Consider the following 56959-nt stretch of genomic DNA (forward strand, 5'->3'; position numbering starts at 1 on the left):
CGGCTCGTACGTCTACCTCGGGGTGGACGGCGGCGCCTCGACCTGGACCTCCTCCCCCTCGGCGTACAGCCAGCTCAGCGTCTCCTTCACCACCGGCGCCTCGCAGACCAGCGCCACGGTGTACGTGCACGGCTGGTACGCGCAGGGCTCCTACCAGGCCGACGACATCAGCCTGGACGGGCCGGGCGGCGGCGGGGGCGGCGACACCCAGGCGCCGAGCACGCCGGGCGGCCTCACCTCGACCGGCAAGACCTCCAACAGCGTCTCGCTGAAGTGGAACGCGGCCACCGACAACGTGGGCGTCACCGCGTACGACATCTACAGCGGCTCCAACCAGGTGCTGAGCGTCTCCGGCACCACGGCCACGGTGAGCGGGCTGTCGGCGAGCACGGCGTACACCTTCACCGTGAAGGCGCGGGACGCGGCCGGGAACTCCTCCGGCGCCTCCAACTCGGTCTCGGTGACGACGAACGCGGGCTCGGGCGGCGGCACCGGCTTCAAGCAGGCCGCGCCGTATCTGTACGAGGGCTGGGGCGACCCGCCGAACCCGGCGACGGTGATGAACGCGACCGGGGTGAAGTGGTTCACCATGGCGTTCGTGCTGGACTCCGGCGGCTGCACCCCGTCCTGGGACGGCAGCAGGCCGCTGACCGGCGGGGTCGACCAGACCGCGATCAACCAAATCCGCTCGGCGGGCGGTGACATCGTGCCGTCGTTCGGCGGCTGGCAGGGCAGCAAGCTCGGCGCCAACTGCTCCTCGGCGAGCGCGCTGGCGGGCGCGATCCAGAAGGTGATCGACGCCTACGCGCTGAAATCGATCGACATGGACATCGAGAACACGGACGAGTTCGAGAACGAGACCGTGCAGGCGAAGATCCTCACCGCGCTGAAGACGGTCAAGGCCAACAACCCGGGCCTGAAGACCATCGTCACCTTCGGCACCACGACCACCGGCCCGACCTACTACGGCAACCGGCTCATCGAGCAGGCCAAGTCGATCGGCGCCGACATCGACGTGTTCACGATCATGCCGTTCGACTTCGGCGGCGGCTCGGACATGTACGGCAACACGGTGAACGCGGCCGAGGGCCTGAAGACCAAGCTGAAATCGACCTTCGGCTGGGACGACGCCACCGCGTACTCCCACATCGGCATCTCCGGTATGAACGGTCTCTCTGACCAGCAGGAGAACACGACTCCTGAGATCTGGACCAAGATCCGCGACTGGAGCAACTCGCACCACATCGCCCGGCTCGCCTACTGGGCGGTCAACCGGGACCGGCCCTGCGCGGGCGGTGGCGTGGTGAGCAACTGCTCCGGCATCAACCAGAGCACCTGGCAGTTCACCTCGATCACGGCCGGGTTCACGGGTTGAGCTGTTGACCCGGTTCACAGGCTGAGCTGCTGACGCGGCCGTGAGCACGACGGAGGGCCGTTCAGGGGGACGGCCCTCCCGCGTGTTCACACCAGATACGCCAGCTCCGGGTGGGCGGCGGTGTACCCGTCGACCAGCCGCCTGGCCACGTTGACCGAGTCAACCAGCGGATGCAGCGCGAACGCCTTCACAGCTGTCTCCCGCGCTCCCGACTCGGTGGCGGCCAGCACCTCCCGCTCCACCGCCTTCACCGAGCAGACCAGACCGGTGGCATGGCCGGGCAACGGGTCCGTGGCCAGCGGATGCGCCCCGTCCGCGCCGACCAGGCACGGCACCTCGATCACCGCGTCCGCGTCCAGCGCGGCGAGCGTGGAGCGGTTGCGGACGTTGAGGATCAGGGTGGTGCGCTCGTCGCGGGCGATGGCCCGCATCAGCGCGAGCGCCACCTGCTCGTAGCCGCCCGACAGATCCTCCTCCTCGCGCTCCCCGGCCCCGGCGCTCTCCCGGTTCTCCGCCATGTACGTCGCCTCGCGCTCGGCGCGGGTGCCCTCCCAGGCCCGCAGCGCGGACCCGTCGGGGCGCAGCGCGTCGGTGTAGAACCGGGACTGCTGGTCGCGCAGGAAGGCGCCGCGGGTCAGCTCGGCCTCCTGGTAGGCGCGTACGGTCTCGCGGTTGAAGTAGTAGTAGTGCAGGTACTCGTTGGGGATCGCGCCGAGGGAGCGCAGCCACTCCGGGCCGAACAGCCTGCCCTCCTCGAAGGAGCCGAGCCGGTCCAGGTCGGCCAGCAGGCGCGGGAGTTCGTCGCGTCCGGCGACGCGCAGGCCGCGTACCCAGCCGAGGTGGTTGAGGCCGACGTAGTCGACGAACGTCTCGCGCGGGTCGGCGCCCAGGGCGCGGGCGACGCGGCGGCCGAGGCCGACCGGGGAGTCGCAGATGCCGATGACCCGGTCGCCGAGGTGCCGGGACATGGCCTCGGTGACCAGACCGGCCGGGTTGGTGAAGTTGATGACCCAGGCGTCGGGGGCGAGCCGGGCCACCCGGCGGGCGATGTCGACGGCGACGGGCACGGTCCGCAGCCCGTAGGCGATGCCCCCGGCGCCCACCGTCTCCTGCCCGAGCACCCCCTCGGCCAGCGCCACCCGCTCGTCCTCCGCCCGCCCGCGCAGCCCGCCGACCCGGATCGCGGAGAACACGAAGTCGGCCCCGCGCAGCGCCTCGTCCAGGTCGCCGGTGGCCCGTACGGCGGGCGCGTCCGGCACCCCGGCCGCCTGTTCGGCCAGCACCCGGGTGACCGCGTCCAGCCGGGCGGTGTCCACGTCGTGCAGGACGACCTCGCGCACCCGGCCCTCGCCGCGGTCGGCCAGCAGCGCGCCGTACACGAGCGGCACGCGGAAGCCGCCGCCGCCCAGAATCGTCAGCCTCACGTCTCAATCCTTTCCGGCGCACCTGGTCCGATCATGGCACGACGGTCCGGGGAGGAGCCGGGGCGGCGTGTCCCGCCGGACCCGCGACTTGCACCGGTAAGGACGCCTTCACTGGGTGAACTCCCGTGTGGCACAAGGACTTTCCTTGCTTCAACCCTTGACGCCCGCAGGCGCGGAGAGGACATTGACCGCACCTTGAGAGCGCTCTCAGAGAGTCTCGGAGAGCTCTCAGGGACACCCCCGCACTCCATCCCGTACCCCGGAAGGCACCCCCATGAGTGAAACCTCCGGTACCTCCCCGGCCGGTGGCAGACGTCGGCGTTCCGTCCGGCGGGCGCTGATCGCCGCCGTCGGCACGCTGGGTCTCGCGGCCGTGACCGCGCTGGCGGCCATCGCCCCCGCCGACGCCTCGGCGCCCACCCCGCCGTCCGGCTGGACCCAGGTGTTCCTGGACGACTTCAACGGCTCGGCGGGCTCCGGTGTGAACACCTCGAACTGGCAGTACGACACCGGGACTTCGTATCCCGGTGGCGCCGCCAACTGGGGCACCGGCGAGGTCGAGACGATGACCAACAGCACCAACAACGTCGCGCTGGACGGCAACGGCAATCTGCTGATCACCCCGCGCCGCGACTCCTCGGGCCGCTGGACCTCGGGCCGTATCGAGACCAACCGCACCGACTTCCAGCCCCCGGCGGGCGGCAAGCTGCGGGTGCAGGCGCGCATCCAGATGCCGAACGTCACCGGCGCGGCGGCCAAGGGCTACTGGCCGGCGTTCTGGGCGCTCGGGGCGCCGTACCGGGGCAACTACCAGAACTGGCCGGGCGTCGGCGAGCTGGACATCATGGAGAACGTCCAGGGCCTGAACACCGTCTGGTCGACGTTCCACTGCGGCACCAACCCCGGCGGCCCGTGCAACGAGACGACGGGCGTGGGCAATTCCGTGGCCTGTCCGGGCAGCACCTGCCAGTCCGCGTTCCACACCTACGCGATGGAGTGGGACCGCTCGACCTCCGTCGAGGAGATCCGCTTCTACGTCGACGGGGTCAACCTGCACACCGTGCGGGCGAACCAGTTCGACGCCACGACCTGGAACAACGCCACGAAGCACGGCTACTTCCTCATCCTCAACGTGGCGATGGGCGGCGGCTTCCCGGGCGCCTTCGGCGGCGGCCCCTACGCCGACACCGACCCGGGCCACCCGATGACCGTGGACTACGTCCAGGTGCTCCAGTCCGGCAGCGGTGGCGGCACCACTCCCCCGCCCACCGGCAACCGCGACGCCTACGGCACCATCCAGGCCGAGTCCTACGACGGCCAGTCCGGCCTGAACACCGAGACCACCACCGACTCCGGCGGCGGCCAGAACCTCAGCTACGTCTCCAACGGCGACTGGGCGCAGTACAAGGGCGTCAACTTCGGCTCGACACCCGCCAAGCAGTTCAAGGCCCGCGTGGCCAGCGGGGCGGCGGCCGGGGTGGGCGGCCTGGTGGAGGTACGGCTCGACAGCCGGTCCAACGCCCCCGTCGGCAGCTTCGCCCTGTCCGGCACCGGCGGCTGGCAGAACTGGCAGACCATCCCGGCCAACATCAGCGGGGTCACCGGGACCCATGACGTGTATCTGACCTTCAGCAGCGGTCAGCCTGCCGACTTCGTGAACGTGAACTGGTTCAGCTTCGCGCACTGACGGACACCGCGGCGCCGGACACGATCGCGTCCGGCGCCGCCCGCCGTCAGTAGTTCCAGCGGTTCCGGCTGCCCTCGTCCCGGCAGTAGATCAGCCGCCCGTTGCCCGCGTGGGTGGAGCTGCCGACGTCCGCCTTGCGGCAGAACTGGCCCGCGTTGTAGCAGTTCCCGGCGTTCGAGACGATCTCGCAGGTGGTGCCGGCGCCGCCACCACCGCTGCTGCTACTGGAGGAGGAACCGCCAGAACCACCAGAGCCGCCGGAGGAGCTGGAAGACCCCCCGCTACCGCTGTCCGCCGCGACCGGCGGTGTGTAATCCGGGTCGTTGGTCTTGTCCTTGTACGTCCCCGTCGCCGACGGGCACCCGCTCTTGGTCAGCCACAGCGTGACATCCCGGTCGCCGACGACCTTCGTCCCGGCGTCCGGCGACTGGAAGCACACCTTCCAGTCGTCGTGCTCCCCGGCGACCCGCTCGTCCTTGTAGGACGCCTTGACGGAGATCTCACCCTTCGTCACCCCGCCGACGGCCGTGGCGGCGGCCGCGTACGTACGGCCGATCACCCCCGGCATCGTCGGCCACGGGATCGGGCCGCCGTCCGCCTTGGGACACGGCGCCCCGGACGCGACGGCCCCGAAGTCGACGCTGTCCCGGCCGTACTTCTCGAAGCAGACCTTCCAGTCGTCCGCGACAGACGCGTCCTTGTTGCTCGCGTCGTGCGTGGCGACGCGGTAGCCGTGCTCCTCGGCGGCCCCGGTCGCGTCGGCGACCGTGCTCTCCACCTGGCTCTCCAGCAGGGCCGGGGTGGCCGTGACGGTCGCGGTGACCGTCACCGTGGGCCCCGGCTTGACGGCCGCGGCCGCCTTCTCGTCGTCCCCGCCGCCGCACCCGGTGACGAGGGCGCAGACCAGCAGTCCGGCCCCGACCCCCTTGAGCCACGCCTTGCGCGCGCCCCGAACCGGCGCCTGCGATCGTCCCGGACGAATCATGTGTCCCCCCTGTGCTTCTCTCACACTGTGCGTGTGCGAGACATGTGAAGAACTGGGGAAGTTGCCTTCACAACCAAAGCGAGACCGGAACGTGACATCGAGATGAAGGCCAGGTGTCAGCGCAGCTCGGCCCGGAATCCGACCGGGGTGACCCCGGTGTGCAGATGGAAGTACTTGGAGAAGTTGGCCGCGTCCGGGAAGCCGATCGCCGCGCCGACCCGGCCGATGGGCATGTCGGTGTGGGCGAGGAGACGCTTGGCCTCCAGGACGACGCGCTTGTCGATGAAGCCCTTGGGGGTCTGCCCGGTGGCGGCGCGCACCGCGCGGACGAGGGTGCGGCGGGAGTAACCGAGCGCGTCGGCATAGGCGTTGACGCTGTGGTTGGTGGGGAAGCCGCGCTCCACCGCGTCCCGGAACAGGGTGAAGGTGGTGTCGGCCTGGCTCCGGGTCGCCTCGGCGGAGCTGGCCGCGAGGTGGGCGAGGCGGAGCAGGAACGCGGTGAGGCTGTGCCGCAGGACGGCCGTGTGCAGGCTGAGCGGCAGCGTGGCGGTGTCCTCGTACTCGCGGCCGAGCTGGGCGAGGGAGTTCTCCAGCGCGGCGAGCTGCGCCGGGTCGGGGTGCAGCAGCGGCGGGAGGTCGTAGCGGTACAGGCCGGTCGCCTCGACGGTGGCGCGGGGCAGGAAGCCGGGCTGCATGGTGAGGACGGTGCCCCGGTACCGGCTGGTGCGGGAGAAGCGGTGCACCTGGCCGGGACGAATCCAGAGCAGGTCACCGGCGCCGACCTCGTACTCGGCGAAGTCGATCATGTGCCGGACCGGACCCTCGGTGAACAGCATGACGACGTGGAAGTCGATGCGATGGACCCGGTCCAGCGGGGCATCCGCATGCCAGGTGCGGTCCTCACCCATGGCGCCGACCTGCATGCCGACACCACCCACGGCCAGCTCGGTCGGGAAGGGGAAGGTCCTGATCCCGTCACCGTCCGTGCCGCGACCCACACCTTGAGGCGATCTGTCCGCCATGTTCGATTTGCCGTTCCTATCAAGCGATCGGTGTCCCAGATTCACCACAGGCTGACACACCCCGACCTTTCCGCGAAAAAGTCAGACTTTTAAGTTTGAACACGTTTGATCGACATCCCCGCTTCTGAAGAGGACTTCTTGAAGATGAGCACGCAGACCCCCGAGAGCTTCGAGTGGACCGATCTCGACCGCCGCGCCGTCGACACGGCCCGGCTTCTCGCGGCCGACGCGGTGCAGAAGGTCGGCAACGGCCACCCCGGCACCGCGATGAGCCTCGCGCCTGCCGCGTACACGATCTTTCAGAAGGTGATGAAGCACGACCCGGCCGACCCGGAGTGGACCGGCCGTGACCGCTTCATCCTCTCCCCCGGTCACACCTCGCTGACCCTCTACACCCAGCTCTTCCTGGCCGGGTACGAGCTGGAGCTGGACGACCTCAAGGCGTTCCGCACCCAGGGCTCGAAGACGCCCGGACACCCGGAGTACGGGCACACCGCCGGTGTGGAGACCACCACCGGCCCGCTCGGCCAGGGTGCCGCCAACGCGGTGGGCATGGCGATGGCCGCCCGCTACGAGCGCGGCCTCTTCGACCCGGAGGCCCCCGAGGGCACCTCCCCCTTCGACCACACCATCTGGGCGATCGTCTCCGACGGCGACCTGGAGGAGGGCGTCTCCGCCGAGGCGTCCTCGCTCGCGGGCCACCAGAAGCTCGGCAACCTGGTCTTCCTCTACGACGACAACCACATCTCCATCGAGGGCGACACCGCGACCGCCCTGTCCGAGGACGTGCTGAAGCGGTACGAGGCGTACGGCTGGCACACCCAGCGCATCGAGCCCACCGCCGACGGCGACGTGGACGTCCCCGCGCTGCACGCCGCGCTGGAGGCCGCCAAGGCCGAGACCGGCCGCCCCTCCATCATCGCCATGCGCACGATCATCGCCTGGCCCGCGCCGACCGCGCAGAACACCGAGGCGTCCCACGGCTCCGCCCTGGGCGACGAGGAGATCGCGGCCACCAAGCGCGTCCTCGGCTTCGACCCGGAGCAGACCTTCGAGGTCTCCGACGAGGTGCTGCGCCACGCCCGCCGCGCCCTGGACCGGGGTGCCGAGGCGCACGCCGCCTGGGACAAGAAGATCGCCGAGTGGCGCACCGCCCAGCCCGAGCGCGCCGAGCTGTTCGACCGGGTCGCCAAGGGCGAGCTGCCCGAGGGCTGGCAGGACGCGCTCCCGGTGTTCGAGGAGGGCAAGTCCGTCGCCACCCGTGCCGCGTCCGGCAAGATCCTCCAGGCGCTCGGCCCGGTGCTGCCGGAGCTGTGGGGCGGCTCGGCCGACCTCGCGGGCTCCAACAACACCACGATCGACAAGACCAGCTCCTTCCTCCCCGCGGGCAACCCGCTGCCCGAGGCGAACCCGTACGGCCGTACCGTCCACTTCGGTATCCGTGAGTTCTCCATGGCCGCGGAGATGAACGGCATCGCCCTGCACGGCAACACCCGCATCTACGGCGGCACCTTCCTGGTGTTCTCCGACTACATGCGCAACGCCGTCCGTATGGCGGCCCTCATGCAGCTGCCGGTCACCTATGTGTGGACCCACGACTCCATCGGCCTCGGCGAGGACGGCCCGACCCACCAGCCGGTCGAGCACCTGGCCTCGCTGCGCGCGATCCCGGGCCTGAACGTGGTCCGCCCGGCGGACGCCAACGAGACCGCCATCGCCTGGGCGGAGATCCTGAAGCGGCACTCCACCGACCCGGCCCCGCACGGTCTCGCCCTCACCCGTCAGGGCGTACCGACGTACGCTCCGAACGAGGACGCGGCCAAGGGCGGCTACGTGCTCGCCGACTCCTCGACCGAGGTCCCGGAGGTGATCATCATGGCGACCGGTTCCGAGGTCCAGCTCGCCATGGCCGCCCGGGACGCCCTGGAGGCCGAGGGCACCGGTACCCGCGTGGTGTCCGTGCCGTGCGTCGAGTGGTTCGACCAGCAGCCCGCCGCCTACCGCGAGAGCGTGCTGCCCGCCGCCGTGAAGGCGCGCGTGGCCGTCGAGGCGGGCATCGGCCTGACCTGGTACCGCTATGTGGGTGATGCGGGCCGCATCGTCTCCCTGGAGCACTTCGGCGCCTCCGCCGACGCGAACGTCCTGTTCGCCGAGTACGGCTTCACCCCCGAGAACGTCGCCGCCGCCGCCCGCGCCTCGCTGGCCGCCGCGCGCGCCTGATCCCCCGCGACACAGAATTACGCGACGAAGAAAGATGAGCACTGTGACTGAAGCAATCAGCACCCCCGGAGCCCTCAAGCGTCTCGCCGACGAGGGCGTGTCGGTGTGGCTGGACGACCTGTCGCGCAAGCGGATCACCTCGGGCAGCCTGGCCGCCCTCGTGACGGACGGCGGCGTCGTCGGCGTCACCACCAACCCGTCGATCTTCCAGGCCGCCATCGGCTCCGGCGAGGGGTACGAGGAGCAGCTCACCGACCTCGCGGTGCGCGGTGTCACGGTCGACGAGGCCGTGCGGATGATGACGACCGCCGACGTGCGCGACGCGGCCGACGTGCTGCGCGGGGTGTACGACGCCACCGGCGGCCGGGACGGCCGGGTCTCCATCGAGGTCGACCCCCGTCTGGCGCACGACACGGTCGCCACGGTCGCCGAGGCCAAGCAGCTGTTCTGGCTGGTCGACCGCCCCAACGTGATGATCAAGATCCCGGCCACCGAGGCGGGCCTCCCGGCGATCACCGAGGTCATCGGCCTGGGCATCAGCGTCAACGTGACCCTGATCTTCTCCCTGGAGCGCTACCGCGCCGTCATGGACGCCTACCTGGCGGGCCTGGAGAAGGCCAAGGAGCGCGGCCTGGACCTCTCCCAGATCCACTCGGTGGCGTCCTTCTTCGTGTCCCGCGTGGACTCCGAGATCGACAAGCGCCTGACCGCGATCGGCACCGACGAGGCCCTCGGCCTGAAGGGCCGCGCGGCCCTCGCCAACGCCCGTCTGGCCTACGAGGCGTACGAGGATGTCTTCGCCTCCGCCCGCTGGCAGGCGCTCGCCACCGCCGACGCCAACAAGCAGCGCCCGCTGTGGGCCTCCACCGGCGTGAAGGACCCGGCGTACAAGGACACCCTGTACGTGGACGAGCTGGTCGCCCCCGGCACCGTCAACACCATGCCCGAGGGCACGCTGAAGGCCACCGCCGACCACGGTGACATCACCGGCGACACGGTGACCGGCCGCTACGAGCAGGCCCGCGCCGACCTCGCCGCCGTGGAGAAGCTGGGCATCTCCTACGACGAGGTCGTCCAGCAGCTCGAGGACGAGGCCGTCGCCAAGTTCGAGGCGGCCTGGCTGGAGCTGCTGGGCGCCGTGACCGAGTCCCTGACGAGCAAGGGAGTGGACGCGTAATGACGAGCAAGTCAGCGCCGTCGAAGGCGGCCGCCGCCGAGGCGGAACCGGAGGCGGCTCCCGCCGAGGCGGAGGCCGAGCCCAAGGCGCGCAAGACCCGGACCAAGGCGAAGCCCGCCGCGGTCCGCGAGGCCGAGGACATCCAGGTCCCGGTCACGCCGACCGCCGAGTGGGACAACCCGCTGCGCGACCCCCAGGACCGACGGCTGCCCCGCATCGCGGGCCCGTCCGGCCTGGTGATCTTCGGTGTCACGGGTGACCTGTCCCGCAAGAAGCTGATGCCCGCCGTCTACGACCTCGCCAACCGCGGCCTGCTGCCGCCGGGCTTCTCCCTGGTGGGCTTCGCCCGCCGCGACTGGGAGGACCAGGACTTCGCGCAGGTCGTCCATGACGCGGTCAAGGAGCACGCGCGGACGCCGTTCCGCGAGGAGGTCTGGCAGCAGCTCGCCGAGGGCATGCGCTTCATCCCCGGCGACTTCGACGACGACACCGCCTTCGACCAGCTCAAGCAGGCGGTCGACGAGCTGGACGCCTCCCGCGGCACCGGCGGCAACTTCGCGTACTACCTCTCGGTGCCGCCGAAGTTCTTCCCGAAGGTCGTCCGGCAGCTCAAGAAGCACGGTCTGGCGGACGCCCCCGAGGGCTCCTGGCGCCGCGCGGTCATCGAGAAGCCGTTCGGTCACGACCTGGAGAGCGCGCACGAGCTGAACAAGGTCGTGCACGAGGTGTTCGAGCCGGACCAGGTATTCCGGATCGACCACTACCTGGGCAAGGAGACCGTCCAGAACATCATGGCGCTGCGGTTCGCCAACCAGATGTACGAGCCCATCTGGAACCGCTCCTACGTGGACCACGTGCAGATCACGATGGCCGAGGACATCGGCATCGGCGGCCGCGCGGGCTACTACGACGGCATCGGCGCCGCCCGTGACGTGATCCAGAACCACCTGCTCCAGCTCATGGCGCTCACCGCCATGGAGGAGCCGATCGCGTTCGACGCGGACTCGCTGCTCACCGAGAAGCTGAAGGTCCTGAAGTCGGTCCGCCTCCCGGACGAGCTGGGCGAGCACACCGTGCGCGGCCAGTACGCCACCGGCTGGCAGGGCGGCGAGAAGGTCGTCGGCTACCTCGACGAGGACGGCATCGACCCCAAGTCGAAGACCGACACGTACGCGGCCATCAAGCTGGAGATCGACAACCGCCGCTGGGCGGGCGTGCCGTTCTACCTGCGCACGGGCAAGCGGCTGGGCCGTCGCGTCACCGAGATCGCGGTCGTGTTCAAGCGCGCCCCGCACTCGCCGTTCGACTCCACCGCCACGGAGGAGCTGGGCCAGAACGCGATCGTCATCCGCGTCCAGCCGGACGAGGGCATGACCGTCCGCTTCGGCTCCAAGGTGCCCGGCACCTCGATGGAGATCCGGGACGTGTCGATGGACTTCGCGTACGGCGAGTCGTTCACCGAGTCCAGCCCCGAGGCGTACGAACGGCTCATCCTCGATGTGCTGCTCGGCGACGCCAACCTGTTCCCGCGCACCCAGGAAGTGGAAGAGTCCTGGAAGATCCTCGACCCGATCGAGCGCTACTGGAACGAGCACGGCACTCCGGCGCAGTACGCGTCCGGAAGCTGGGGACCCGAGGAAGCGGACGAGATGCTCGCACGAGACGGACGGAGCTGGCGCAGGCCATGAAGATCGACCTGACCGACACCACGGCAAGCAAGATCAACAAGGCGTTGGTGGAGGGCCGCCGCGCCATCGGCACCCCGGCCGTGGGCATGGTCCTGACGATGGTCATCGTCACGGACGAGGAGAACGCCTACGACGCCATCAAGGCGGCCGAAGAAGCCTCGCACGAGCACCCCTCGCGCACCCTGGTCGTCATCAAGCGCCACGCCCGCATGCGGGACCGCACCGGCTCCCGGCTCGACGCCGAGGTCCGGGTCGGCTCCGAGGCGGGCGCCGGTGAGACGGTCGTGCTGCGCACCTACGGCGAGGTGTCCGACCACGCGGGTTCCGTGGTGCTGCCGCTGCTCCTGCCCGACGCCCCCGTGGTCGTCTGGTGGCCGGTGGACGCCCCGGAGGCCCCCGCGAAGGACTCCCTCGGCGCGCTCGCCCAGCGCCGGATCACCGACCTGTACGCGGTGGACAACCCGCTGGAGGTGCTGGACGCCCGCGCCCGCACCTACGCCCCGGGTGACACGGACCTCGCCTGGACCCGGCTCACCCCGTGGCGCTCGATGCTCGCGGCCGCGCTGGACCAGGCCCGGGTCAAGGTGACGTCGGCCGCCGTGGAGGCGGAGGCGGACAACCCCAGCGCCGAGCTGCTCGCGCGCTGGCTGGAGGCCCGGCTGCACGTCAAGGTGGACCGGGTGGTCTCCGACGGCCCGGTGGTCACCGCCGTGCGGCTCGGCACCGAGAACGGCGAGATCGTCATCGACCGCCCGGAGGGCCCCCTCGCCACGCTGACCCTGCCGGGCCAGCCGCCGCGCACCCTGGCCCTGAAGGTCCGCCCGACCTCGGAGCTGATCGCCGAGGAGCTGCGCCGCCTCGACGCGGACGAGATGTACGCCGTCGCCCTCACGGGCGAGGCACTCAAGGAGAACGCCTGATGTCCGACGCATCGTCAGACACCCCCAAGCTCACCCGGCGCCCCGAGTGGACGGCTCTCGCCGACCACCGCGCGGGCGGTCAGCCGCAGCTGCGCGAGCTGTTCGCCGCCGACCCCGGCCGGGCCGAGCGCTATGTCGTCCAGGTGGGCGACCTGCACATCGACTACAGCAAGCACCAGGTCTCCGACGAGACCCTGGCCCTGCTCCAGGAACTCGCCGTCGCCACCGATGTGTTCGGGCAGCGGGACGCGATGTTCCGTGGCGACCGGATCAACACGACCGAGGACCGTGCGGTGCTGCACACCGCGCTGCGTGCCCCGCGGGACGCGGTGATCGAGGTCGACGGCGAGAACGTGGTCCCGGCCGTGCACGCGGTGCTGGACAGGATGGCCGGTTTCGCCGACCGGGTCCGCTCGGGTGAGTGGACGGGTCACACCGGCAAGCGGATCAAGAACATCGTCAACATCGGCATCGGCGGTTCCGACCTCGGTCCGGCGATGGCGTTCGAGGCCCTTCGCCCCTTCACCGACCGCGACCTCACCGTGCGGTTCGTGTCGAACGTGGACGGCGCCGACCTCCACGAGGCCGTGCGCGACCTAGACCCGGCGGAGACGCTGTTCATCGTGGCGTCCAAGACGTTCACGACGATCGAGACGATCACCAACGCGACCTCGGCCCGTACCTGGCTGCTCAACGCGCTCGGTGACGACAAGGCCGTGGCGAAGCACTTCGTGGCACTGTCGACGAACGCGGAGAAGGTCACCGGGTTCGGTATCGACGCGGACAACATGTTCGAGTTCTGGGACTGGGTCGGCGGCCGGTACTCGTTCGACTCCGCGATCGGGCTGTCGCTGATGATCGCGATCGGCCCGGAGAAGTTCCGGGAGCTGCTGGACGGTTTCCACACCGTCGACGAGCACTTCCGCACCGCCCCGGCCGAGGAGAACGCGCCGCTGCTGCTGGGCCTGTTGGGGATCTGGTACGGCAACTTCTTCGACGCGCAGTCGCACGCGGTGCTGCCGTACAGCCATTACCTGTCCAAGTTCACCGCCTATCTGCAGCAGTTGGACATGGAGTCCAACGGCAAGTCCGTGCAGAAGGACGGCACTCCGGTGGAGTGGCAGACGGGGCCGGTGGTGTGGGGTACGCCTGGCACCAACGGGCAGCACGCCTACTACCAGTTGATCCATCAGGGCACGAAGCTGATCCCGGCGGACTTCATCGGCTTCGCGCGTCCGGTGGACGAGCTGAGCGATGAACTCAAGGCGCAGCATGATCTGTTGATGGCCAACTTCTTCGCCCAGACCCAGGCCCTCGCCTTCGGCAAGACCGAGGAAGAGGTCCGCGAGGAAGGCGTCGCCGAGGCGCAGGTGGCCCACCGCACCTTCCGCGGCAACCACCCCACCACCACGATCCTGGCCCGCGAGCTCACCCCCTCCGTGCTCGGCCAGCTCATCGCCCTCTACGAGCACAAGGTGTTCGTGCAGGGCGCGGTCTGGAACATCGACTCCTTCGACCAGTGGGGCGTCGAGCTGGGCAAGGTGCTCGCCAAGCGCATCGAGCCCGCCCTCACCGAGGGCGCCGACGTCCCCGGCCTCGACCCCTCCACCACGGCCCTCGTCGCCGCCTACCGCTCCCTCAAGGAAGTGAACTGACATGCAGCTCGGACTCATCGGCCTCGGCAAGATGGGCGGCAACATGCGCGAGCGCATCCGCCGCGCGGGCCACCAGGTCATCGGCTACGACCGCAACCCGGACCTGACCGACGCCAAGGACCTCGCCGAACTGGTCGAGAAGCTCGACGCGCCGCGCACCATCTGGGTCATGGTCCCGGCCGGTACCGCCACCCAGGTGGTCGTGGACGAGCTGAAGGACCTGCTCTCCCCCGGCGACATCGTGGTCGACGGCGGCAACTCCCGCTGGACGGACGACGAGAAGCACGCCGCCGAACTGGCCATCAAGGGCATCGGCTTCGTGGACGCGGGCGTCTCCGGCGGCGTCTGGGGCCTGGAGAACGGCTACGCCCTGATGGTCGGCGGCGACAAGGAGAACATCGACCGCCTCCAGCCCATCTTCGACGCCCTCAAGCCCGACGGCCCGTACGGCTACGTGCACGCGGGCCGCGTCGGCGCCGGGCACTTCTCCAAGATGGTCCACAACGGCATCGAGTACGCCATGATGCAGGCGTACGCCGAGGGCTGGGAGCTGCTGGAGAAGGCGAACTCCGTGGACAACGTCCGCGAGATCTTCCGCTCCTGGCAGGAGGGCACGGTCATCCGGTCCTGGCTGCTCGACCTCGCGGTCAACGCCCTGGACGACGACGAGCACCTGGACGAGCTGCGCGGCTACGCCGAGGACTCCGGCGAGGGCCGGTGGACCGTCGAGGCGGCCATCGACAACGCGGTGCCGCTCCCGGCCATCACCGCGTCGCTGTTCGCGCGGTTCGCGTCCCGTCAGGACGACTCGCCGCAGATGAAGATGATCGCCGCGCTGCGCAACCAGTTCGGCGGCCACGCGGTCGAGAAGAAGGGCTGACCCGCCGTGGGGGACCTCCTACTGGTCCGCCACGGCGAGACGGAGTGGAGCAGGTCGGGCCAGCACACCAGCTGGACCGACCTGCCCCTCACCGAGCACGGCGAGGAGCAGGCGAGTTCGCTCGCCCCGCTCCTCGCCGACCGGGACTTCGCACTCACCCTGACCAGCCCCCTCGGCCGGGCCCGGCGCACCGCCGAACTGGCGGGCGTCACCGGCACCGAGACCGAGCCCGACCTGCGCGAGTGGGACTACGGCGGCTACGAGGGCATCACCACCGTCGACATCCACCGCACCCGGCCCGACTGGGACCTGTGGACCGACGGGGCGGTGCCCGGCCCCAAGGGACATCCGGGTGAGTCGCCCGAGCAGATCGGGGCGCGTGTCGACCGGGTGCTGGCCCGCGTGGAGAAGGCGCTCGACGCGGACAACGGCGATGTGCTGCTCGTCGCGCACGGCCATGTGCTGCGGGTGCTGACGGCCCGCAGGCTGGGCCTGCCGCCCAGCGAGGGACGGCTGTTCCAGCTGGCCACCGGCACGGTCAGCCGCCTGTCCACCGAGCATGGGCGCCCCGTGATCGCGGAGTGGAACCGGCAGCCCTGAGCGGCGAGACGGCCCGGAGTGACCAGCTGGTCGCTCCGGGCCGTCTCCATGTCCGGCGGGCCGGGCTTCTACAATCGCCGAGAGACCGGTACCCGCCCCGCCCGACAGCCGGAAGGAACGCGATGACCACCGTCGACGAACCGGCGCATCCCGACCGGCGGTTACCGGACGCCGCCCGCACCCGGTCCGACATCCTCGACGCGGCCACCCGCGAGTTCGCCCGCGCCGGGTACGACGGCGCCCGCGTGGAGGAGATAGCGGCCCGCACCCGCACCACCAAGCGGATGATCTACTACTACTTCGGCGGCAAGAAGCAGCTGTTCGCGGCCGTGCTGGAGCGGGCGTACGGCGCGCTGCACGAGGTCGAGGACCTGCTGGAGGTCGAGCACCTGGACCCGGTCGCCGCCGTCCGGCACCTGGCCGAGGTCACCTTCGACCACCACGAGCGCCACCCGGACCTGGTCCGCCTGGTCGGCATCGAGAACATCCACGGCGGCGAACACCTGGCCGCCGCCCGCCGGTTCGGCCGCATCGACTCCCCCGGCCTCGGCGCACTCCGCCGGGTGCTGGACGCCGGGCGGGAGTCCGGAGCGTTCACCTCCGACATCGACGCGGTCGACCTGCACGCGATGATCAGCGCCTTCTGCTTCTACCGGGTCGCCGGGCGGCACACCTTCGGCGCCCTCTTCGACCGCGACCTGGCCGCCCCCGCCCGCCGCGAGCACTACCGCGCGATGCTGGCCGACATGGTGCTGGCGTACCTCACCCGTTAGCGCTGGGGCACCCCATAGGCGCGGTCCACATGTAGCCGGACCACAAGGCGCTTGTCGCGGACCATGGACGCGCGGTAGTCGTCCCAGTCGTCGTGCTCACCCAGCACCTCGCGGTAGAGCCGCACCAGCTCCTCCACCGTCTCGTCGTACGGGTCGGCGGCGACCGGGCTCAGCTCGGCGGTGCCCTCGGCGACGGTGTACGCCCAGCGATCGGCGCTGGTGACGTAGTAGGAGGCGCGGGGGTCGCGGCGCAGGTTGCGGGTCTTGGCGCGGTCGTCGGTGACGGAGATCCGGACGATCCGCTCGTCCGGGTCGTAGGCGTGGGCGACGTTGGACAGCTGGGGGCGGCCGTCACGCTTGAGCGTGACCAGCACCCCGCCGTGCCCCTCGGAGAGCAGCGCCAGCAATGCGTCCTGCGTCGTGTCCTGAGTCATATCCACGTCAACCCGGCCGGGCTCGGTCGGCATTCCCGGCAGGGACTGTAGACAGTGTCTACGCGATGCTGGTAGACACTGTCTATGAGTACTTCCGACGCCGGTCTCCGGGACCGCCTGGTGGACGCCGGAGTGGCGCTGGTGGCCGCCGAGGGCGCCCAGGCGCTCACGCTGCGCGAGATCGCCCGCCGCGCGGGCGTCTCCCACGGGGCGCCGCGCCGCTACTTCCCCACCCACCTGGAGCTGCTCTCCGCCATCGCCCGGCGCGGCTTCACCGACCTGGGTGCCCGGGCGCGGGCGAGCCTGGACGCGGCGGACGAGGACCCGCGCGATCAGGTGGCGGCACTGGCGCGCACCTATCTGCGGTTCGCGCTGGGGAATCCCGGCATGTATGAGCTGATGTTCCGTCACGATGTGCTGGAGAGCGGCCATCTGGGGCTGCGGGACACCAGCCTGCCCCTCTTCGGGCTGCTGGTGGAGCGGGTCGGCCGGGCCCGCCCGGATCTCGACGCGCGCCGGGTGACGGGCGCCCTGTGGGCCAACCTCCACGGGCTGGCCCAGCTCTGGCGCTGGGGAAGTCTGCAACTGGCGACCGGGGAGGAGGACTTCGGCCCCCTGCTGGAGGCGTGCCTCGCCGCGCACCTGGGGCCGGAGGACCGCGGATGAACCGTCGGCTCGTCCTGGCGTCCAGTGTGGCCGGTGCGGTGCTGGTCGCGTTGGACGGCACGGTGCTCACGGTGGCCCAGCCGCCGTTGCAGCGCTCGCTGGGCGCCTCGTTCGCCGAGGTGCAGTGGACCAGCACCGCCTATCTCGTCGCCGTGGCAAGCCTGTTGGTGTTCGCGGGCAGGCTCGGGGACCGGTACGGGCAGCGGCGGATGTTCGCCCTCGGGATGCTGGGCTTCGGTGCCGCGTCGGCGGGCATCGCGCTCGCGCCGGACATCGGCTGGGTCATCGGGCTCCGGGTCGCGCAGGGGGTGTGCGGGGCGCTGCTCCAGCCCGCCACGCTGGGCATGCTGCGGCTGGCGTACCCGCCGGACCGGCTCGCGATGCCACTCGCCGTGCGGACCAGCGCGATCGGGCTGGCGGCGGCCGCGGGCCCACTGCTCGGCGGGGCGCTGGTGAGCGGGCCGGGCTGGCGGGCGGTGTTCCTGCTCGGGGTGGTCCCGGCCCTGGTCTTCGGGGCGGCCGCGCTGGCGGGTGGCACGTGCGTGAAGGGGGCCGCCGGGCCCGCGCTGGACCTGCCCGGCGCGCTGCTGCTCGCGCTGACCTTGGCGTGCCTGGTGCACAGCCTGGTCGCCTCCGGTGCGGTCAGGGCGGCGGGGTTGGTCGTGGCCGTACTGGCGGGCGTCGCCTTCGTGCGGCGCGAGCGGCGCGCGGCGGACCCGCTGCTGCCGCCCGGTGTGATCGGCTCGGCGCCGGTCGCGGCCGCGCTGGGCGTGCTGATCGCGGTGTCGGCCGCTTTGTTCGGCACCCTCTTCGTCGAAACGTACGTACTGCAGCGGGACTTGGGGCTCGATCCGTTCCAGAGCGCGCTGCGGAGTGTGCCGCTGGCGGTGCTGATGGTGGCCTCGGCGCCTTGGTGCCCGGTGCTGCTGCGCCGGGTGGGCGCGCGGTGGACGGTGGGGGCGGCCACGGCGCTGCTCGCGCTGGGCGGGGCGGTGCTGTCGCAGGCCACGGGCACGGTCGCGCTGGGCTGCGGGTTCGCGCTGCTGGGGACGGGGTTCGGCACGGTGATGGTGGCGGCCACCCATGTCGTCGTACGGCAGGCCGAGGTGACGGTGGCCGGGGTGGCGGGCGGGCTCCAGCAGACGGCGCTGAACATCGGCCCGGTGCTGGGGGTCGCGGCCGCCACCGCGCTGATGGGTACGGGCCCGCGTACCGCGCTGCTCGTGCTCGCCGCCGTCGCGGTCATGGCCGTACCGCTCGCCCGGCTGCTGCCCGGACGCGGAGTCGTGTCGCTCACAAGATCGGCGGGGGACGGGGTACTTGACGGTGATCATGCGCCACGATGAGCGATGAGGCCGGCCCGGCGGCACATGGGTACGGCATGACCCGAGGAGAGCCATGGCACAGCTGCGACAGGAAGTCGCCCCGCAGGACGTGGGGCTGGACGCGAAGGCGCTGGACCGCCTGGACGAGCACGTCGCGCGGCTCGTGGACGAGGGCAGGCTGCCCGGCTTCCTGGTGTCGGTGGCCCGTGGCGGCCGGGTGGCCCATCTGACGACCCGCGGCCACCGCGACCTCGCGGCCGGGCTGCCGGTGGAGACCGACACCCTGTGGCGGATCTACTCGATGACCAAGCCGGTGACGGCGGTCGCGGTCCTGATGCTGGTCGAGGAGGGCCTGCTCGCCCTGGACGACCCGATCGACCGCTACCTGCCCGAGTTCGCCAACCCCCGCGTGTACGTGGACAGTTCGGGGGACGACGTACGCACCCGCCCGGCCGCCGGGCCCATCCGCGTCCGGCATCTGCTCACCCACACGGCGGGCCTGACCTTCGCCTTCTACTACGACCACCCGGTGGACGCCCTCTACCGCGCGGCCGGGCTGGAGTCGTCCGTGCCCTCCGGCGCGGACCTCGCCGAGACCATCGCGGTGTACGCGTCCCTGCCCCTCCAGTTCGAGCCGGGCACCCGGTGGAACTACTCGGTCGCCACCAATGTGCTGGGCCGTCTCATCGAGGTGGTCTCGGGCCGCCCGCTGGACGCGTTCTTCGCCGAGCGCGTCCTCGGCCCGCTCGGCATGACGGACACCGGTTTTCACCTCACCCCCGAACAGGAGCCCAGGCTGGCCGAGTTGTACGGCGAGACCGAGGACGGCGGCATCACCCCGGTGGCGGGACTGCCGGTGCGCGGGCGGCCCCGGTTCCTGTCGGGGAGCGGCGGGCTGGTGTCCAGCGCGGGCGACTACCACCGCTTCATGGAGCTGCTGCGCCGGGGCGGCGAACTCGACGGCGTCCGCCTGCTCTCCCCCGCCACGCTCGCCCTGATGACCCGCAACCAGCTCCCGGACGACGCCGTCCTGCGCGAGTTCGGCGCTCCCGCGCACCAGGAGCGGGCCAACGACGGGCTGGGCTTCGGCTTCAACGTCTCCGTCGTCACCGACCCCACCCGCACGCTCGCCCCCTCCGCGCCGGGCACCTTCGGCTGGACCGGGGTGGCGACCACCGCCTTCTGGGTGGCCCCGGCGCTGGACCTCACCGTGCAGTTCATGACCCAGGTGCGCCCGCGCACCCTGAAGATCTTCCCCGACCTGCGCCGTCTGGTGCACGAGGCGGTCACGGGCTGAACCCCGGCGGGAACGCGAGAAGTCCGGCCGGGGAATCCGGCCGGACTTCTCGCATGGGGGAAGGTAGCGGCTCAGGAGCCGTGGGCCACCGCGTCCAGGTGGGGCAGATGGTGGTCCAGGCGTTCGCGCTTGGTGCGCAGATACGTGATGTTGTTCTCGCTCGGCTCGATCAGCAGCGGCACCTGCTCGGCGACCTCGATGCCGTACTGCGTCAACGCCTCACGCTTGCGCGGGTTGTTGGACATCAGACGGACCGAGCGCACCTTGAGGTCGTGCAGCATCTCCGCCGCCACCCGGTAGTCACGGGCGTCCACCGGCAGACCGAGCGCGAGGTTCGCCTCGACCGTGTCCAGCCCCTCCGCCTGGAGCGCCATCGCGCGCAGCTTGGCCAGCAGACCGATGCCCCGGCCCTCGTGACCCCTCAAGTACAGGACCACACCGCTGCCTTCGGCGACCACCGCGCGCATCGCGGCCGCCAGCTGCTCACCGCACTCGCAGTGCTGGGAGCCGAACGCGTCCCCGGTCAGGCACTCCGAGTGCAGCCGCACCAGCACGCTCTCGGTGCCGATGTCACCGTGCACCAAGGCGACTTGTTCATCACCCCGGTCGTGGTCCAGGTAGCCGATCGCCTGGAATTCCCCGTACACCGTGGGCAGCGGAGTGTTCACGACGCGTTCCGTGCCCGAACGCCGCGGGGTCTTCCCGCCGAAGACGCCGATGTTTTCTGTCATGATCTGATTCCTAAGCAGAGACGAAAGGCCATGGGAAACATGAGTGGTTCGGACGCGCGAGCGGCGGCCTACGGGGTGATGCCCGCGGACACCACCGAGGACGTACGGGCGCGGGGGGAGGGTGTGTCACGTCAGGTCGCCGTCCTTCCCGTGGGGAGCTTCGAACAGCACGGTCCCTACCTTCCGTTGGCGACCGACACGCTGGTGGCCTGTGCCGTGGCCCGCGAGATCGCCGCCGCGTACCCGGTACACCTCCTGCCCCCGGTCACCCTCTCGTGCTCGCACGAACACGCGGCCTGGCCGGGAACCGTCAGTATCTCCTCCGTCACCCTGCACGCGGTGGTGCGCGACATCGCCGACTCGCTGCGCCGCTCGGGCGTGGAGTCGCTCGTCGTGGTCAACGGGCACGGCGGCAACTACGTACTGGGGAACGTCGTCCAGGAGGCGTCCGCGCGGGGCGAGTCGATGGCCCTGTACCCGGCGGCCGAGGACTGGGAGGAGGCACGGGAGCGGGCGGGTGTGGTCACCTCGCTGCTCACCGACATGCACGCCGGGGAGATCGAGGCGTCGATCCTGCTGCACGCTCATCCCGAGTTCCTCCGCCCTGGCCATGAGTCGGCCGACTTCACCGCCGACGACCGTCGCCATCTGCTCACCACCGGAATGTCCGCCTATACCGAATCGGGCGTCATCGGCCGCCCGTCCCTGGCCTCGGCGGAAAAGGGAAAGGGCCTGCTGGCCGCCCTGGTGGAGAACTTCGAGCCGTACTTCCAGCTGCTGACCTCGGCCGGGGAACCGGACACCTCGCGCGGGTAGTCGCGCAGGGCGGCGGCCCAGCGGGCGACCAGGACGACGGCGCCGGGCAGGGCGGCGACGAAGCTGAGCACGCCGTACACCACGGCGACGGCGACGCCGCTGCTCGCGCCGAGTCCGGCGGCGGCGAACGCCCAGGCGGTGACGCCCTCGCGGGGGCCGAAGCCGCCCACGTTCAGCGGCAGCCCCATGGCGACCAGGGCCAGCACGGCGAGCGGCAGCAGCACCGCCACCGACGCCCCGCTCCCGGCCACCCGGGCCGCGACGACGAACATGCCGAGATGTCCGGCGAGGACGACCGCCGAGGACAGCGCGACACCCGGCCCGCTCTCCCGTGACAGCAGCCCCCGCCGCGCCTCCCGTAGCAGCCCGCTCCCTGGTAGCGAGCCGGGACTCCGCCCGGGCGCCCGGTTCATCCGGACGGCGAGGACCACCGCGAGCGCGCCCGCCCCGGCGAGCGCCACCGGCACCGCGAAGGTGCGCAGGTCGTCGCGGACCGGGGACGGCAGGGTCAGCAGCAGGGCCGCGCCGCAGACGGCGAGCGCCAGCTGCCCGGCGACCCGCTCCAGCACGACCGCCTTGACGGCGCGCCGGATGTCCCCGGCGCTCTGTCCGTGCCGCACCGCCCGGTGCACGTCCCCGAGGACGCCGCCGGGCAGGGCCGCGTTGAGGAACAGCGCCCGGTAGTAGTCGGCGACGGCGGGCCCCAGCGGCAGCCGGATGCCGAGCCCGCGCGCCGTCAACTGCCAGCGCCAGGCGCTGAACACGGTGGTGACCACGCCGATCCCGAGGGCCGCCAGCACGGTCGCCGTATCGATCCGGCGCAGCCCGTCGACCAGCGGCCCGGTGCCGAGCCGCCACAGCAGCACGCCGAGGATGGCGACGCCGACCGCGGTGCCGATGTGGGTGCGCAGCGCGTGGCGCGCAGTGACGTTTCCCTCCGGGGTGCCGGGCGGAGGGGCGGGCTCCGACGGCTCCCGTCGGCCGATGTCCGGGGCCTTGGTGACCGCCTCGCCCGTCCGCCCGTTCATCACGCCTCCACCGGCCGGGGCAGGGCCAGCAGGTCGCTGTGGTGCACCACGACCTCCAGCTCGCCCGCCTCGCACGCGGCCAGCCGGTCGCGCAGATAGTCGTCGGCGCGCGTCCGCAGCGCGGGCCGCTCCTCGACGGCCGCGCCGACCCAGCCCCGCAGCCACTGCGCGGTCAGCGCGGCGTGCTCCGGGCCGAGCCGCCACGGGCTGGGGCTGAGCCGTACCGTCGCGCCGTGTGCGTCGAACGCCTCGCCCGCCGCCGTGACCGCGTCCGGGCCGAGCAGTCCGCCCCGGCGCTGGTGGGCGTTGAACGCCTCGGCGAGGTCGGCGTCCAGCGGGTCGGGGGACGCGAACTCCACACGCCCGGCGACGGACAGGGTGAGCAGGGCGGGGCTGCCCGCGCCCGCGCAGGCGGCGGCCAGTGTCTCGATCTCGGCGCGGGTGAGCACGTCCAGCAGCGCGGACGCCGTCACCAGCGAGGCGCCGGACAGCGCGTCCGGGGTGAGCCGGGCGACGTCGCCGCGCCGGGTCTCCACGGTGACCCGGCTGCCGTCGGCGGCGGTGCGCGGGGAGGCGACGGCCGCGAAGTGCAGCAGGTAGGGGTCGCGGTCGTGCAGCACCCAGTGCTGGGCGCCGTCCAGCCGGGCCGCGAGCCAGCGGCCCATGGAGCCGGTGCCGCAGCCCAGGTCGTGGATCACCAACCCGCCTTCCTGGGGCGGGAGTTCGGCCAGCCGCTTGCCCAGCGGTGCCAGCAGGCCGAGGGCCCGCGCGTCCGCGTCGGCCGGTTCCCGGAGCTGGAGCCACTCGGGCGCGTACCGGGGCGCCTCGTCGGGCTCCCCCTCCCGCAGCCGTACGGTGGCCCGCTCGCCGGGGCGGCCGACGGGTCCGGCACCCGCGATGACGTCGGTGCCGGGGTGCTCGGTGGCGTCGTTCACCCGGTGCTCCTCCTGTGCGGCGGTGTCGGCGTCGCCCGGCTGGGTCAGCGTCGTCGGGTCGGTCATGCGGCCCTCCTGGGGGCGCCGGGGAGCCTGCCGATGACCCCGGCGAGGCTGCGGGCGGTGGCGGCCCAGCCGCCGAGCGCGCTGCGGCGGCCGCGGGCGGCGGCCTTGAGGCGGCGGCGCACGTCGGGCTCGCCGAACCAGCCGCGCAGTTCGGCGGCGATGGCGGCGGGGTCCTCCGGGGGTACGAGGATGCCGGGCACGCCGCCGTCGGGGGCGCGGCCGACCGCCTCGGGCAGTCCGCCCACGTCGGTGGCGATGACCGGGATGCCGCGGGCGAGGGCCTCGGTGACGGCCATGCCGTAGGTCTCGGCGTAGGAGGTGAGCACCAGGAGGTCGGCGGCGGCGTAGCTGGCGTCGAGGTCGGCGCCGGTGCGGGGGCCGGTCAGACGCAGCCGGTCGGCGAGGCCGTACCGCTCGATCTGGGCGCGCAGCGTGGTCACGTACTCGGGGTCGGTACCGAGGCCGCCGACCAGCGAGCAGGTCCAGGGCAGGTCCCGTACGGCCGCGAGGGCCTCGACCAGGCGGTGCTGGCCCTTGCGCGGGGTGACGGCGGCGACGCACACCAGGTGGGAGATGCCGTCGGTGCCGGGCGCGAGGGGCGCGATGTCGGCGCCGGGGGCGGCGAGGTGGACGCGGTCGGGGGCGAGGCCGTGGTGGGAGACCAGGCGGCGTACGGCCCAGTCGCTGGTGGCGATGGTGGCGGGCACCGCGCGCAGCACGGCACGCTCGCGGGCGTCGAGGTCGGCGGCGACGGCCGGGTCGAGCCCGGTCTCGTCGCCGAGCGGCAGATGGACGAGGACGGCGATCCGGAGCCGCTGGGCCTCGGGGACGACGATCTCGGGCACTCCGCAGGCGACCAGGCCGTCCAGCAGGACCGCGGTGTCGTCGGGCAGCTGGGCGAGGGTGCGGGCGAGCGACTCGCGGGCGTCGGCGTCGGGGTCCGGCCAGGCGCCGTGAGCGGCGTGCCGGACGACCTGCCAGCCGAAGCCGGGCAGGTCCAGGCAGACCCGGCGGTCGTAGGCGTTGCCGCCGCTGGGTGCGGCCGGGTCGTCGACGCCGCCCGGCATGACGAAGTGCACGGTGCGCAGCGACATGGGGATGATCCCGAGGTTCTCGGTGGCGGCGAGGGGCTGGGCGGGCACGTAGGCGAGGCGGGCCCGGTCCACGGTCAGATCGCTCACAGGTCACGCTCGTAACTCGCCCAGGCGATGTGGGACTCGTGCAGGGTCACCGAGAGCGCGGCCAGGCCCTTCGCGCCCTCGCCGAGCGCGCCCTTGGCGATGCGCTCGGCGAGGCGGTCGGCGACGACCTTGGCCAGGAACTCGGTGGAGGTGTTGACCCCGGCGAACTCGGGGTTCTCGTCCAGGTTGCGGTAGTTCAGCTCGGCGGTGATGGCGCCGAGTTCCCGCGTGGCCAGGCCGATGTCGACCACGATGTTGTCCTCGTCCAGCTGCTCACGGCGGAAGGTGGCGTCCACCAGGAACGTGGCGCCGTGCAGGCGCTGCGCGGGTCCGAACACGTCGCCGCGGAAGCTGTGGGCGATCATGATGTGATCGCGGACGGTGATGCTGAACAACGGACGACCCTCCAGGTGCGGCGCGTCTGATCCCCCGGAGGTTCCCGTCCGGGGGTTGCCTACCAGTACGGCTCTTGGCTTCCCCGTGTTCAGCCCTGTCTCACTCTTTTCTCAGGTCAGGCCGGGTCGGGGTACCGGATGCGGTGACACAGGGCGGGGATCTCGCCCCTCGTCAGGCGGGGCATCAGCGCCGGGAGTTCGTCGAAGTCGCTCTCCCCGGTGATGAGCGCGTCCAGTGCGGGGTCGGCGAGCAGTTCCAGGGCGAGGGTCATCCGTTCGGCGTAACCCCGGCCGGGGCGGGCGGCCGGGGAGACGGTGCCGACCTGGCTGCCGCGCAGGGTGAGCCGACGGGAGTGGAACGCCTCGCCGAGCGGCAGGGTGACGCGCCGGTCGCCGTACCAGCTCAGCTCGACGACGGTGCCCTCGGGGGCGAGGAGTTCCAGGGCGCGGGTCAGGCCCGGTTCGGTGGCGCTGGCGTGGATGACGAGGTCGCGCTCGCCGGTGGCCGCGTCGGGGGTGGCGAAGTCGACGCCGAGGGCCTTGGCGGTCTCGGCGCGGGCCGGGTCGGCGTCGACCAGCTGGAGCCGGATGCCGGGGAACCGGGCGAGCAGGGCGGCGACCGAGCAGCCGATCATGCCGCCTCCGACCACGCTGATCCGGTCCCCGAGCTGCGGGGCGGCGTCCCACAGCGCGTTCACGGCGGTCTCCACGGTCCCGGCGAGCACGGCCCGCGCGGCGGGCACCTGTTCGGGTACGACGGTCACGGCGCTCACCGGAACGACGTAACGGCTCTGGTGCGGGTGGAGACAGAAGACCGTACGGCCGATCAGCGCATCGGGCCCGCGCTCGACGACGCCGACGCTCAGATAGCCGTACTTCACCGGGGCCGGGAACTCGCCCTCCTGGAACGGCGCCCGCATCACGTCGTGTTGGCTCACCGGAACGCCGCCGCGGAACACCAGGGTCTCGGTGCCCCGGCTGACTCCGGAGTACAGAGCACGCACCAGCACCTCACCCTCGCCGGGCTCAGGGAGGGTGACCTCGCGCAGCTCGCCGTGGCCGGGTGAGCTGAGCCAGAACGCGCGGGCGGCGGGGTTCATCGGCATCCTCCTGAACGATCGGGAACTTGCTCACGTACCGAGAAGGGCACAGGCCGCGCACAGTACGCGGCCTTGATCGACTCTGTCACTCGGCCGGAGGATGCGCGGTGGCCCTGAACAACACGTATGACGCGAGGCTCCAGCAGGAGACGGCCGTGGGAGCGGCCGTACAGATCCTGCTGCTCGCCCTGCTCGGCACGGCCATCGGCTTGGGGGTGGCCGGCTGGCTGTCGGGGCTCGCCTTCGCGTTCGCCACCTGGGCGGTGCTCTCGCGCGCCCTGCACCGCTCCGCGCTGCGCTCCTTCGGCCCGGCGAACCGGGTCACCCTCGGCCGGGCCGCCCTGGTCGGCGGGGTCACCGCGCTGGTCGCGGACTCCTTCAGCAGCGCCCCGCCGGTCACGCTCCTGGTCGGCCTGACGGCCGTCGCCCTCCTCCTGGACGGCGTCGACGGCAAGGTCGCCCGCCGCACCGGCACCTCCAGCGCGCTCGGCGCCCGCTTCGACATGGAGGTGGACGCGTTCCTGATACTCGTCCTCAGCGTCTACGTCGCCACCCGCCTCGGCCCCTGGGTCCTCCTGATAGGCGCGATGCGCTACGCCTTCGTCGCCGCCGCCCGCTTCGCCCCCTGGCTGAACGCCCCCCTCCCCCCGTCCTTCGCCCGCAAAACCGTCGCCGCCGTCCAGGGCATAGCCCTCCTCATAGCCGGCTCGTCCCTGCTCCCGCACCCGGCGGAACTCGCCGTGGTCCTGCTGGCCTTGGGGTCGTTGGTGTGGTCGTTCGGGCGGGATGTGGTGTGGTTGTGGCGGCATGGGCGGGCTACGGCGGTCATGCCGGAGGCACAGCCCCAGGAGACGGCTGCCGTACAGACCGCGGTGCTGGAGCTGGCCGTCCGCTGAGCCTAGGGAACCCGCGCCACCCCCACATAGAACCCGCTCCGCTCCTGCACAGGTGCAGGCTCCTCCTGGTACCACTCCGTGGCGAACACCAGACCGGGGTCGACCAGTTCGAGGCCGGAGAAGAAGGGTTCCACCTCTGCTCGGGTGCGCATGCGCAGCGGGATCGTGCCCTTCTTGTAGGCGTCCTCGACCTGTTGGCGGAGGTCGGGGTGTTGGTCGGCCGTGCCGTGGGAGAGGACCAGGTAGCTGCCGGACGGGAGGGCGGAGAGGAGGGTGCGGGTGAGGGCGTAGGGGTTCTCGGTGTCGGGGAGGAAATGCATGAGGGCGATGAGGGAGAGGGCTACGGGGCGGTCGAAGTCCAGGCGTTCGCGGGCGTGGGCGAGGATCGCCTCCGGGTGGCGTACGTCGGCGTGGATGTAATCCGTCGCGCCCTCCGGGGTGCTGACCAGGAGTGCTTCGGCGTGGCGCAGCACGATCGGGTCGTTGTCGACGTAGACGATCCTCGACTCCGGGCGGATCGCCTGGACGATCTGGTGCAGGTTGGGCTCGGTGGGGATGCCGGTGCCGATGTCGAGGAACTGGTCGATGCCCCGCGCCGCCAGCCATGCGGAGGCGCGGTGCATGAACTCCCGGTTGCGGGCCGCGCTGCGCCGGGACTGTTCGGGCAGCGTCTCCCCTATCCGCTGGTCGACCGGGTAGTTGTCCTTACCGCCCAGCAGCCAGTCGTAGACGCGGGCGGGATGGGGCTTGCTGGTGTCGATCTGCACGGACACTCCTCCGGCGCGAGAAACACGGCAGTCACCGAACTGGCCTGTGCCGAAAGAGTATCCGCCGGACGTCGGACGCCGTGCGGCTACCGCTTCTGCTCCACCCGCACCCAGTCCACCTCCGCCTGCACTCCCCCGGCGGCGATCCGGTCCACGCTGGACTGCGGCAACCCCCAGTACGGCGAGGTGACCTGGTTCCAGCCTGCCGGGTAGGCGCCGCCCAGGGCGAGGTTCAGGATGACGTACTGGTTGTGGTCGAACACCCACTTCCCCCGCGTCGATTCCAGCTTGTTGCGGGTGGTCTCCTGGACGAGGCGGTCGTCGACGTAGAACCGCATCGCGGTCGGCGTCCACTCGGCGGCGTAGGTGTGCCACTGGTCGGCGCGGCCGCCGTTCGGGTAGGTCTGGCGGGCGCCGATGTTGCCGTCGGCCGAGTAGCCGGGCCCGTGCAGCGCGGAGCTGGTCCAGTCGCCGTAACCGATGTTCTCCATGATGTCGGTCTCGCCGGACGCGGGCCAGGAGACGGACGGGTCGTCCACGTTGCTGCCCAGCAGCCAGAAGGCGGGCCAGAAACCGTCGCCGACCGGCAGCTTCATCCGGGCGCTGACCTTGCCGTAGCTGAAGTCGAACTTGGTGTTGGTGTCGACGCGGCCGGAGGTGAAGTCGTACGTGCCGCCGCCCGCCTTGGTGCAGCCCTTGCAGTACTTCGCCCGGAGGATCAACTCGCCGTTCTCGGTACGGATGTTGTCGGCGGAGTCGACGTACGCCTGGGACTCACCGTTGACCGAGCCCATCTCGGAACCGGTGCGCACCACACGCCACTTGGCGCGGTCGAGGGCCGTACCGGTGAAGTCGTCGAAGAACGTGGTCTGGTAGGTGCCTGACTGGTCGGCGGAGAGTGCCGGGTAGGCGGCCGAGGCGCTGCCACCCGTGCCCCAGACCTGGAACTCGTAGAGGGAGTAGCCGAATTGCGCGGTGTAGGGCGCCGGGTTGTAGAAGGAGCGGCGCTCCTTGCCGAGCATGCGGACGTAGCGGCCGGTGGCCGGGGTCGGGAGGGTGACCGTGTCGTGCAGTCCGGCCGCGTCGCCGGGGGCCTGGACGTTGGCGCGGCGGGCGGAGACCTCGGCGGCGGACGGCTGGTGCACCGTGCGCCAGGTGCGGTTGTCGTCGGAGACCTGGAGCAGGTAGTCGACGGCGTAGGCCGACTCCCAGTAGAGGTCGACGGAGGAGATCGTGGAGCTGGCGCCGAGGTCGACCGACACCCAGCGGTCGGCGTTCCAGTCGCTGGACCAACGGGTGCTGTCGCCCTTGAGGTTGGCGGGCCAGCCGCCGTCGGTGACGAACGCCGGTGAGTTGCCCGCGTGTTGGTAGAGGTTGGAGTACGCCGGGTGGTTGAGCGCGAGGTTGGTGCGGGTGGTGGAGGCGGGCGCGGGTTCGCCGCCGTAGACCTTGAAGGAGTAGAGCGAGTAGCCGTAGGGCGTGGCGCGTTCGAGGCCGCGGAGACGGACGTAGCGGCCGGTCACCTCCTGCGGGTAGGTGTGCGCGGTGACGGAGCCGCCGGTGCCCGCGGTCTCGGTGTAGAACGGCGTCCAGTCGGTGCCGTTGCGGGAGACCTCCAGCACGTATCTCTTGCCGTACGCGGCCTCCCAGTCGAGGACCACGCGGTCGACGCGGATCGTGCTGCCGAGGTCGACGCGAATCCAGGCGTCGTCGGCGAAGTTGCTGGACCAGCGGGTGGTGCCGTTGCCGTCGAAGGCGAGCGCGGCGGCGGTCCCGGCGTTCTCGCTGCCGGAGGCGGTGACGGCGACGGGGTCGGCGGCGTAGGCGGTGGCGGCGCGGTCGGTGTCCCAGGTGGCGGCAGCGGCGGCCGGTGCGGCGGTGGCGGGGGCGGTCAGGGCCGTGGTCCCGGCGAGCAGGGCGACGGCGGCGAGTGCGGTGAGCAGGGTGCGGGGGGTGCGTGACGGCATGCGGCTCTCCTCGGGAGGATCTGTCGGCGGTGCGGGGTGCCTGGACAGTTCGGTGCCTGGTGCGTGTCACATGGAAGGCGGGGGGCGGGCACGGGGGAGCGCGCCCGCCCCGGGTGGCTCAGGCGGCGCGGCGCCCGAGCTTGCGGTGGGTGTCGATGATCTCCGCGTACCGGCGCCCGCTGGCCTTGATCGTGCGGGCCTGGGTCGCGTAGTCGACGTGGAAGAGGCCGAAGCGCTTGTCGTAGCCGTACGCCCACTCGAAGTTGTCCATCAGGGACCAGGCGAAGTAGCCCGCGAGCGGGGCGCCCTTGCGGGCGGCGGAGGCGCAGGCGGCGAGGTGGCTCTCGAGGTAGGCCCGGCGCTCGGGGTCGTCGACGGTGCCGTCCGGGCCGACCAGGTCGGGGAAGGACGAGCCGTTCTCGGTGACGTAGATCTTGCGGGCGCCGTACTCCTCGGTGAGGCGCAGCAGCAGCGTCTCGATGCCGCTCGCGTCGATCTCCCAGTCCATGCCGGTACGCGGTACGCCCTCACGGCGCACGGAACGGGCGTACGGGGCGGGCCCCTTGGGGTCGTCGGCGACGTGGGCCGGCATGTAGTAGTTCAGGCCCAGCCAGTCCAGCGGGGTGGCGATGATCTCCAAGTCGCCCGGCTTCTGCGGCAGTTCCACGCCGTACACCTCGACCATGTCGGCGGGGAAGCCCCGGCCGTGCACCGGGTCGAGCCACCAGCGGTTGACGTGGCCGTCCTGCCGGTGCGCGGCGGCCATGTCCTCGGGGCTGTCGGTGGCGGCGTGCACGGTGGAGAGGTTGGTGACGATGCCGATCTCGGCGTCGGGCGCGGCGGCGCGGATCGCCTGGGTGGCGAGGCCGTGGCCGAGGAGCAGGTGGTAGGAGGCGCGGACGGCCGCGGTGAGGTCGGTCCAGCCGGGGGCCATCTTGCCTTCGAGGTGGCCGATCCAGGCCGAGCAGAGGGGTTCGTTGAGGGTGGCCCAGTGGGTGACGCGGTCGCCGAGGCGTTCGGCGACGGCGGAGGCGTACGCGGCGAAGTGTTCGGCGGTGTCCCGCTCCGGCCAGCCGCCCCGGTCCTGGAGCACCTGCGGCAGGTCCCAGTGGTAGAGGGTGACGGAGGGGGTGATGCCCGCCTCCAGCAGCGCGTCGGTCAACTCGTCGTAGAAGGCCAGCCCCTTGGGGTTGACCGGGCCGTCGCCGCCGGGCATCACGCGCGGCCAGGCGACCGACAACCGGTAGGTGTCGACGCCCAGTTGGCGCATCAGGCCGAGGTCGTCGCGCCAGCGGTGGTAGTGGTCGCAGGCGGTGTCGCCGTTGTCGTCGCCGTCGATCTTGCCGGGGGTGTGCGAGAAGGTGTCCCAGATCGACGGCGAGCGGCCGTCCTCGGTGACGGCGCCCTCGATCTGGTACGCCGAAGTGGCCGTGCCCCAGCGGAAGTTGTCCGGGAGGGCGGCGAGGTCGATGGGCTCGGACATGGAAGTCCCTTCGAGGTGCGGGGAGTCGGTCACTTGACGGCGCCCGCCGTCAGTCCGGTGACGAGATAGCGCTGGAGCAGCAGGAACCCGGCGACCACGGGGACGCTGACGACGAGCGAGGCGGCCATGATCTGGTTCCAGTAGACGTCGTAGAGGGTGGAGTAGCCCTGGAGTCCGACGGCGAGGGTGCGGGTGGTGTCGTTGGTCATCACGGACGCGAAGAGCACTTCTCCCCACGCGGTCATGAAGGCGTAGACGGCGACGGCGACGATGCCGGGGACCGCCGCGGGTACCACGACCCGGAAGAGGGCGCCGAGCGGGCCGCAGCCGTCCACGAGGGCCGCCTCGTCGAGGTCGCGCGGCACCGAGTCGAAGTACCCGATCAGCATCCAGATGGAGAACGGCAGCGAGAAGGTCAGGTAGGTCAGGATCAGCCCGCCGCGCGAGCCGAACAGGGCGATCCCGGTGGCGTTGCCGATGTTGATGTAGATCAGGAACAGCGGGAGCAGGAAGAGGATGCCGGGGAACATCTGCGTGGACAGCACGGTGACCGTGAAGACGCGCTTGCCCCGGAAGTCGTAGCGGCTGACGGCGTAGGCCGCGAAGACGGCGATGACGACCGAGCAGATCGTGGCCGAGCCCGCGACGATCAGCGAGTTCACGAAGTACCGGGCGAGCGGCACCGTGGACCAGATGTCGATGTACGGCCGGATCGTCAACTCACTGGGAATCCAGCGGAACTTGTCGGTGACATCGGCGAGCGGCTTGAGCGAGCTGGAGACCATCACATAGACGGGCAGCAGGACGAAGCCGGTGAGCAGGGTGAGGAAGATCCGGCGGGACCAGAGGAACGAACGCGGGGGCGCCATGGGCGACGAGTCAGCCATTTCCGGCCCTCCTTCCGCGTGAGGTGAACAGCAGGTATCCGCCGGTCACGGCCAGCAGGAAGAGCAGCAGCAGGACGGACATGGCGGAGCCGGTGCCGAAGTCCCAGGTGAGGAAGGTGGTTTGGTAGATGTGCACGGAGATGAGGTCGGCCGCTTCGGGTGCCGCCCGGCCGAACAGGACGTAGGGCGTGTTGAAGTCGTTGAACGTCCAGAGGAACAGCACCAGGACCAGTACCTGGTTGACCGGGCGCAGGGACGGCAGGGTGATGCGGCGGATCTGCTGCCACAGTCCGGCGCCGTCCAGGGCGGCGGCTTCGTAGAGTTCGCGCGGGATGTTCTGCAGCCCGGCCATCACGATGAGGAAGGCGAACGGCCAGCCCTTCCACACCGAGACGGTGAGCAGGGCGTAGAAGCTGTTGTCGCCGATGAGCCAGAAGGACGGCTTGTCGGTGAGGTGCAGCTGGTCGTGCAGGACGTGGTTCACCAGGCCGTTGTCGTGCTGGAACATGAACACCCAGGTGATGACGGCCGCGTAGACGGGCAGCGCGTACGGCACCAGGAACAGGGCCCGCAGGATGCCGCGGCCCCGGAAGGTGTCCTGCATGAAGACGGCGGCGGCGGTGCCGAGCGCCCAGCACAGGGCGACGGAGAGCAGGGTGAAGCCGACGGTGACGGCGAACGAGCGCAGCAGCGCCTCACCGGCGGGGGCGTCGAAGTCCACGGCCACGCGGTAGTTACTGAGGCCGTTCCAGGGAGCGTTGCTCCAGTCGCGCAGGGTGAAGCGGGTGATGGCCCGGAAGCTCATCAGGGTGCCGATGACCATCGGGACCAGATGGACGAGGAGTTCGAAGACCAGGGCGGGCAGCAGGAGCAGGTACGGGAGCGCGGTGCGGCGGGACCGCCCGGTGCGGCGCGGGCCGCGCGCCGCACCGGGGGTGTCCTCGCGCACCGGTTCCTCGAGAACGGTGGAGGTCATGGACGTCAGGCCGCCGGCATCTGCTGCTGGGCCTTCTCCAGCTTGGCCTTGACGGAGGCGGTGGTGACCGCGCGCCCGGCGGCGGCGTCGGCGAACAGGTCCTTCACCGCGGTGCCGACGGCCGTCTCGAACTGCGACTCGGTGGCGACCTGCGGCAGCGCGGCGGCGCTCTTGGCGAGGGTGTCCTTCAGCACGGCGGTGGACGGCCCGTCGAACGCCGAGTCCGCCTGCGCGGCCTTGACCGGCGGGATGGAGCTGTACGCCTTGTTGAGGATCTTCTGCTCGGCGTCGCTGGTCATGAACTTCACGAACTCGGTGGCGCCGTCGAGGTTGTGGCTGTCCTTGAAGACGGCGATGTTGATGCCCGCGGCCATCGAGTTGACCTGGGCGCCGGGTCCGGGGGCACCCTTCTGGACGGGGACGGGGGCGACACCGTAGGCGTCGTCCTTCATGCCCTGGGACTTGAGGTTGGCGGCGGCGGACTGCCAGAGCAGCATGGCCTGCTTGCCCTTGGCGAAGTCGCTGACGGACTGGTTCTGCGCGTACTCGGCGTTGCCCGGCGGGATGACCTTGTCCTTGGCCATGAGGTCGACGTACTGCTTGACGGCGTCGACCACCTTGGGGTTGGTGAAGTCGGGCTTGCCGTCGGCGGAGAAGAAGTCGGCGTCGTGCTGCTTGGCGAAGACGAAGACGTGGTGGATGTTCTCGGAGAGGTTCGAACCCTCGGCGCCGAGCACGGACTTGCCCTTGGCCCTGATCTTGGCGCCGTCCGCGACGAGTTCGTCCCAGGTGGCCGGGGGCCCGGCTATCCCGGCGTCGGCGAAGATCTGCTTGTTGTAGTAGAGGGCGTACGACATCGAGTACAGCGGTACGGCGGCCGGGTCCTTGCCCTCGGCGCCGGTGGAGCCGAGCGCGGGGTCGACGAAGCGGTCCCGTCCGCCGATCTTGGCGAAGTTCTTGGCGTCCCAGGGCAGCAGCGCGCCGGTCGCCTGGAGGGAGGCGCTCCAGGTGTTGCCGATGTTCAGCACATCGGGGCCCTGGCCGGAGGTGGTGGCGGTGAGGATGCGGTTGAGCAGATCGGACCAGGGCACGACCTCGACCTTGACCTTGATGCCGGTCTGCTGCTCGAACTTGTCCAGCTCGGGCTGGAGTACCTGCTTGTCCACGGCGACGCTGGCGCCCTGGTTGGAGGCCCAGTAGGTCAGCGTCTTGGACGAACCACCGGCCCCGTCCCCACTGCCCGTACCTCCTCCGCACGCCGTTGCCGCGAGGGCGAGAGACATGACGACGGCGCCTGTGGCCGCGGCTCGGATGCTGCGCATGGCTCCAGCTGTCCCTTTCCGGGAGAGAGGCCCCGAAAACCGCGTGGGCTTCTCAGGGCTTAATTTAGGACGTGAGTTAATCCGCCGGAGGGGGGTGCGTCAAGGGATGCGGCACGGGTAGGTGCGGGGGTCTCGCGTTCTGAGAAGATCACCCGTCAACTGTTCTGCCCTGGAACGCGTTTCCGGGGCCGGACGCAGCAGGGGGAGAGTCGATGAACACGTCCAGTGAGGCGTTCCGGCCGTTGCAGGCGGACGATCCGGTCGTGGTGGGGGGATACCGGCTGGCCGCCAGGATCGGCGCGGGCGGGATGGGCCGGGTCTATCTGTCGCACACGCAGGGCGGCCGACCGGTGGCGATCAAGGTCGTACGGTCGGAGCTGGCCGACGACCCCGCGTTCCGGCGCCGGTTCCGCCGGGAGATCGCGGCGGCCCGCCGCGTCCGGGGCGCGTACACCGCGGAGTTGATCGACGCCGACCCGGAGGCCGAACCGCCCTGGCTCGCCACGCTGTACGTGCCGGGGCCCTCCCTGGCGGACGCGGTCGCCGAGCGCGGGCCGCTGCCGGTCCCGGCCGTGCTGTGGCTGATGGCGGGCGTGGCCGAGGCGCTCCAGGCGATCCACGAGGCCGGGATCGTGCACCGGGACCTCAAGCCGTCGAACGTCCTGCTGGCCACCGACGGCCCCCGCGTCATCGACTTCGGCATCTCCCTGGCCGCCGACGCCACGTCCTTCACCGCCACCGGTGCCGCCATGGGCACGCCCGTGTTCATGGCCCCCGAGCAGGCGTCCGGGGACGAGGTCACCGCGGCGACGGACGTCTTCGCCCTCGGCCAGACGGCGGCGTTCGCGGTTCTGGGTGAACCGCTCTACGGCGATGGCTCGTTGCCCGCCGTGCTGTACCGGATCGTCCACGCGGCGCCCGAACTGTCACTCCTGCCGGAGGAGCTGCGCCCGCTGTTCGCCCGGTGCCTGGCCGCCGAGCCGGAGGAACGGGCCACTTTGGCGGACATCGTCCAGTGGTGCGGAGAACGACTCGGCCCCGACGCGGCGGGCATGGAAGGGCCGTCCGTCTGGCGGGAGATCAGGGGGTCCGAACTGACGGTTCCGGCGCCCCTCGCTCCTTCGACCCGAATACTCCCGCCCGCCCCGGCCCACTGGCCGTACGCGCCGCCGCCTGCCGAGCCGATGTCCCGCAGGACGCGTATGGCGCTGATCGCGGTCGCACTCGGTGCCGTCATCTCCCTGGCGCTGCTGGGGGGCCTGGCGTGGACGGCGCTGAGCACGGGGGACGGGTCCCACGCTTCCACGGCCACGGGTTCGCAGCGGCCGGGCGCCGGTGCGGCGCGAGCGGGGACGGGAACAGGCGTCACAGGCTCTGGCTCTGGCTCTGGCTTCGGCTCCGGCTCCGGCTCCGGCTCTGGCTCCGTGGGCGACGCGGTCGAAGCCTCGCCCCGCCCCTCCCCGACCGCCCCCGCGACGCCACAGCCCATCGCCGAGCCCCTCCAGTACCTGGACGCCACGAACTCCCTGAACCTCGGAGAGTCGGCCGTCCGGAATGATCGCAAGGGCGACATCCGCTTCACCTGCGGCGCCCAGAAGTGCTCCCTGGAGAGCCGCGGCAGCGTGCTCCTCCCCCGTGTCGGTGAGCCGGGCGCCACCTACGACTTGTGCGAGTTCGAACTCCGGCACGCCACCAGCCACCACCTGCCCCTGGCGGCCGTGGCCGCGGGGAGCGAGATCTGCGCCAGGGACCGCGCGGGCGACATCGCCCTGCTGGTCGTCCAGGTCAAGTCGACGGTGTCGCCCGAAGTGGGCTTCCTCATGACGGACGTGACGGTCTGGCCGCACGCCTGAGCGGGTGCGCGCCGGTCAGCCGAGGGGGTCCGCCAGAGGCCAGCCGTCGGCCAGGAGGCCGTCCACGGCGCCGAGGGCGCGGGTCAGGCGGGCCGGGCGGTCGCCGTGGAGTTCCAGCCAGGGGACGCCGGAGGTGGTGAGGGTCTCGCGGAAGCGGTCGGTCATCCAGCCGCGGAGGTGTTCGCCGTCGCGGAGGCCGTCGTCGTCGAAGGGGACGTCCTTGTCGGAGGTGAGCAGGTAGAGGGCGCGCGGGGGCATGGCGCGGGCGAGGTCCCGGACGGGGGTGGTGGTGCGGCCGCGGTAGCGCTCCTGCCAGATGGTGGTGGCCAGGGCGTCGGTGTCGCACACGAGCACCGGGCCGCCGCCGCGGGCCGCCCGCTGTTCGGCGTGGTTCTGGCGGCGGGCGACGAGCTCGAAGTCGGCGTCGTCCCACTCCAGGTCCACCACGGACGGCGGGGGCGTCGCCGGGTCCGCCAGCGCGCGGGCGCGGGCGAGTTTGGCGACGGTCAACTCCCTGCCGTACTCCGGTACCCAGCGGGTGAGCGCGTGCGGGCCGCCCCGGGTGCGCAGGGCGTCGGCCAGGTCGCGGGAGAGGGTGGTGGTGCCGGTGGACTCCGCGCCGACCACGACGACCCGGCGGGCCAGCCACGCCCGGACCGGCAGCTCGATCTCCGCCCAGTGGGCGACGGGGTCCGCGCGGACCTGCGTACCGGAGACGGCGAAGGTGCCCCGGTCGAGGTCCAGCAGCACGGGGGCGGCGTCGAAACGGCGGGCGAGTTCGGTGCCGTAGGGCTCGGAGCTGAACACCGCGTCCACGGCAGGGGTGTGCGGCCCCAGGGCGAGGGCCTGGCGCATCAGGCCGACATGCCCGTCCCAAGCCACCTCACTCTCGTAGTCGACCGGCAGATCGTCGACGATGCCCACGACCGCCACGTGCGGATCATCGGCCCAGTGCTCCCGTATCCAGGCGACGCGCTGCTCCAACGGGATCGACTCCTGGCCGGCCGCCATCACGACCACCGTGACGGCGTCGCAGGCGTCGGCCGCGGCGCGGATCAGGAAGTGGTGGCCGGAGTGCGGCGGGTAGAACTTGCCGATCACCAGCCCGTGGGCGAAGCGGGCGCTCACGCGGTCACCGTCCGTCCGGCTTCCGCCATGGGCGTCGCCAACTCGCGTCGCCAGGAACGCCAGCCGACCAGGCACATCGCCAGGAAGAGCACGTAGACGATGCCGGTGAGGTCCAGTCCCTTGCTGAAGTACAGCGGGATGTACACGAGGTCGGCGGCGATCCAGAAGTACCAGTTCTCGATCTGCTTGGCGTTGAGCAGCCATTGCGCGGCCAGCGACAGTGCCGTGGTCAGGGCGTCCCAGAAGGGCGCGGAGTCGTGCGCGCGGGTCAGCAGCACGGTCAGTCCCCAGGTGACCGGCACCAGCAGGGCCAGCAGGAGGTACAGGGTGGAGCGGGAGGCGTGACCCATGCGTCGGCGGGAGCGCCGCTCGCCGCCACGCAGCCAGATCAGCCAGCCGTACGCGGCGAGCACCAAGTAGACGACCTGGAGGGAGGCGTCCGCGTAGAGCCGGGCGCTCCAGAACAGCACCAGGAAGAACAGGTTGTTGGCGATCCCCACCGGGAAGTTCCACACACTGGCCCGCACACACAGCCACACGCACACCGCACCGGTGACGAAGCCGAGCAACTCGGCCCAGGTGACGGCGTCTTGGCCGAGCCTGAACAACTCATGATTCAACGGCGCGACCAGGCCACCAAGAACATCCGAAACAGCCATGGCGTCCCCACCCCTCCAGTTAATGTCGAAGTGACGATAACAAGAGGGTGGCGGTTCCACAATCCCGGCCAGGCTCCGCCGGACCGGGCGGCCGACGCGTCTCGCGCCAGCAGCGCACTGTTTCGGGACCAGGCGTGATCGCGCTACGGTCACCTGACGGATGGGTCCCCTCGCCGGTCGCCCGGTGCGGACCCGAGCGATGTCCGCCTGAGGAGATCAGATGGCACGAGTGAACTTACGTACCGCGTTCATGGGCGGGGCGGCGTCCGCCATCACGGCACAACGGGTGTTCACCAACCGCGTCAGCGAGACGACCGCGTTCAGCCGCTCGCTGGACGGGCTGCACGAGGCACTGGACGCGGCCGAGATCTCACCGGTCGTCGACCGCCTGCAGGGGCGTCGCAATGTCCTGACGTTCTACGGCGTCGGCGGCATAGGGAAGACGACGCTCTCCCAGGAGTTGGAGCGCCGACTTCTCGCCGAGGCGGACGCCGAGGACCGGCACGACGTCGTGTCCGTGCGCATCGACGTCTCCGAGGACGGCGCATGTGACATCGAAGGTCTGCTGCTGCGCCTGCGCGCGGGACTGGGGCAGTTGGGGAGCCGCTGGACGGCCTTCGACCTGGCACTTGCCTCCTACTGGGCCCGCGCTCACCCCGGAGAGCCGTTGCAGGAGTTCCTGGACGCCTCGCCCGCCATCCGGCGCGCTTCGCGGAGCGTCGGCCTGAACGAACAGATCGCCTCGGCCATCGGGCAGGTGGTCCCCTCCGGAGCGGGCGGTCTGGTGGGGCTCGCGCACCACGCGGCTTTGGCCACCTACCGGGCCATCCGCGAACGGGTCCGCGAGGGACGGCTGCTCTCCGAATGCGAACTGTTCGCCGAACTCGTCGAGGCGGACGCCGACTACGAGACCCTGTCCTACTTCCCCTATCTGCTGGCCTGGGACCTGGAGCGCCAGCCGCGCAGGGGACGGCAGAACCGCAGACCGCGGGTGTGCGTGTTCCTCGACACGTTCGAGGCGCTCGGCGACCGGACCGACCGCGCGGTGGAACGGTTCGTGCAACGCTGCGTCTTCCTGATGCCGAACGTGCTGTTCGTGATCACCGGAAGGAACCGCATCGACTGGGCGGACAGCGCCACGCGTGGCGAGCTGGACTTCACCGGGCCCGAGTGCTGGCCGAACCTGCACTTCAGCAACACCACGGCCGAGCCACGCCAGCACCTCGTCGGATACCTCTCGGACTCCGATGCCGACAGCTACCTCCGCGAGGCGGTGACCCGGAGCCAGGAACCGGCGATGCCCGCCGACGTACGCGAGCGCATCATCGCGGGCGGCCAGGGCCTGCCCCTCTACCTGGATCTGTCGGTCTCGCACTTCGTCGAACTGCTGGCACGCGACGGACAGCCGTCGGTCGACGACTTCGGTGGCTCCTTCACGGCCGTGGCCACCCGGTCGATCAGGGACCTCTCGCGGGAGGAACGCGACCTGGTGCGCACCGCGGCGCTCATCGACCGGGTCGACGCCGATCTGCTGCTGGCGGGCCAGCCCTCGCTTCCGGACGGCTGTGTGGCGCGCTTCCTGCGTCGCCCGTTCCTCACGCACGACGACGCCTACGAGCTGCCGTACGCCCTGCATCTGGCGTTGCGGCACGCCATCAGCGAAGCCGACCGGGCACTGGCGGACGGCTGGTCGGACCACGACCGCAGCCGGGTCGCCGCCCGGCTTCTGCGGCACCTCGGGGAGCGTCTCGGGGAGCGTGCCGGGCGCGCGGCGATGACACAGGCCCTCGAATCCGGCCTGAAGCTGTCCGGCACGTACGGGGTCTTCGACGACTGGATGGTGCGGGCCGCTCAGCGGCTGGTGGAGGCCGGTCAGTGGACGGACATCGGCGCCGGGCTCACCGCCGATGCCGCGGGCGGTCCCGAGTACCGGGCCATCCGCACCGCGATCCAGGGGGTCCTGCTCCGCCGGACCGGCCATGCCTCGGAAGCGGTCGCGGTCCTGGGCAGGGCCGACACGGGCCTCAGCCCGGACGGTCTGACCGCGCAGCTGGTTCGCCTCCACCGCGCGCACGCCCTGCGCAACGAGGGCGACTACACCGGCGCGGCGGAGATCTACCGGGGCCTTCTGGGGGGCGAGTTCGATGCCGCGGCCCGCTACTGGCTCTCCGACTACGACTACCTCAACGGACGCTTCGCCGTCGCCCTCGAAACGCTCAGGGGCCAGCACGGCCGTGACGCGGCGGACGAGGGCGAGAGGCTGCGGCTGATCGGGCACATCTGGCGGGTCAACGCCCGCTTCGACGAGGCCGTGGCAACCTACGGCAAAGCGATCACGCTGGCACGCGACGAGGGACTGGCCTCCGCCGAGGCGAAGGCGCTGGCCAATCTGGCCCAGACGGCATGCTGGTCCGGCGACGCGGCGACCGTGTCCGAGGCGGCGAACCAGGCGCGGGAACTCCTGGACGTCGTCCCCAACCCGGTCGAGCTCGTCAAGATCCGTTCCGCCGAGGCCGTCGCCTCGGCGATGACCGGCGATCACGCCGCGGCATGGAGTGCGGTCGCCGACACCCGTCGGCTCACGAACGACATCGGCTATCCGGGCGGGCACAACCTGGCGGACGTGGCCGCGATCCTTCTCGACGTCCTCGCCGGCGACCGCGACGGCGCCCGCCGGGTCCGCTCTGAACTCGACGAACGCACCCGCACGTCAGGCGGCAACACCTACTGGGTGCCCATCGTGACGTCATGGATCGACGGTGTCGACGCGGCGGCCGGGCACCATCCCCCCGTCGAGTGGGTAGACGGCCCGGAGTCGTCGCTGGGGCGCTGGGCCCGGGTGACGGCCGACCGGTGACAGGGAAGCGCAAGGAGGACGGGATTTCATGAGTGACCTCGTACAGGTCGGCCTCGTCGGTGTCGGGACCATCGCGGAGACGCATCTCGCCGTCCTCGCCGAACGGTCCGACGTGTCCCTGGAGTTCACCGTGGACCCGCATGTCGAGCAACCGCCCACGTTCCGTGGGGCCGAGCCACCCCACTACGGCGGCCTCTCGGACGCCCTCGAAGCACACCAGCCCGACCTGGTCGTGATCGCCACTCCCACGAACACCCACACGGAACTGACCGTCGAGGCCCTCACCTCGTCCTCGGCCAAGGTCCTGGTCGAGAAGCCCCTCGCCGCCGATCTCACCTCTCTCTCCCGGCTGCGTTCCCTGGACGAGTCCGTGGATGTGCGCGGCCGTGTCTTCACCGCGCACCATTTCGCCTTCTCACCCGAAGTGGACTGGGCGGTGGAGCTGATCGCCGAACACCCCGAGTGGGGCCCGGTCACGACCGTCACCTCGGCGTTCTACGACCCCTACGCGCCGAAGGGCGAGCAGGCTTTCGCCTCGTACGTCTCCAGCTGGATGGACTCGGGCGTCAACCAGCTCAGCATGCTCTCGCGCTTCGTCGAACTGACCGGACTCGTCTCGGGCGATCGTCGCATGGACGGGGGCGCGAGCTCCTGGGCGACGTTCGCCCACCGCTCCCGCGGCACGACCGGTACGGCCCGGCTGCGCAGCAGTTGGCTCACCGGCTCCAGCAGCAAGGAGACCGTCCTCGCCTTCGGCCGTTCCGGCGTGGAGGTCTGGATCGACCACACCTCCATGACCGGCTTCGCCGTCCAGGGCGCGAGTCTCCTCGCCGCCCACGGCAACGACGGCCGCACCCCCCGGAAGATCGCCCATTACCGGCCCCTCTACGAAAGCCTGCTGTCCGGCGACCCCGACCCCGTACTCGGCTTCGACACCACCGCGACCCTGACGGAACTCCACAGCGCGCCCTGACTCCGCCGGGCCCGTCGCGCCGCAGCCAGGAGAAACCGCATCCGGGAAAACAGAAAGACCCCAGTTGGACTGGGGTCTTTCGCTGGTGTCCGAGGGGGGACTTGAACCCCCACGCCCGATAAAGGGCACTAGCACCTCAAGCTAGCGCGTCTGCCATTCCGCCACCCGGACAAGGTGTCTGTCACCCGGCCGGGGGTGTTCCCCGCGGCGACATGGACAACAATACCAAGGTTTCGGAGCGCCTTTCACCTGCGTATCTGTGCCTTGGGCCACCCCTGGCTCACGGGCAGCGGATCACCTGGCCCGCGTACGACAGGTTGCCGCCGAAGCCGAAGAGGAGGGCCGGGTCGCCGGTGCGGACCTTGCCCTGTTCGATCAGCTTGGAGAGGGCGAGGGGGATGCTCGCGGCGGAGGTGTTGCCGGACTCGGTGACGTCGCGGGCGACGACCGCGTTCACCGCGCCGATCTTCTGCGCGAGGGGCTCGATGATGCGCAGGTTGGCCTGGTGGAGGACGACCGCGGCGAGGTCGGCCGGGGCGATGCCCGCCTTCTCGCAGGCCCGGCGGGCGATGGGCGGCAGCTGGGTGGTGGCCCAGCGGTACACGCTCTGTCCCTCCTGCGCGAACCTCGGCGGCGTGCCCTCGATCCGTACCGCGTTGCCCATCTCCGGCACCGAACCCCACAGCACCGGTCCGATCCCGGCCGACTCCCCCGGCGCGCACGCCTCGACCACCGCCGCGCCCGCGCCGTCGCCGACCAGGACGCAGGTGGTGCGGTCGGTCCAGTCGGTGACCTCGGACATCTTGTCCGCGCCGATCACCAGCGCACGGGTCGCGGCGCCCGCCCGGACGGTGTGGTCGGCGGTGGCCAGCGCGTGGGTGAACCCGGCGCAGACCACGTTGACGTCCATCGCGGCGGGCTCGGGGATGCCCAGGCGGGCCGCCACGCGTGCGGCGGTGTTCGGGGAGCGGTCGATCGCCGTGGAGGTGGCGACCAGCACCAGGTCGATGTCGCCGGGGGCGAGCCCGGCGGTGGCCAGGGCCTTGGCGGCGGCGTGTGCGGCCAGCTCGTCCACCGGTTCGTCGGGGCCCGCGATGTGCCGGGTGTGGATGCCGACCCGGCTGGTGATCCACTCGTCGCTGGTGTCGACCATCCGCGCCAGGTCCTCGTTGGTGAGCACCCTGGCGGGCTGGTAGTGGCCGATCGCGGCGATACGCGAGCCGTGCATGTCGGGGTCCCCTCGTTGCTGCCGTGGGTGGCGGGACCCTCCAGTGTGCGTAGTGACTCACGGGTACGGGGGCACGTGAAGCCACAGGAATCGGGCATCCCCGTTGTCGGCTTCACGCAGACCCTCGTACGGGCGCCCGACACCTCACCCGGTGAACAGCTGTGTCGCCTTCCGCACCAGTTCGTACAGCCCGTAGGCGAGCGGCGCGCCCACCCAGAGCCAGGAGAGGGCGATCAGGGCGCGCCGGTCAGGCGGGCTGCTCTCGCTGGGCATCGGGGGCCTCCTTCGGGGCGGCGGGGACGTGGTGGCGGGGGTTGACGGGGCGGACGAGTTCGTTGGCGACGAAGCCGACCAGCAGCAGGCCGATCATGATGGAGAAGGAGAGGCCGTAGAGCGCGGGTCCGTGCTTGCCCGCGGCCTCCTGCCGGTCGGCGATCCAGTTGACGATCAGCGGTCCGAGGACGCCCGCGGTGGACCAGGCGGTGAGCAGTCGGCCGTGGATGGCGCCGACCTGGTACGTGCCGAAGAGGTCCTTCAGATACGCGGGGACCGTGGCGAAGCCGCCGCCGTAGAAGGAGAGGACGACCAGCGCGCACAGCACGAACAGCGGCTTGGAGGTGTCGCCGAACAGGGCGAGGACCAGGTACGTCAGCGCGCCGACGCCGAGGTAGACGCGGTAGATGTTCTTGCGGCCGATGAGGTCGGAGGTCGAGGACCAGCCGATCCGGCCGGCCATGTTGGCCGCCGACAGCAGGGCGACGAAACCGGCCGCCGCCGACACGGACACCGGCGTGGAGCTGTCCGCGAAGAAGTCCGTGATCATCGGGGCGGCCTTCTCCAGGATGCCGATCCCGGCCGTGACGTTGGTGCACAGCACGACCCACAGGCACCAGAACTGCGGAGTGCGCAGCGCGCCGCGGGCCGAGACCTGGACGCCCTCCACCACGCTCGGGCCGCTCTCCGCGCGCTCGGCCGGTCGCGGTACCCGGACCAGCAGGACCCCGAGCGACATGAACACGGCGTACGCGAGGCCGTGCACGAGGAAGGCCAGCGCGATCCCGGAGTGGTCGGTGCCGAAGGACTCCAGCATCTGGGCCGACCAGGGCGAGGCGATCAGGGCGCCGCCGCCGAAGCCCATGATGGCGATGCCGGTGGCCATGCCGGGCCGGTCCGGGAACCACTTCATCAGGGTGGAGACGGGCGAGATGTAGCCGATGCCGAGGCCGATGCCGCCGACGAAGCCGTAGCCGAGGACGATCAGCCAGTACTGCTGGGTCTGCGCGCCCAGCGCGGAGATCAGGAACCCGGAGGAGAAGCAGACCAGGGCCACGGTCATCGCCCAGCGCGGGCCGTTGCGCTCGACCAGGGTGCCGCCGAACGCGGCCGAGAGACCGAGCATCACGATCGCCAGCTGGAACGGCAGCGCGCTCTGGGTGCCGTCGAGGTGCAGCGCGGATTCCAGGGGTGGCTTGAACACGCTCCAGGCGTACGCCTGGCCGATGGAGAGGTGGACGGAGAGCGCGGCGGGCGGTACGAGCCAGCGGCTCCAGCCCGGGGGCGCGACAGGGGGGCTGCTCATGGGGCCGGACGGTAGGTCGGGGCGGGTGGGTTGAGAAGGTGGGGCGCGGGGCGTTTGCGGTGAACGGTCGGCTCCGTGCGTCGGGCGGTCGGCGGGGTGGCCCAAAGGGTCCGGTCTCAGTCCTGGTCAGCCGTCCCGAAGCCCAGCCGTCCGACGGTGGTGACGGTGCCCAGTCTGGGGAAGTCCAGCCGTACCGACGCGTCGTGTTCGGCGGCCGTGAACGCGGCCATCGCGTCCTCCACGAAGACCAGGTCGTACCCGAGGTCGGCGGCGGCGCGGGCGGTGGACTCGACGCCCAGGTTGGTGGCGATACCGCCGAACACCAGGGTGTCGACGCCATGGGCGCGCAGCCGCTCGTCCAGTTCCGTGCCCTGGAACGCGCCGATGGTCCGCTTGACCACCTCCAGGTCCCCGTCGTGCACGAGTCCGGCGACGAGACCGCTGCCGGGTGGCTGTTCGGCGACGGTGGGCCGTTCGACCCGGACGAGTACGACGAGCGCGCCCTCGGCACGGAAGCGCTTCGCCAACTCCTCCCCGGCGGCGAGCACTTCGGCGCCCTTGCGGGGTTCCAGCGGCAGCGCGACGAGGCGGTCCATGAGGTCGACGAGGACGAGGGCCGTGCGCTGCGGGTCGAGTACCGGGGCTGCGGTCATGACGGAACGTTAGCCGTAGCGAGCTGTCCGTGCCGGAAATCCGGGTCAACGGGCCCGTGAACGAGACGCGTTCGGCCGTCTACGAGGTGTGCCTCCGCGGGTCTACGGGGCCTCGCGGCCGTTCGGCCGGACGCGCGGGCGGGGTACCTGGGCGGGCGGCGACGCGGGTTCCTCGGGGTCGCGGGCGCGGCGTTTGGCGATGACCGCGCAGACCATGAGCTGCATCTGGTGGAAGAGCATCAGGGGCAGCACGGCGAGGGAGGCGTGGGCGCCGAACAGCACGCTGGCCATGGGGAGTCCGGCGGCGAGGGACTTCTTCGACCCGGCGAACTGGATGGCGATGCGGTCGGCGCGGCCGAAGCCGAGCGCCCGCGCGCCGTACCAGGTCAGGGCGAGCATCACAGCGAGCAGGACGGCCTCCACGAGGACCAGCGCGCCGAGCCGCGGGGCGCTCACCTGGTGCCAGATGCCCTGGGCCATGCCCTCGCTGAACGCGGTGTAGACGACCAGCAGGATCGAGCCCCGGTCGACCAGCCCGAGCACCTTCTTGTGCCGGGTGACGAAGCCGCCGATCCAGCGCCGCAGCAGCTGCCCGGCGAGGAAGGGCACCAGGAGTTGCAGCACGATCTTCACCAGGGAGTCGGCGGAGAAGCCGCCGCCCGAGTTGCCGAGCAGCACCGAGGCGAGCAGTGGGGTGACGAGGATGCCGACGAGGGAGGAGAAGGAGCCCGCGCAGATGGCGGCGGGCACGTTGCCGCGCGCGATGGAGGTGAAGGCGATGGACGACTGGATGGTCGACGGAACCAGGGTGAGGAACAGCAGGCCCTGGTAGAGCGGCTGGGTCAGCAGCGCCGGGACCAGTCCGCGCGCGGCCAGCCCGAGCAGCGGGAAGACGGCGAAGGTGCAGGCCAGCACGGTGAGGTGGAGCCGCCAGTGGCGCAGCCCGTCCATCGCCTCGCGGGTGGAGAGACGGGCGCCGTAGAGGAAGAACAGGAAGGCGATGGCGGCCGTGGAGGCGCCGGAGGCCACGTCGGCGGCGATGCCCCGCGCGGGCAGCAGCGCGGCCAGGCCCACCGTGCCGAGGAGCAGCGCGATGTACGGGTCGATGGGCAGCCGGCGTTTCACAGGGCTCCGTAGCGTGTCGGGCGTCTCGGTGGGGCGGACGATCTCCATCGTGCCTGGTCGCCGCCGATCACGGAATCCGGCATACCGCTCTGACTGCGATCGCGGTCCGTGATGACCGGGCTAGGCTGCGGTCATGTACGACCCCACGCAGCTGCGTACGTTCCTCGCGGTGGCGCAGACGCTGAGTTTCACGCAGGCCGCGCGGCGGCTGGGGCTGCGGCAGTCGACGGTGAGCCAGCATGTGCGCAGGCTGGAGGAGGCGGCCGGGCGGCAGCTGTTCGCGCGGGACACCCATTCGGTGGAGCTGACCGGGGACGGCGAGGCGATGCTCGGGTTCGCGCGGCGGCTGCTGGAGGTGCAGGAGCAGGCGGCGGCCTACTTCTCCGGGACGCGGGTGCGGGGGCGGCTGCGGTTCGGCGCGTCGGAGGACTTCGTGCTGACCCGGCTGCCGGAGATCCTGGAGGGCTTCCGGTACGACCACCCCGAGGTCGACCTCGAACTCACGGTGGAGCTGTCCGGCACCCTGCACGAGCGGCTGGCCGAGGGCAAGCTCGACCTGGTGCTGGCCAAGCGCCGCCCCGAGGACCCGCGTGGCCGCCTGGTCTGGCGGGACGACCTGGTGTGGATCGGCGCGGAACGCCTCCGGCTGGACCCGGACCGCCCGGTCCCGCTGATCGTCTATCCCCCGCCGGGCGTCACCCGGGCGCGGGCCCTGGAGGCCCTGGAGGCACAGGGCCGCCCCTGGCGCATCGTCTGCACCAGCGGCAGCCTCAACGGCCTCATCGCGGCCGCCCGCGCGGGCCTCGGCGTGATGGCCCACTCCCGTCGGCTGATCCCCCCGGGGCTGGTCCGAGTGCCCGACCGTGCGGGCCTGCCGGACCTCGGCCGCATCGACTTCGCCCTGACCCACGCCCGGGCGCGCGGCGCGACGCAGGACGCGGCGGACGCGCTGGCCGCGGCGATCCTGGCGGGCGGGGAGCGGCTGCGTCGGCGGAGCGACTGAGGGGATTCAGGTGGGGAGGCGGTCCGGACTCGGTTCGGGGCGGCGACGGCTTCCTCCCGCCAAGGTGCCGACCCATGGTCCGGTGCCGACTGGCGCATATTGCTCCAGCGCCCGCGTGGCAGTGGCCGACAGCCTCCCCGCCCCGTGACCGGCCCGTACAGATTCGGTGGAGATTACGACCGGGGTACGTACCGACCCGTCAGTATCGTGTCCGGCCCTTCCGCATGTGGGGGGATTTTCCGGGTGCCGTGCGCGAGGTACGTGTGGTTTGGACGGTTTCCCGACCCCTCCCATCCGGCCATTCGGTGGGGTAGCTTTCACGGCGCTGTGCGGAGCGTCGCGGGGGCGTGACGGAGGAGCGAGGACGATCGAGCAAGGGGGGAGCGAGGTTTTGCGCGAGTTCACCAACCCTGTGAGGGAGTCGGAGCCGCTGGTGGGCGGTCTGGCCGACGCCGTCTTCGACAACGCGCGCACCGACCCGCGGCACATCGCCCTCGGCCGCAAGGACGACCAGGGGCAGTGGCGGGACGTGACCGCCGCCGAGTTCCGTGACGAGGTCGTCGCCCTCGCCAAGGGCCTGCTCGCCCAGGGCGTCTGCTTCGGCGACCGGGTCGCCATCATGTCCCGCACCCGCTACGAGTGGACCCTGTTCGACTTCGCGCTGTGGACGATCGGTGCCCAGGTGGTGCCGATCTACCCGACCTCCTCCGCCGAGCAGTGCTTCTGGATGCTGCACGACGCCGAGGTCACGTCCGCCGTGGTGGAGCACGAGGACCACGCGATGACGATCGCCACGGTCATCGGCCGCCTCCCCCGGCTGCGCCAGCTCTGGCAGCTGGACGCCAACTGCGTGCGGGAGTTGTACGACGCGGGCGCGCACCTGGACGACGAGGTGGTGCACCGGCACCGCAAGGCGGTCACGCCGGACTCGACCGCCACCATCATCTACACCTCGGGCACCACGGGCCGCCCCAAGGGCTGCGTCCTCTCGCACGGCAACTTCATGTTCGAGGCGGACACCGTGATCGGCCGCTGGGAGTCGGTGTTCCACTCCAAGAAGGGCGACCAGGCGTCCACGCTGCTGTTCCTGCCGCTGGCGCATGTCTTCGGCCGCATGGTGGAGGTCGCCGCGCTCCGGGGCCGGGTCCGCTTCGGGCACCAGCCGCAGTTGCACGCGTCCGCCCTGCTGCCCGACCTGGCCGCGTTCCGGCCGACGTTCATCCTGGCGGTGCCGTACATCTTCGAGAAGGTGTTCAACTCGGCCCGGCGCAAGGCGGAGAAGGAGGGCAAGGCGACGCCCTTCGAGAAGGCGGTCGACGTGGCCGTGAAGTACGCCGACGCCCTGGAGGCCAAGGCGTGGGGCCTCGGACCGGGACCGTCGGCGGGCCTGAGGATGCAGCACCAGCTCTTCGACAAGCTGGTGTACTACAAGGTCCGCGCGGCGATGGGCGGCCGTATCCGCAACGCGATGTCGGGCGGCTCGGCCATGGACCGCCGCCTCGGCCTGTTCTTCGCGGGCGCGGGGGTGCAGATCTACGAGGGCTACGGCCTGACCGAGTCGACCGCCGCCGCGACCGCCAACCCGCCCGAGCACACCCGCTACGGCACGGTCGGCCAGGCCGTCCCCGGTGTGACGGTGCATGTCGCCGACGACGGCGAGGTCTGGCTGCACGGCGGGAACGTCTTCCAGGGGTATCTGAACAACCCCAAGGCGACCGACGAGACCCTGCACGACGGCTGGCTGGCCACCGGTGACCTGGGGTCGCTGGACGCGGACGGCTATCTGACGATCACCGGCCGCAAGAAGGAGATCCTGGTGACCTCCGGCGGCAAGAGCGTCTCCCCCGGCGTGCTGGAGGAGCGGGTGCGGGACCATCCGCTGGTCAGCCAGTGCATCGTCGTCGGCAACGACCGCCCGTACATCGCGGCGCTGGTCACCCTGGACCAGGACGCAGTCGACCACTGGCTCCAGATGCGCGGCAAGCCCCGGCCGACCCCGACCGAACTGGTGCGGGACGCGGATCTGGAGACGGAGGTGCGGCGGGCAGTCGTCGCGGCGAACACGCTGGTCTCGCAGGCCGAGTCGATCCGCACCTTCCGTATCCTCGCGCAGCCGTTCACCGAGGAGCACGGCTTGCTGACGCCGTCGCTGAAGCTGAAGCGGAAGGCGATCGAGAAGGCGTACGAGCGTGAGGTGGAGGCGCTCTACCGGTCCTGATCCGCCGGTCAGGAATGCAGGACGGCGCGTGATCGTTGACGATGGGTGTACCACCTGTCCACAACCGAAGGATCATGAGCTCGTGAGCAGCAAGGTCCCCCCGATCATCCTCAACAACGGCGTCGAGATGCCCCAGCTGGGCTATGGCGTCTGGCAGGTTCCGGACGACGAGGCGGAGCGCGCGGTCGCCACGGCGCTGGAGACCGGGTACCGCAGCATCGACACAGCGGCGATCTACGGCAACGAAGAGGGCACCGGCAAGGCCATCGCGGCGTCCGGCCTGCCCCGCGAGGACCTCTTCGTCACCACCAAGCTCTGGAACACCGACCAGGGGTACGACTCCACCCTGCGTGCCTTCGACACGTCGATGGAGAAGCTCGGTCTCGACTACCTCGACCTCTATCTGATCCACTGGCCGCTGCCCGCGCGGGACAACTACCTCGACACCTACAAGGCGTTCGAGAAGCTGTACTCCGACGGCCGTGTCCGCGCGATCGGCGTGTCCAACTTCCTCCCCGAGCACCTTCAGCGGCTGATCTCGGAGACGTCGATCGTCCCGGCGGTCGACCAGATCGAGCTGCACCCGCAGCTCCAGCAGCGCGCGGCGCGGGAGTTCAACGCCGAGCAGGGCATCGCGACCGAGGCGTGGTCGCCGCTCGGCCAGGGCAAGGGCCTGCTGGAGGTCCCGGCGATCGTGGCCATCGCCCAGAAGCACGGGCGTACGCCGGCGCAGGTCGTGCTGCGCTGGCACATCCAGCTCGGCAACATCGTCATCCCGAAGTCCGTGACTCCGTCGCGGATCAAGGAGAACATCGAGGTGTTCGACTTCAGCCTGGACGACGAGGACCTCGCCGCCATCAGCGCGCTGAACGAGGACAAGCGGCTGGGTCCCGACCCGGCCACGTTCGACATGGTCTGACAACCCGTACGCCACAGGGTCGTCCGTCCCCGCGCAGGGGGCGGGCGGCCCTGTGCGCTACGCCGAGCTTCGCCGACCGAAGGGCTCCGCGCCGTGCGTCTTCGTCCACTGGGTCTCGCCACCGCCGCCGGGACCGTCATCCTCTGCGCCACGACACTGGCCGCCGCCTACGGCGACTCACCGAGGCGGGCGCGGGAGGGCACGGTCGCCGCGGCCGACCTGCTGGCGAAGCTGACGTCGTGCGAACGGCTCTCCGACGGCCTGTACCGCACCGACGCGGAGAGCGCCGCGACCGTACCGGTGTGCGGGCTGAAGGGCGCGGTGTTCTGGAAGGCGGACCTGGACGTGGACTGCGACGGGCAGCGCACGGCCAACTGCAACCAGGACCGCGACCCCTGGTACCAGGATGACACCGCCTACCACCAGTCCGACGGCAAGCCCCTGCGCGCCGACACGCTGCCGTACGTGGTGGTGCCCGGCAAGAGCGACCTGTGGGACCACACGGCGGCCGGGATCGGGGGCGGCGGTGTGGTCGCCGTCATCCATGGCGACCAGGTGGAGTACGCGGTCGTCGGGGACACCGGCCCGAAGGAGATCATCGGCGAGGCGTCGTACGCCACCGCCGAGGCGCTGGGCATCGATCCGGACCCGGCGACCGGGGGCGCCGAGTCCGGGGTGGCGTACATCCTGTTCAAGGACTCGCGGGTGTCCCCGATCGAGAGCCACAGCGCGGCGGTCGCGCTCGGGGACCGGCTGGCCCGGCAGTTCCTCGCCGAGAACTGATTCAGCGGGGGCGTACGGCCGTGTAGACGGTGTACGCGTCCAGCACGAACAGGTCGGCCCGGTGGTACAGGCTCTCCGGGTCGGCGCGGTCGAGGAGGCGGTCCACGGTGGCGCGGTCGTCGGCGTCCAGGGCGTCACCGAGGCCGTCGCGCAGCCGGGTGAAGTAGGCGGCGGCGTAGTCACGGGCGGCCTCGTCGGCGGGGGCGGGCAGGTCCAGCAGGAAGGTGCGGGTGCGGGTGGGCTTCAGGCCGGCCGAGGTGAGCAGGGCGGGCCAGTCCTCGGGCTCGGCGACCGCGCCGGGCAGCTCGGCGCGCATCCGGCTGAACCACTCCTCCTCAGCCGCGTTGAGCCGGGACTGGAGGCCGGGGCGACCGATGCCGATGTCGCGGGGCAGATAGCGGGCGGGGAGTCCGCCTTCGAGGAGCGCGAGGGTGCCGCCGGGGGCGAGCCGCTCCGCGAACGCGGCGAGCCCAGCCCGCTGGTCGCCGAGGTGGTGCAGGCTGCGGCTGGCCCACAGCAGGTCGGCCGGGCGGTCCAACTCATCTAGTGCTTCGGGGAGTTCGCCGGTCACGGTGGAGAAGCGGCCGTCCACGCCGAGACGGGCGGCGCGGTCGCGGGCGCGTTCCAGCAGGGGTCCGCTGCCGTCGACGGCGGTCACCCGCGCGCCGGGGAACTCCTCGGCGAACAGGCAGGCGACGACGCCGGGTCCGCTGCCCGCGTCCACGATGAGGCCCGGCTCGGGGGTCTCCTCGGCGAGCCAGGCCATCGACTCCCGGTACAGCGGGGCGAGCAGCTCCGCCTGGGACTCGAGCACCGGGCCCATCTCGGCCCAGTCGATGTCGGTGTCGTGCCCGTGTCCATGCGCGTGTCCGTGTCCGTGCCCGGCGGGTGCGTGGTGGTGGTCGTGCGCCATGCTGGTCAGCCTCTCTTCCCCGGCTCTGCTCCGGTCTTCCCCGGCTCCGCTCCGGCTGTGCCCAGCGTGCGACGTTGCGGTGTGTGGCGGCAAGCTCTGTTGCTGATACGGCAAGGATGATGGGAGGCATGCCGACCCTGGCCGGGCGTCGTCCCGCCCCGTGGTGGCCGCGGTGCTGAACCGGCGCCCGGAGGTGTGGCCGCCGCACATGTGGCCGGACAACACCCCTAACCGGAGCGCCTGTAGGCGTGCAGGGTGAATTCGGGGTCGGCGCGGGGGCGGTCCTGGTCGGGCAGGCGGGCCAGCCGGGCGGCGAACTCCTCGGTGCGGGGCTCGCCGGGCGGCAGCAGGGTGAACCAGCCGCGCCGGAGGTCCTTGATGGTCCGGCGCGGGCTGCGGCCCTGCCCGACGCCGGTGAAGCGGGCCTGACCGGTCCGGACGAGCCCGGCCTCGGCGGCGTACGCGTCCACCCTGGCCGGGTCGTCGGAGGCGGGCCGCCGGGGGCGCGGGCCGAGCACGGCGTCGATGTCGCTGCCGACGTCGTGCGCCTTCGCCTTGTCGACGGTGGTGACGTAGGTGCCGCCCGGCCGGAGCACCCGCGCGCACTCGGCGAGCACCGCGCGCAGGTCGGCCGGGTCGTCCAGCAGATGCAGCAGCCAGACGCTGGTGACAGCGTCGAACGTACCCTCGGGGAAGGGCAGTCGGCGGCTGTCGGCGCGTACCACGGTGCCGGGCAGTCGGGCGGCGGCCCGGTCGGCCATGGCGGGCGTGAGGTCCACCCCGGTGACCCGTAGCGCGGGCCGCGCCCCGGCCAGGCGGCGGGTGACGATGCCGGTGCCGCAGCCGTTGTCCAGCAGGCGGCCTTCGTGGTCCGGGATCAGCCCGAGGACGGTGTCGGCGGCGGCGCGGGCGCGGGGCTCGCCGCCACGGAGGTTGTCGTAGGACTCGGCTTCCTTGTCGTAGTCGAGCACAGACTTCCGTGTGCCCACCTGCGCCGTTCCCATGTCCCTTGGTTTTAGGGGGAGTTCACTACTCCGGGATTTTCGGCCCCACCTCGGATCAGCTGGCGTCCAAGCCGTCGACGAGGCGGTCGAGGAAGCGGGTGAAGGTGGCTTCGGGGTCGGTGGGGCGGCGGGGGCCGGAGAGGGCTTCGGCCAGTTCGGGGTGGCGGCCGTCGTGGGCGACCGCGGCGAGGTAACGGGCCTCGGCGGCGGCGCGTTCGGGGGCTCGGGTGGCCCTGGCCGTGGCGAGTTCATGGCTGACATGTCCGGCGACGAACGCGGTGAGCTGGGCGAAGACCTCCAGCCGTGCGGCGCCGTCGAGGCCGGAGGGGCGCAGGGCGGCCAGGGCGTGTTCGAGGAAGGCCAGGACGTTCGGGCCGGGGGTGCGGTGAGTCGCGAGGGCGGCGGGGAGCCAGGGGTGGCGCAGCATGTGGCCGCGCTGGAGGTGGGCGAGGTGCTTCAGGTCGGCCCGCCAGTCGCCGGTGAGCGGGCCGGTGGTCGGCAGTTCGGCGCTGACGTGGTCGACCATCAGCTCCAGCAGCGTGTCCTTGTCGGGGGCGTAGCTGTAGAGCGACATGACCCCGGCCCCGACCGCCGTGGCGACCCGCCGCATGCTGACCGCGTCCAGCCCCTCCGCGTCCGCGAGGGCGACAGCCGCCTCGGTGATCGCCTCCCTGCTGAAGGAGGGCTTACGGCCCCTGCGGGGTTCGGCGGGGTGCAGCCAGAGCCGCTCGGGGTCGACACCCGCGGCTCCCTCGCCCTGAGTCATGTTCCGGCACCCCTTTCCCTGATCCATGGACCGTTCGCCCTTGCCAAGGTCATCCAAGCATCCCCTATTCTCGTACACCGTACGGAATACAGGAGGGAAACATGTCGTTCCGCAAACCACCACTGTCCTCGCGTCTGATGCGCGCCACCTGGCGCGGCCTCCCGGCGAAGCGGTACGACGTCGGCTGGGAGCCGGGGCTCGCGGTGCCCGGCGCCGACGGCAGCCCGCTGCTCACCGACCACTACTTCCCGCGCGCCGAGGGCGACTTCCCCACCCTGCTGGTCCGCTCGCCGTACGGCCGGGGCCTGCCGTGGTCCCCGATGTACGGCCTGCTCTTCGCCGAGCAGGGCTTCCATGTGGTGCTCCAGAGCTGCCGGGGCACCGGTGGCTCCGGGGGCACGTTCGACCTGTGGCGCAACGAGGCCGCCGACGGCCTGGCCACCGTGTCCTGGCTGCGTGCACAGCCCTGGTTCGACGGGCGGCTGGGCACCGTCGGCCCCAGCTATCTGGGCTATGTGCAGTGGGCCCTCGCGCTGGACCCGCCGCCGGAGCTGAAGGCCATGGTCGTCCAGGTGGGACTGCACGACCCGTACGCCCTCTTCCACACGGGCGGCACGCTGCGCCTGGAGAACGCCCTCGTGGTCGGCCTCGGCATGACCTACCAGCACCGGGGCGTGGCGACCTTCACGCGAGCCGCCCTGCGCCTGCGGCGCCACCTGCGCGCCGTCACCATGGCCCGGCCCCTGCGCGGGGCGTACACCTCCGCACTCGGCGGCGAAGTGCCCTGGCTGGAAGAGGTGTTGGCCCACCCGGACGCCGAGGACCCGTACTGGGAGGGCGCGTCGGTGGCACCGTCGGAGGACTTCCGCGTGCCCACGAGCCTGATCACCGGATGGCACGACGCGCTGGTCGACCAGACCTTCCAGCAGTACGCGCGGCTGCGCCGGGCCGGGTGCGAGACCGCGCTGCTCGTCGGCCCCTGGACCCACACCTCCGCCCTCCAGCAGGGCTGGCCCGAGGTGTTCGCCGAGAGCCTCGCCTGGCTGCGTGCCCACATATGCGCCGACCCCACTGGATTGCGCCCCACAGCGGTACGCGTACACATGGGTGGGGACCACACGGGTGGGCACCACATGGGTGGAGACCACACGGGTAGACACCACAAGGTTCGGGACCACATAGGTGAGGACCACATAGGCGGGCACCACACAGGTGGGCACCACACAGGCGACGACCACATGTGGCGAGACCTCACCGACTGGCCGCCCACCCCCGAGCCCACCTCGAACCCCACCCCCTGGTACCCCACCAAACACGGCCACCTCACCCACCACCCGCCCACCGACCCCGCCCCCCTGACCACGTTCCGCTACGACCCGACCGACCCCACCCCCGCCATAGGCGGCCCCCTCCTCTCCCCCGCCGCCGGGCCACGCGACAACCGTCCGCTGGAGTCCCGTACGGACGTCGTGACGTTCACCGGCCCCCCGCTGACCGAACCACTCGACCTCATCGGCCCGGTCACCGCGCAACTGACCTTCTCCACCGACACCGGTCACGCCGACATCTTCACCCGCCTGTGCGACGTGGACGCCGAAGGCCGTTCGGTCAACGTCTGCGACGGCCTGGGCACGTTCGACGCATCCCCGCACACCCCCCGGCGGATCACCGTCCCGATGAGCGCCACCGCGCACCGCTTCGCCCCCGGCCACCGGGTCCGCTGGCAGATCAGCGCGGGCGCCCACCCCCGCTACGCCCGCAACCCCGGCACCGGCGAACCCCCGGCGGACGCGGTCGAGTTCGTCCCGGTACGGCTCACTCTCCACGCCGACTCCGCCCTGACCCTCCCCGACTCGGCCAACTCGGGCCGCTCGATGGCTGATTGATCCCCCGTGTGCGGCTGACCTCCGCGTGGCACACTGCCCGCATGCGTCGGCGGGCAGGGGAGGGTGAGGCGTGAGTGAGCGGCGGGCCGCTCCCACCGTGGGTCAGGTGGTGCTCGGCAGGCGGTTGCAGCAGTTACGGGAGTCGACCGGGCTGAGCCGGGACGAGGCGGCACGGGTGCTCCGGGTGGCCTCGGCGACCGTACGGCGGATGGAGACGGCCGAGGTCGCGCTGAAGATCCCGTACGTGCAGGCGCTGCTGGCGGCGTACGGGGTGGGCGAGGAGGAGGCCGCCGCGTTCGTGCGGCTGGCCGAGGAGGCCAACCAGCCGGACTGGTGGCAGCGCTTCCACGACGTACTGCCGGACTGGTTCAGCCTGTATGTGAGCCTGGAGGGCGCCGCCCGCCTGATCCGCTCCTACGAGCCGCACTTCATCCCCGGCCTGCTCCAGACCGAGGCGTACGCGCGGGCGGTGCTGGAGGCCGGGACGATCGGGCAGCACGGCCCGGAGACGGTGGAGCGGCATGTGACGCTGCGCCTGGAACGGCAGCGGCTGCTGGAGCGGGAGGACGCCCCGCACCTGTGGTTCGTGATGGACGAGACGGTGCTGCGGCGTCCGGTGAGTACCCGGTCCGAGGTGATGCGCGACCAGCTGGACCGGCTGCTGGAGTACGCCGACCGGGACCGGATCACGCTCCAGCTCGCGGAGTTCACGGCGGGCCCGCATCCGGGGACGT

At 71.4% G+C, this 56959-nt stretch carries 49 protein-coding genes, 1 tRNA gene and 1 pseudogene (2 of these 51 cut by a window edge); 24 read left to right on the forward strand and 27 right to left on the reverse strand.

Annotated features, from left to right (window positions below; all coding sequences use genetic code 11):
* Window positions 1-1375 carry the 3' portion of a carbohydrate binding domain-containing protein gene (locus tag ACI2LY_RS05555; RefSeq protein WP_404705997.1) on the forward strand. Its footprint begins 311 nt before the window's first position, so only the last 1375 of its 1686 coding nucleotides appear in the window; its start codon lies beyond the left edge, outside the window; it ends in the stop codon at window positions 1373-1375.
* Window positions 1376-1461: 86 nt separating this feature from the next.
* Here the strand turns inward: ACI2LY_RS05555 and ACI2LY_RS05560 are convergent, their stop codons facing one another.
* Window positions 1462-2799: a 6-phospho-beta-glucosidase gene (locus ACI2LY_RS05560; protein ID WP_404705998.1), complete on the reverse strand. Its 1338-nt coding sequence runs from the start codon at window positions 2797-2799 to the stop codon at window positions 1462-1464.
* 274 nt (window positions 2800-3073) lie between these two features.
* On the opposite strand from ACI2LY_RS05560, the gene ACI2LY_RS05565 reads away from it, so the two are divergent.
* The gene (locus tag ACI2LY_RS05565) at window positions 3074-4486 is read left to right on the forward strand and encodes a glycoside hydrolase family 16 protein (protein WP_404705999.1); all 1413 of its coding nucleotides are present in this window, start codon (window positions 3074-3076) and stop codon (window positions 4484-4486) included.
* A 46-nt stretch (window positions 4487-4532) separates the two neighbouring features.
* Here the strand turns inward: ACI2LY_RS05565 and ACI2LY_RS05570 are convergent, their stop codons facing one another.
* A complete protein-coding gene (locus ACI2LY_RS05570; protein ID WP_404706000.1) occupies window positions 4533-5471 on the reverse strand; it encodes a PASTA domain-containing protein in 939 nt (312 codons plus the stop codon).
* Window positions 5472-5587: 116 nt separating this feature from the next.
* The gene (locus tag ACI2LY_RS05575; protein ID WP_404706001.1) at window positions 5588-6493 is read right to left on the reverse strand and encodes a helix-turn-helix domain-containing protein; all 906 of its coding nucleotides are present in this window, start codon (window positions 6491-6493) and stop codon (window positions 5588-5590) included.
* Window positions 6494-6637: 144 nt separating this feature from the next.
* Between ACI2LY_RS05575 and tkt the strand changes: the two genes are divergently transcribed.
* From tkt to ACI2LY_RS05615, 8 genes are all read left to right on the forward strand, one after another.
* The gene (gene tkt / locus ACI2LY_RS05580) at window positions 6638-8713 is read left to right on the forward strand and encodes a transketolase (RefSeq protein WP_404706002.1); all 2076 of its coding nucleotides are present in this window, start codon (window positions 6638-6640) and stop codon (window positions 8711-8713) included.
* Window positions 8714-8747: 34 nt separating this feature from the next.
* Window positions 8748-9890 (forward strand): transaldolase, encoded by a 1143-nt coding sequence (gene tal, locus ACI2LY_RS05585; protein ID WP_404706003.1) that lies wholly within the window; start codon window positions 8748-8750, stop codon window positions 9888-9890.
* Window positions 9890-11578 carry a glucose-6-phosphate dehydrogenase gene (gene zwf / locus ACI2LY_RS05590; protein WP_404706004.1) on the forward strand — a complete coding sequence of 563 codons (1689 nt, stop codon included), beginning with the start codon at window positions 9890-9892 and terminating at the stop codon, window positions 11576-11578. The genes tal and zwf overlap by 1 nt, the downstream gene beginning before the upstream one ends.
* Window positions 11575-12498 carry a glucose-6-phosphate dehydrogenase assembly protein OpcA gene (opcA, locus tag ACI2LY_RS05595; RefSeq protein WP_389001947.1) on the forward strand — a complete coding sequence of 308 codons (924 nt, stop codon included), beginning with the start codon at window positions 11575-11577 and terminating at the stop codon, window positions 12496-12498. Before zwf ends, opcA begins: the two co-directional genes overlap by 4 nt.
* On the forward strand, window positions 12498-14153 hold the full coding sequence (pgi, locus tag ACI2LY_RS05600) for a glucose-6-phosphate isomerase (RefSeq protein ID WP_404706005.1): 1656 nt from the start codon (window positions 12498-12500) through the stop codon (window positions 14151-14153). The genes opcA and pgi overlap by 1 nt, the downstream gene beginning before the upstream one ends.
* A 1-nt stretch (window position 14154) precedes the next feature.
* Window positions 14155-15033 carry a phosphogluconate dehydrogenase (NAD(+)-dependent, decarboxylating) gene (gnd, locus tag ACI2LY_RS05605; protein WP_404706006.1) on the forward strand — a complete coding sequence of 293 codons (879 nt, stop codon included), beginning with the start codon at window positions 14155-14157 and terminating at the stop codon, window positions 15031-15033.
* Window positions 15034-15039: 6 nt separating this feature from the next.
* Window positions 15040-15633, forward strand: a complete 594-nt coding sequence (locus ACI2LY_RS05610) for a histidine phosphatase family protein (RefSeq protein WP_404706007.1) — start codon at window positions 15040-15042, stop codon at window positions 15631-15633.
* Window positions 15634-15755: 122 nt separating this feature from the next.
* Window positions 15756-16406, forward strand: coding sequence for a TetR/AcrR family transcriptional regulator (locus ACI2LY_RS05615; RefSeq protein ID WP_404706008.1), 651 nt, complete (start codon window positions 15756-15758; stop codon window positions 16404-16406).
* Here ACI2LY_RS05615 and ACI2LY_RS05620 read toward each other — a convergent pair.
* Window positions 16403-16840, reverse strand: a complete 438-nt coding sequence (locus ACI2LY_RS05620; protein WP_404706009.1) for a PPOX class F420-dependent oxidoreductase — start codon at window positions 16838-16840, stop codon at window positions 16403-16405. The two genes, ACI2LY_RS05615 and ACI2LY_RS05620, sit on opposite strands and share 4 nt — an antisense overlap.
* 84 nt (window positions 16841-16924) lie before the next feature.
* Between ACI2LY_RS05620 and ACI2LY_RS05625 the strand changes: the two genes are divergently transcribed.
* From ACI2LY_RS05625 to ACI2LY_RS05635, 3 genes are read left to right on the forward strand one after another with little or no spacing between them, the layout of a single operon-like run.
* Window positions 16925-17506: a TetR/AcrR family transcriptional regulator gene (locus ACI2LY_RS05625; protein ID WP_404706010.1), complete on the forward strand. Its 582-nt coding sequence runs from the start codon at window positions 16925-16927 to the stop codon at window positions 17504-17506.
* Window positions 17503-18852: an MFS transporter gene (locus ACI2LY_RS05630; RefSeq protein WP_404706011.1), complete on the forward strand. Its 1350-nt coding sequence runs from the start codon at window positions 17503-17505 to the stop codon at window positions 18850-18852. The genes ACI2LY_RS05625 and ACI2LY_RS05630 overlap by 4 nt, the downstream gene beginning before the upstream one ends.
* Window positions 18853-18904: 52 nt before the next feature.
* On the forward strand, window positions 18905-20128 hold the full coding sequence (locus ACI2LY_RS05635) for a serine hydrolase domain-containing protein (protein ID WP_404706012.1): 1224 nt from the start codon (window positions 18905-18907) through the stop codon (window positions 20126-20128).
* 71 nt (window positions 20129-20199) lie between these two features.
* On the opposite strand, the gene ribA is transcribed toward ACI2LY_RS05635, so the two are convergent.
* Window positions 20200-20859 carry a GTP cyclohydrolase II gene (gene ribA, locus ACI2LY_RS05640; protein WP_404706013.1) on the reverse strand — a complete coding sequence of 220 codons (660 nt, stop codon included), beginning with the start codon at window positions 20857-20859 and terminating at the stop codon, window positions 20200-20202.
* 39 nt (window positions 20860-20898) lie between these two features.
* On the opposite strand from ribA, the gene ACI2LY_RS05645 reads away from it, so the two are divergent.
* Window positions 20899-21675, forward strand: coding sequence for a creatininase family protein (locus tag ACI2LY_RS05645; protein WP_404706014.1), 777 nt, complete (start codon window positions 20899-20901; stop codon window positions 21673-21675).
* 53 nt (window positions 21676-21728) lie between these two features.
* Here ACI2LY_RS05645 and ACI2LY_RS05650 read toward each other — a convergent pair.
* The 5 genes and pseudogenes from ACI2LY_RS05650 to ACI2LY_RS05670 all read right to left on the reverse strand — a co-directional run.
* Window positions 21729-22703 (reverse strand): annotated as a pseudogene (locus tag ACI2LY_RS05650) (lysylphosphatidylglycerol synthase transmembrane domain-containing protein); the annotation flags it as partial.
* On the reverse strand, window positions 22703-23704 hold the full coding sequence (locus ACI2LY_RS05655) for a class I SAM-dependent methyltransferase (RefSeq protein ID WP_404706015.1): 1002 nt from the start codon (window positions 23702-23704) through the stop codon (window positions 22703-22705). The gene ACI2LY_RS05655 and the pseudogene ACI2LY_RS05650, both read right to left, overlap by 1 nt.
* The gene (locus ACI2LY_RS05660) at window positions 23701-24885 is read right to left on the reverse strand and encodes a glycosyltransferase family 4 protein (protein WP_404706016.1); all 1185 of its coding nucleotides are present in this window, start codon (window positions 24883-24885) and stop codon (window positions 23701-23703) included. Before ACI2LY_RS05660 ends, ACI2LY_RS05655 begins: the two co-directional genes overlap by 4 nt.
* Window positions 24882-25280: a 6-carboxytetrahydropterin synthase gene (locus ACI2LY_RS05665; protein ID WP_161190909.1), complete on the reverse strand. Its 399-nt coding sequence runs from the start codon at window positions 25278-25280 to the stop codon at window positions 24882-24884. Before ACI2LY_RS05665 ends, ACI2LY_RS05660 begins: the two co-directional genes overlap by 4 nt.
* A 116-nt stretch (window positions 25281-25396) precedes the next feature.
* The gene (locus ACI2LY_RS05670) at window positions 25397-26380 is read right to left on the reverse strand and encodes a dehydrogenase (protein ID WP_404706017.1); all 984 of its coding nucleotides are present in this window, start codon (window positions 26378-26380) and stop codon (window positions 25397-25399) included.
* Window positions 26381-26487: 107 nt separating this feature from the next.
* On the opposite strand from ACI2LY_RS05670, the gene ACI2LY_RS05675 reads away from it, so the two are divergent.
* Window positions 26488-27276 carry a CDP-alcohol phosphatidyltransferase family protein gene (locus ACI2LY_RS05675; RefSeq protein WP_404706018.1) on the forward strand — a complete coding sequence of 263 codons (789 nt, stop codon included), beginning with the start codon at window positions 26488-26490 and terminating at the stop codon, window positions 27274-27276.
* A gap of 2 nt (window positions 27277-27278) precedes the next feature.
* Here ACI2LY_RS05675 and ACI2LY_RS05680 read toward each other — a convergent pair whose 3' ends face one another.
* The 6 genes from ACI2LY_RS05680 to ACI2LY_RS05705 form a co-directional block, all read right to left on the reverse strand.
* Window positions 27279-28043 carry an SAM-dependent methyltransferase gene (locus ACI2LY_RS05680; protein ID WP_404706019.1) on the reverse strand — a complete coding sequence of 255 codons (765 nt, stop codon included), beginning with the start codon at window positions 28041-28043 and terminating at the stop codon, window positions 27279-27281.
* Between the two features lie 86 nt (window positions 28044-28129).
* Entirely contained in the window at window positions 28130-30010 is a 1881-nt protein-coding gene (locus tag ACI2LY_RS05685; RefSeq protein WP_404706020.1) for a discoidin domain-containing protein, read from the reverse strand.
* Window positions 30011-30128: 118 nt separating this feature from the next.
* Entirely contained in the window at window positions 30129-31493 is a 1365-nt protein-coding gene (locus ACI2LY_RS05690) for a GH1 family beta-glucosidase (protein ID WP_404706021.1), read from the reverse strand.
* Between the two features lie 29 nt (window positions 31494-31522).
* Window positions 31523-32362: a carbohydrate ABC transporter permease gene (locus ACI2LY_RS05695; protein WP_404706485.1), complete on the reverse strand. Its 840-nt coding sequence runs from the start codon at window positions 32360-32362 to the stop codon at window positions 31523-31525.
* Window positions 32363-32372: 10 nt separating this feature from the next.
* Complete coding sequence (locus ACI2LY_RS05700) at window positions 32373-33356, reverse strand: carbohydrate ABC transporter permease (RefSeq protein WP_404706022.1); 984 nt, start codon at window positions 33354-33356, stop codon at window positions 32373-32375.
* 5 nt (window positions 33357-33361) lie between these two features.
* The gene (locus tag ACI2LY_RS05705; RefSeq protein WP_404706023.1) at window positions 33362-34678 is read right to left on the reverse strand and encodes an ABC transporter substrate-binding protein; all 1317 of its coding nucleotides are present in this window, start codon (window positions 34676-34678) and stop codon (window positions 33362-33364) included.
* Window positions 34679-34890: 212 nt separating this feature from the next.
* On the opposite strand from ACI2LY_RS05705, the gene ACI2LY_RS05710 reads away from it, so the two are divergent.
* On the forward strand, window positions 34891-36531 hold the full coding sequence (locus ACI2LY_RS05710; RefSeq protein WP_404706024.1) for a protein kinase: 1641 nt from the start codon (window positions 34891-34893) through the stop codon (window positions 36529-36531).
* Between the two features lie 15 nt (window positions 36532-36546).
* Here the strand turns inward: ACI2LY_RS05710 and ACI2LY_RS05715 are convergent, their stop codons facing one another.
* Complete coding sequence (locus tag ACI2LY_RS05715; RefSeq protein ID WP_404706025.1) at window positions 36547-37659, reverse strand: AAA family ATPase; 1113 nt, start codon at window positions 37657-37659, stop codon at window positions 36547-36549.
* The gene (pnuC, locus tag ACI2LY_RS05720; RefSeq protein WP_404706026.1) at window positions 37656-38318 is read right to left on the reverse strand and encodes a nicotinamide riboside transporter PnuC; all 663 of its coding nucleotides are present in this window, start codon (window positions 38316-38318) and stop codon (window positions 37656-37658) included. Before pnuC ends, ACI2LY_RS05715 begins: the two co-directional genes overlap by 4 nt.
* A gap of 220 nt (window positions 38319-38538) precedes the next feature.
* Here pnuC and ACI2LY_RS05725 point away from each other — a divergent pair, with 220 nt between their 5' ends.
* Both ACI2LY_RS05725 and ACI2LY_RS05730 read left to right on the forward strand, forming a co-directional pair.
* A complete protein-coding gene (locus ACI2LY_RS05725) occupies window positions 38539-41175 on the forward strand; it encodes a hypothetical protein (protein ID WP_404706027.1) in 2637 nt (878 codons plus the stop codon).
* A gap of 28 nt (window positions 41176-41203) precedes the next feature.
* Window positions 41204-42148, forward strand: a complete 945-nt coding sequence (locus ACI2LY_RS05730; protein WP_404706028.1) for a Gfo/Idh/MocA family protein — start codon at window positions 41204-41206, stop codon at window positions 42146-42148.
* Window positions 42149-42231: 83 nt separating this feature from the next.
* Here the strand turns inward: ACI2LY_RS05730 and ACI2LY_RS05735 are convergent.
* The 6 genes from ACI2LY_RS05735 to ACI2LY_RS05760 form a co-directional block, all read right to left on the reverse strand.
* Window positions 42232-42319 (reverse strand) — tRNA-Leu (locus ACI2LY_RS05735).
* 109 nt (window positions 42320-42428) lie between these two features.
* The gene (locus tag ACI2LY_RS05740) at window positions 42429-43376 is read right to left on the reverse strand and encodes a beta-ketoacyl-ACP synthase III (protein WP_393911581.1); all 948 of its coding nucleotides are present in this window, start codon (window positions 43374-43376) and stop codon (window positions 42429-42431) included.
* Between the two features lie 144 nt (window positions 43377-43520).
* A complete protein-coding gene (locus tag ACI2LY_RS05745) occupies window positions 43521-43649 on the reverse strand; it encodes a hypothetical protein (RefSeq protein ID WP_267881266.1) in 129 nt (42 codons plus the stop codon).
* Window positions 43624-44955, reverse strand: coding sequence for an OFA family MFS transporter (locus ACI2LY_RS05750; protein ID WP_404706029.1), 1332 nt, complete (start codon window positions 44953-44955; stop codon window positions 43624-43626). The genes ACI2LY_RS05745 and ACI2LY_RS05750 overlap by 26 nt, the downstream gene beginning before the upstream one ends.
* 116 nt (window positions 44956-45071) lie before the next feature.
* The gene (locus ACI2LY_RS05755) at window positions 45072-45608 is read right to left on the reverse strand and encodes an isochorismatase family protein (protein WP_404706030.1); all 537 of its coding nucleotides are present in this window, start codon (window positions 45606-45608) and stop codon (window positions 45072-45074) included.
* Between the two features lie 102 nt (window positions 45609-45710).
* The gene (locus ACI2LY_RS05760; RefSeq protein ID WP_404706031.1) at window positions 45711-46781 is read right to left on the reverse strand and encodes a bile acid:sodium symporter family protein; all 1071 of its coding nucleotides are present in this window, start codon (window positions 46779-46781) and stop codon (window positions 45711-45713) included.
* Window positions 46782-46866: 85 nt separating this feature from the next.
* Between ACI2LY_RS05760 and ACI2LY_RS05765 the strand changes: the two genes are divergently transcribed.
* From ACI2LY_RS05765 to ACI2LY_RS05780, 4 genes are all read left to right on the forward strand, one after another.
* Window positions 46867-47736 (forward strand): LysR substrate-binding domain-containing protein, encoded by an 870-nt coding sequence (locus ACI2LY_RS05765; protein ID WP_404706032.1) that lies wholly within the window; start codon window positions 46867-46869, stop codon window positions 47734-47736.
* Window positions 47737-48127: 391 nt separating this feature from the next.
* Window positions 48128-49954 (forward strand): AMP-dependent synthetase/ligase, encoded by a 1827-nt coding sequence (locus ACI2LY_RS05770; RefSeq protein WP_404706033.1) that lies wholly within the window; start codon window positions 48128-48130, stop codon window positions 49952-49954.
* An 82-nt stretch (window positions 49955-50036) separates the two neighbouring features.
* Window positions 50037-50873, forward strand: a complete 837-nt coding sequence (locus ACI2LY_RS05775) for an aldo/keto reductase (RefSeq protein WP_401442235.1) — start codon at window positions 50037-50039, stop codon at window positions 50871-50873.
* 93 nt (window positions 50874-50966) lie between these two features.
* Window positions 50967-51656, forward strand: coding sequence for a glycoside hydrolase family 75 protein (locus ACI2LY_RS05780; protein ID WP_404706034.1), 690 nt, complete (start codon window positions 50967-50969; stop codon window positions 51654-51656).
* Between the two features lies 1 nt (window position 51657).
* Here the strand turns inward: ACI2LY_RS05780 and ACI2LY_RS05785 are convergent, their stop codons facing one another.
* From ACI2LY_RS05785 to ACI2LY_RS05795, 3 genes are all read right to left on the reverse strand, one after another.
* Window positions 51658-52569, reverse strand: coding sequence for a class I SAM-dependent methyltransferase (locus ACI2LY_RS05785; protein WP_404706035.1), 912 nt, complete (start codon window positions 52567-52569; stop codon window positions 51658-51660).
* A 227-nt stretch (window positions 52570-52796) separates the two neighbouring features.
* A complete protein-coding gene (locus tag ACI2LY_RS05790) occupies window positions 52797-53540 on the reverse strand; it encodes a class I SAM-dependent methyltransferase (RefSeq protein ID WP_404706036.1) in 744 nt (247 codons plus the stop codon).
* Window positions 53541-53628: 88 nt separating this feature from the next.
* On the reverse strand, window positions 53629-54339 hold the full coding sequence (locus ACI2LY_RS05795; RefSeq protein WP_404706037.1) for a TetR/AcrR family transcriptional regulator: 711 nt from the start codon (window positions 54337-54339) through the stop codon (window positions 53629-53631).
* Window positions 54340-54440: 101 nt separating this feature from the next.
* Between ACI2LY_RS05795 and ACI2LY_RS05800 the strand changes: the two genes are divergently transcribed.
* The gene (locus ACI2LY_RS05800; RefSeq protein ID WP_404706038.1) at window positions 54441-56225 is read left to right on the forward strand and encodes a CocE/NonD family hydrolase; all 1785 of its coding nucleotides are present in this window, start codon (window positions 54441-54443) and stop codon (window positions 56223-56225) included.
* A gap of 70 nt (window positions 56226-56295) precedes the next feature.
* Window positions 56296-56959 carry the 5' portion of a helix-turn-helix domain-containing protein gene (locus ACI2LY_RS05805; protein ID WP_404706039.1) on the forward strand. Its footprint extends 200 nt past the window's final position, so only the first 664 of its 864 coding nucleotides appear in the window; its start codon is at window positions 56296-56298; its stop codon lies off the right edge, out of view.

This window comes from Streptomyces sp. NPDC002176 (assembly GCF_044903645.1).
Lineage (GTDB): Bacteria > Actinomycetota > Actinomycetes > Streptomycetales > Streptomycetaceae > Streptomyces.

Bases quoted from the DNA above. Each gene is read 5' to 3' on its own strand.
- ACI2LY_RS05565 (WP_404705999.1), top strand. From the start codon at position 3,074: ATGAGTGAAACCTCCGGTACCTCCCCGGCCGGTGGCAGACGTCGGCGT.
- ACI2LY_RS05570 (WP_404706000.1), bottom strand. From the start codon at position 5,471: ATGATTCGTCCGGGACGATCGCAGGCGCCGGTTCGGGGCGCGCGCAAG.
- ACI2LY_RS05575 (WP_404706001.1), bottom strand. From the start codon at position 6,493: ATGGCGGACAGATCGCCTCAAGGTGTGGGTCGCGGCACGGACGGTGAC.
- tkt (WP_404706002.1), top strand. From the start codon at position 6,638: ATGAGCACGCAGACCCCCGAGAGCTTCGAGTGGACCGATCTCGACCGC.
- tal (WP_404706003.1), top strand. From the start codon at position 8,748: ATGAGCACTGTGACTGAAGCAATCAGCACCCCCGGAGCCCTCAAGCGT.
- zwf (WP_404706004.1), top strand. From the start codon at position 9,890: ATGACGAGCAAGTCAGCGCCGTCGAAGGCGGCCGCCGCCGAGGCGGAA.
- opcA (WP_389001947.1), top strand. From the start codon at position 11,575: ATGAAGATCGACCTGACCGACACCACGGCAAGCAAGATCAACAAGGCG.
- pgi (WP_404706005.1), top strand. From the start codon at position 12,498: ATGTCCGACGCATCGTCAGACACCCCCAAGCTCACCCGGCGCCCCGAG.
- gnd (WP_404706006.1), top strand. From the start codon at position 14,155: ATGCAGCTCGGACTCATCGGCCTCGGCAAGATGGGCGGCAACATGCGC.
- ACI2LY_RS05615 (WP_404706008.1), top strand. From the start codon at position 15,756: ATGACCACCGTCGACGAACCGGCGCATCCCGACCGGCGGTTACCGGAC.
- ACI2LY_RS05620 (WP_404706009.1), bottom strand. From the start codon at position 16,840: ATGACTCAGGACACGACGCAGGACGCATTGCTGGCGCTGCTCTCCGAG.
- ACI2LY_RS05625 (WP_404706010.1), top strand. From the start codon at position 16,925: ATGAGTACTTCCGACGCCGGTCTCCGGGACCGCCTGGTGGACGCCGGA.
- ACI2LY_RS05630 (WP_404706011.1), top strand. From the start codon at position 17,503: ATGAACCGTCGGCTCGTCCTGGCGTCCAGTGTGGCCGGTGCGGTGCTG.
- ACI2LY_RS05635 (WP_404706012.1), top strand. From the start codon at position 18,905: ATGGCACAGCTGCGACAGGAAGTCGCCCCGCAGGACGTGGGGCTGGAC.
- ribA (WP_404706013.1), bottom strand. From the start codon at position 20,859: ATGACAGAAAACATCGGCGTCTTCGGCGGGAAGACCCCGCGGCGTTCG.
- ACI2LY_RS05645 (WP_404706014.1), top strand. From the start codon at position 20,899: ATGAGTGGTTCGGACGCGCGAGCGGCGGCCTACGGGGTGATGCCCGCG.
- ACI2LY_RS05655 (WP_404706015.1), bottom strand. From the start codon at position 23,704: ATGACCGACCCGACGACGCTGACCCAGCCGGGCGACGCCGACACCGCC.
- ACI2LY_RS05670 (WP_404706017.1), bottom strand. From the start codon at position 26,380: ATGAACCCCGCCGCCCGCGCGTTCTGGCTCAGCTCACCCGGCCACGGC.
- ACI2LY_RS05685 (WP_404706020.1), bottom strand. From the start codon at position 30,010: ATGCCGTCACGCACCCCCCGCACCCTGCTCACCGCACTCGCCGCCGTC.
- ACI2LY_RS05690 (WP_404706021.1), bottom strand. From the start codon at position 31,493: ATGTCCGAGCCCATCGACCTCGCCGCCCTCCCGGACAACTTCCGCTGG.
- ACI2LY_RS05695 (WP_404706485.1), bottom strand. From the start codon at position 32,362: ATGGCGCCCCCGCGTTCGTTCCTCTGGTCCCGCCGGATCTTCCTCACC.
- ACI2LY_RS05700 (WP_404706022.1), bottom strand. From the start codon at position 33,356: ATGACCTCCACCGTTCTCGAGGAACCGGTGCGCGAGGACACCCCCGGT.
- ACI2LY_RS05705 (WP_404706023.1), bottom strand. From the start codon at position 34,678: ATGCGCAGCATCCGAGCCGCGGCCACAGGCGCCGTCGTCATGTCTCTC.
- ACI2LY_RS05710 (WP_404706024.1), top strand. From the start codon at position 34,891: ATGAACACGTCCAGTGAGGCGTTCCGGCCGTTGCAGGCGGACGATCCG.
- pnuC (WP_404706026.1), bottom strand. From the start codon at position 38,318: ATGGCTGTTTCGGATGTTCTTGGTGGCCTGGTCGCGCCGTTGAATCAT.
- ACI2LY_RS05725 (WP_404706027.1), top strand. From the start codon at position 38,539: ATGGCACGAGTGAACTTACGTACCGCGTTCATGGGCGGGGCGGCGTCC.
- ACI2LY_RS05730 (WP_404706028.1), top strand. From the start codon at position 41,204: ATGAGTGACCTCGTACAGGTCGGCCTCGTCGGTGTCGGGACCATCGCG.
- ACI2LY_RS05740 (WP_393911581.1), bottom strand. From the start codon at position 43,376: ATGCACGGCTCGCGTATCGCCGCGATCGGCCACTACCAGCCCGCCAGG.
- ACI2LY_RS05745 (WP_267881266.1), bottom strand. From the start codon at position 43,649: ATGCCCAGCGAGAGCAGCCCGCCTGACCGGCGCGCCCTGATCGCCCTC.
- ACI2LY_RS05750 (WP_404706029.1), bottom strand. From the start codon at position 44,955: ATGAGCAGCCCCCCTGTCGCGCCCCCGGGCTGGAGCCGCTGGCTCGTA.
- ACI2LY_RS05755 (WP_404706030.1), bottom strand. From the start codon at position 45,608: ATGACCGCAGCCCCGGTACTCGACCCGCAGCGCACGGCCCTCGTCCTC.
- ACI2LY_RS05760 (WP_404706031.1), bottom strand. From the start codon at position 46,781: ATGGAGATCGTCCGCCCCACCGAGACGCCCGACACGCTACGGAGCCCT.
- ACI2LY_RS05765 (WP_404706032.1), top strand. From the start codon at position 46,867: ATGTACGACCCCACGCAGCTGCGTACGTTCCTCGCGGTGGCGCAGACG.
- ACI2LY_RS05785 (WP_404706035.1), bottom strand. From the start codon at position 52,569: ATGGCGCACGACCACCACCACGCACCCGCCGGGCACGGACACGGACAC.
- ACI2LY_RS05795 (WP_404706037.1), bottom strand. From the start codon at position 54,339: ATGACTCAGGGCGAGGGAGCCGCGGGTGTCGACCCCGAGCGGCTCTGG.
- ACI2LY_RS05800 (WP_404706038.1), top strand. From the start codon at position 54,441: ATGTCGTTCCGCAAACCACCACTGTCCTCGCGTCTGATGCGCGCCACC.